Here is a 57,671-nt window from a genome sequence, read left to right on the forward strand (position 1 = left end):
GAATAAAAGGGAGCTTCCTTGGAGAAAAACAAAAGATCCTTATAGCGTTTGGTTAAGCGAAATTATGTTACAGCAAACACGTGTAGCACAAGGTTTACCTTATTTTTTAAAGTTTACAGAAGCGTTTCCAACGGTGTTTGACTTAGCAAAAGCAGATGAAACTGAAGTGTTGAAGTTATGGCAAGGGCTAGGTTATTATTCGCGAGCCAGAAACTTACATTTTACAGCTAAGTTTATAGTGGAAGAGTTGAATGGTGTATTTCCTAAAGCATATAAAGAGCTACTCAAACTGAAAGGAGTAGGAGATTATACTGCTTCTGCAATAGCTTCTATTTGTTATAATGAACCAGTTGCCGTGGTTGACGGTAATGTTTATAGGGTTTTATCGCGTTATTTTGGTGTAGATACTCCAATAAATTCTACTAAAGGAGTTAAAGAGTTTAAAGAATTAGCACAATCGTTGATAGGTGTCTCACAACCAGGAACCTATAATCAAGCAATTATGGATTTTGGAGCGTTGCATTGTAAACCTCAAAACCCATTGTGTAATGAGTGTCCGCTAGCTAATAGTTGTGTAGCTTTGGCAAAGAACCAAATAAAAGAGCTTCCAGTAAAAGAGAAAAAAATAAAAATAAAAAAACGATACTTTAACTATTTAGTGCCAGTTACAGAAAGCAACGAAACTGTTTTACAAGAAAGAAAAGGGAGAGGAATTTGGCAAGGACTGTATCAATTTCCTTTGGTAGAAACACACAAGAAAATAAACGAAGAAGAATTAGTAGAGAGTGAACAGTTTGTCAAACTTTTTCCCAAAGAAACTACGATTTCTCTTTTTAATAATGAAGATATTGTTCATAAGCTATCACACCAACATTTAATCACTAAGTTTTGGATAGTAAAAACCACAGATGTAAATACAAAAACTATGGATTGGACAGCGGTAAAAAAACGTCCTGTACCGGTGTTAATTAATAAGTTTTTAGAGGAATATTTAAACAAAGAATCTTAAAATTTGTATATTTGATTTTACACAAAACTATAAGGCTATGGCAGGAACAATAAACAAAGTTATTTTAATAGGTCATTTAGGAGATGAGGTTAAAATGCATTATTTTGAAGGAGGAAATTCAATTGGGCGTTTCCCTCTAGCAACTAATGAAACTTATACGAATCGTCAAACAGGAGAAAGAATAACAAATGTAGAGTGGCATAATATAGTAGTACGTAATAAATTGGCTGAAATCTGTGAAAAATATTTAACCAAAGGAGATCGAGTGTATTGTGAGGGGCGTATAAAAACACGTCAGTATGAGGTTGATGGACAAAAAAGGTACACGACTGAAATTCATGTACAAGATATGACGTTCTTATCAACAAAAAAAGATCCAAATAATACGCAACCAAACACAGCACCAACTCAAGGGAACCCTAATCCTACACCACCAAGTGTAGCTAGTGAAGAAGATGATGATTTACCATTTTAGTTTAATTAAATTTTAAAAATTGGACCCAGAACCCGAACCTTTACTTTTATTATTATCAAGTTTTGATTGGTTGACTGCCATCAACTGTTTATTGCTGCTTTTATTATTGATTTGTTCTGCGTTAGTTTCAGGAACTGAAGTTGCTTTTTTTTCTATTTCTCAAACCGAATTAGATGAACTATCAACAAATTCAAAAGAAGAAAATACCGTAGTAAAACTCCTTGATGACCCAAAAAAATTATTAGGTACTATTTTAATAACTAATAACTTCATTAATATTTTTATTGTGTTGCTTTTTGCAAGTATTGGCAAAGTGTTGTTTGCTGGATTAAATTATGAATTAAACTTTTACTTTTTTAACGTATCAGTACTTTTTTTAGTTGAAATAGTACTTATTACTTTTTTAATTTTATTGTTTGGTGAAGTGTTGCCAAAAGTATATGCTAGTAGAAAATCATTACAGTTTGCTGAGTTCATGGCTAAGCCTATTCAGGTATTAAATACGTTATTAACTCCATTAAGTTTGCCATTAATCAAAATAACAAGCGTTGTTGAAAATAAGCTAGGTAATAAGAACAACAATCTTTCTGTAGAGCGTTTGTCACAAGCGTTAGAGTTAACATCTGATAATGCAACAACGAAAGAAGAGCAAAAAATTTTAGAAGGGATTGTAAGTTTTGGAAATACCGAAACCGTACAAATTATGAAACCTCGAACAGATGTATGTGCTATTGCAGATGATACTAATTATGATAAAGTGTTACAAACTATTTTAAAGAACGGGTACTCTAGAAACCCTGTTTATCATGAAAGTATTGATAATATTGTAGGTGTTTTGTACGCTAAAGATTTGTTAGAACACTTAAATAAGAAAACATTTAAATGGCAAAAATTATTACGAGAGCCTTTTTTTGTACCAGAGAATAAAAAGTTAGATGATTTATTGGTTGAGTTTCAAGAAATGAAAAAGCACTTAGCTATTGTGGTTGATGAATATGGTGGTACTAGTGGAATTGTAACATTAGAAGATGTAATTGAAGAAATTGTAGGAGATATTAATGATGAGTTTGATGATGAAGACCTAACATATTCGAAACTTGATGAAAATAATTATATTTTTGAAGGAAAAATAACCATTAAAGATTTCTGCCGAGTTTTAGAAGATGAAGATGAGGAAAAGTTTGAAGAGGCTAAAGGAGAAAGTGAAACTATAGCAGGTTTTATTTTGGAAGTCTCAGGAAAATTTCCAAAAAAAGGCGAAAAAATAAACTTCAGTAATTATACGTTTACTATTGAAGCGTTGGCTAAAAAACGTATAAAACAAGTAAAAGTTACCCGAAATGCGTAAACTATTTTTGCTGGCATCAGCAATATTTTTAATAAGTTGTGGTGAGGAAACCTTGCCTAAACCAAAAGGATATTTAAGTTTAGAGTATCCTCATAAAACCTACAAGAAAGCAAATTTAAATAAACCGTATACGGTTGAAATAGCTCAAATAGCTCAAGCTAAAGATTTGCCAAAAAATTGGATAAAAGTTGAATATCCAAGCTTAAAAGCATCCGTGGATATTACATATCGTCCCATTGAAGATAATTTAAGAGAATTGTTAATTGAGTCTGAAAAATTAGTATTTGAGCATGCAATAAAAGCAGATCAAATTACTGCTCCAGTTGAATATACAAACCCAAATACAAAAGTTTACGGGAGTTTATACCAAATTTTAGGGAATGCTGCTTCACAAGTGCAGTTTCATGCAACAGATAGCTCTAAACACTTTTTAAAAGGCTCTTTATTTTTCTATACAAAACCAAATTATGATTCTATTTTACCAGCAGTTGAATACATTAAAAAAGATATGATTCATATGATGGAAACGTTGGAGTGGAAGAAGTAAAGTGTTATATTAGCTAGATGAAAAAGATATTTTTATTTTGTGTATTTATTCTTGTGTCAGAATTTTGTTTCTCACAATCTGATATTTCTTTTGAAAAAGGAGTTAGAGTTGTAGAGAAAAAAGAGAAGGAAAATTTTGTTACACCAAAATCAATTCTTTTTATATTCGAAGGGGATACACATTTAATTAATTACTATTTAGAGCTTAGAGAAAAAATAAAAAAAGAAGCTAGGAAAAATAAGATAAAGGCAGGATTTAATTATGAATTATCGTCTACAAACCCTTTTAAGGAAGATTTAGAGTCCATTCCGAAAAAAAAGAAAGAAAAATTAGATTATGAAACGACTTGTACAATATACTCTTCTTTTTCTAGAACTCCAGAAAGATGGGGTAAATATCAAAATATAAAAAAAAGAAAGACACAGCATTTTTTAAATTTTAAAATAAAAAATATAAAAAATGAAGAAATATTTACTTGTAAGTTAGATATTCATGCATATTATACCATTGTTACAGAAAGTAAAAAATCAAGTAAATTGTTTTTTGAGTTAATTACTAATTAATAGTTCTTAATTTATTTTGTATGATTGAAGCCATAAATAAAACTGCAATCCAAATAAAACTGCACCCGATAATAAGTGTACCGCTTGTGTTCCTAATGGGAATTCAGCATAGTACATCAAAATACCAGTTATGGTTTCTAAAAATATTAAGAACACTATCCAGTTTACCAGTTTGTAACCTAAGTTTTTTACTTGGTTTAAGTAAAAAAGCCCAAGATTTACGAGTACAATAGCTATAGTAAATGAACGGTGGATGTAGAATTTTATATTTGGATCCATCAAGCTATAATGTTTGTTTTCAAACCCATATAATTTTACTTGTTCATCAATAAATTGGCGTACCTGTGTTCCTAAAGCAATTTGAATTAGTGAAAATACAGCTGAAAGAATTACTAACTTACTAAATAAGGAATTGTATTTGTATGATATTTTCTTTCGATCGGAAACGATGTAAAGCAACCATAAAAGTAGGGCTACAATTATTAAACCACCAACCATGTGAATGGTAATTATTGTTGGTTTTAAGTTAGAATCTACTACAGTTTTTCCTAACCAAGCTTCAAATAACATTAAAAAGAAAGCTCCGAATGATAAAAGCGTAATTTGTTTGTTTTCTTTCCAAAATTTAACAGAAATAAAAATTAAAAACAGAAAAGGAATTCCAGCCAAAGCAGAACTTAGCCGGTTAATGTACTCTGTCCAGGTGTGAAATTTATTGAATTTTGCGTAGTCGTGCTTTGTGTATTTTTCCCAGTTATTGCTGTTAAACTCTTGAGTAGTTTTTATATCGTGTCCTGCTACAAATAAGACTTCACCTTTTACGATAATCATCCCTTCTTTATATTCAGAATCAGGTTGCCATGTAATTTGTTCTTCAGAGGTCGGGGGAATGTAATATCCAAAACACTTTGGCCAATCAGGACACCCCATTCCTGAACCTGTCATACGAACAACAGAACCAGCTAAAAATATAACATATACCGCAATTAACGAGATTTTTACAATGAGAGGAAAGTGTTTTTTCATCAGAAGAAAATTTTAGCAAAGATACTTAAAAGGCATAAAAAAAGCTCCTAATTTTAGGAGCTTTCGATATTGTTTGAATTAACAATTATGCTTTTTTGTTTTCAGTACAACAAGCCATAGTACAACCTTCTTTACAAGCTTCCTTTTCAGTCTCGGTTTTTGTGCAACACTCTTTTTTGCAATCGGTTTCACAAGATTTTTTGTCTGCTTTTTTAGCAGCGCAACAAGCCATTGTACAATCTGTTTTACAAGTTTTTTTAGCGGCTTCAGAAGCCTTGTACATATCACCACTACCAATTCCTTCAACAAAAGCAATTAAATCAGCTTTGTTTGTTTTGTTAGCATCATATTTTATTGTTGCAATACTATCGTTAAAAACAACGTTTGCTTCTAAAACACCTTCTTTCTTACTTAAGTCAGAAGCTATTTTTCTAGCGCAACCTATTTCGCAAGTCATTCCTGAAATACTTAGTGAAAGATCTTTAGTATCAACAGCAACTTCAGTTTTTTGCTCCTGAGTAGCTTCCTCTTTTTTACCCTCATTTTTACATCCAACAACTAAAAAGCTTACGATAGCTAAAGTGAATAGTATTTTCTGAATTTTCATCATTTTTATTTATTGAGTTATTCAGCAAATTTATCAATAAAATCAAAATTAAAAACAGAAATAGGCGACTTTTGTGTTTAAATTAATTGAAAATGAATAATCAACAACAAAAATGGTTGTTTTTAATAGTACTTTCACTAGTTTGGGGAAGCTCTTTTATTTTAATGAAAAAGGCGCTAATTGGGTTAAGTCCAATTCAAGTAGGGGCTTTACGAATGTTAATTACAGCAGTTTTTTTATTGTTAGTTGGATTTAATAGTTTAAAAAGAATAGAAAAAAGACACTGGAAGTACGTGGCTTATACAGCAGTTTTAGGTACTTTTTTCCCTTCGTTTTTATTTGCTTTTGCTGTAAGTAAAATAGACAGTTCTATACCCGCTATTTTAAACTCATTAACGCCTTTTAATACATTTATTTTTGGTGCGTTGGTATTTGGGTTTACTTTTAAAAGAAAACAGTTTTATGGCGTTTTAATAGGTTTAGTAGGAACTTTGATGCTTATTTTAAAGGGAGCTGAGTTGAATCCGAATCAAAATTATTGGTATGCTATTTTAATATTAATAGCCTCAATAGGTTATGCGTTTAATGTAAATATGATTAAGAAATATTTAAATGATTTAGATGCGTTAGCTATCACTACAGGAAACTTTTTGTTATTGATAATACCAGCATTCGTAGTTTTGATGTTTTCTGGATTCTTTTCAACTTTTGAAGTAACAACAGAAACTACTTCAGCGTTAGGTTATATTACTGTTTTAGCTGTGTTAGGAACAGGGATAGCAAAAGTGTTGTTTAACAAAATGGTGCACCTATCTTCTCCTGTTTTTGCAGCTTCTGTAACATATTTAATTCCTGCTGTTGCTGTAATGTGGGGGGTTATTGATGGAGAAAAATTAAGTTTAATTCAATTGTTAGCAGGAGGGATTATTTTGTTTGGTGTTTGGTTGGTTAATAAGGCTAGATAGTTTTAAAATTACTTAAAATAAAAAAGAGCCAAAATATTGCATTTTGGCTCTTTTAGTTCTTATAGACTTAAGTCTAATTATTATTTAAAATCAGCGTCAGAAACTCCTTCGTTAATTTTAATTTCTTTTACGATGAACTCTATATTCATTGGTCCATTTTTTTGAATCATTTTATAAGGGAATTTAATTCCATTTACCTCTTTGTAATCTGAAAATATTACAGGCACCTTCATATTCCCTTGTGGTCCTTTAGCTGTTTTTACTTCTTTAACCTTTAATCCAGATTTTACATCATAAAAAATTTCTTTTTTACCATGTTTAATCACGTAAGCATTTTTTCCATCTATAGGTTCAATTCTATCTAAAGTCCCTGTTTTATAAGCTTTATCAATAAAAGGAGCAGCAGTATTTTTAACTTCTTCTAAATCATCTCCTGCCATTTCTTTTTTCTGACCTTGAACTTCTTGATATCCTTTAGTTCCGTCAAAAATTATTTTTTGCATTACATTACCCATCATAGAAACAACTACAGAAGATTTATTAGGAGTGGCGCTTTTTTGGACCAAACTTAATTGCATTCCTTGAACTTTAGCTTCAGAAGAAATCATTAGAGAATTTATGCTTGCTACTTTGTCTTTACCTCCAATGGCTTTAAAGTAGTTGTCAACAACTGAGCTTGCTGTAGTACCTGCTGGAATAGGTAAACTCATTTCAGGCTTTTCAGTAGGATTGGCATATGCATCAAAATAATTGATTTTATATTCTGATGTTTTTTCTAAGTTTTTTAAAACGTCAATTCCCTTACCTGTAATAATTATACGAGCTTTATCTCCTTTGAAGTGCTTAATTGCTGCATTCTGAACATCGTCTAAAGTAACAGAATTAATGTTTTCTAAATATTTTTCATAAAAATTACTTGGCAAGTTATAACGAGCAATATTTAATGCAAAATTAGCTGCTACAGATGGTTTTTGAACATTACGTACAAAACTACCTATGTATTCTGCTTTAGAATTTTTTAATTCTTCAGGCGTTACTTTTTGGTAACGAATTTTATTAATTTCCTTTTGAATTTCTACCACAGTACTATCTGTAACTATGTTTCTTACAGCTGCACTTGCTTTAAAAATTCCAGCATTTTTATTTTTATCTTGTGAAAGACTTGAATAAGACCCGTAAGTATACCCTTTATCTTCGCGCAAGTTCATGAATAAACGGGCAGTTCCACCTCCACCTAAAATATTATTAGCTAATAAGGCTGCATAATAATCTTTATCACCTAATGTTAAGTCAACAGTATTAATTACAGCTACTTGAGATTGTACTGCATTAGGCATATTTATAAAGTTAATTTCAGTAGTGTTAACATTAGTAGGTATATTATAACTAGCAGCAGGAATAGTTCCTTTTTTCCAGTCGTTGAATAAACTTTTAACTAACGTTTTGGTTTCAGAAGGATTAATATCTCCAACTATTACAAGATATGCGTTGTTTGGTTTATAATAAGTATTATAATTATTTTTTGCATCTTGAAGCGTAATATTTTTAATACTTTTTTTAGTTATAAACTCACCGTATGGATGATCCTTACCGTACACTAAAGCATCTTCAACCCTACTAGCAACAGCTTCTACACTTTTCTCGTTAGATTTAATTCCTTCTAAAGTACGTTCAATTACTTTATCGAACTCTTCTTGTGTAAATTTAGGGTTTTTAACACCGTCAGCCATTAAACCTAAAACCTCACTAAAATATTTTGTTAATGATCTTACCGATGCACCATTGCTTCTAAAAGAAACATTTGCTCCAAGGTAATCAACTCTTTCATTAAACTCATCTTTAGGCATATTTGTTGTACCATTGCCTAGCATGTTTCCCATAACTTGAGAAACCCCTGTTTTATCACCTTCTAAATAAATAGAATTATCAATTGTTAATGAAGCAGAAACTCTAGGTAGTTTATGGTTTTCAACCATAATTACTTGCAAACCATTGTTTAATTTGAACTTTTCAGCTTTTCCTAATTTAATTTTAGGAGCCGGTCCTGGTTTAGGTTGTACACTTCTATCTATTTGAGCATTTACAGCAAAAGACATGCTTACAACTGCTAATGCTGCTATTATTATTTTTTTCATATCGAATGTCTTATTACTGAATTATTTTTTTGACTCTGGTAAATATTCCATCACCAAACGTTGGTTAGTGTTTAAGTATTTTTTTGCTACGTCTTTAATTTCCTCACGTGTAATTGATCTGTAAATATCAATTTCAGTATTTATTAAATTAGTATCACCATACAACACATTATAACGAGCTAATGAATTAGCAATACCTTCTACACTTGAGTTGGCATTCACAAAATTATTTTCAAACTTATTTTGTAATTTTTGATAATCTTTTTCTGAAATTAAATTTGTTTGTAGTTTTACCACTTCTTCATCAATCTCTTTTACTAAACTTTGTAAAGAGTTATTTCCTAATGGAAGCGCAAATAAAATATAGGTTCCATAATCTTCTTGACTTAAGTTTATAGCACCAGCCTGTAGAGCCATTTTTTTAGTGTCAACTAATTTCTTATAAAGCACAGAACTTTTTCCGCCACTTAAATAAGTAGAAATCATATCTAATACACGAGCATCTCTGGTTTTCATAGAAGGAGTTCTATAAGCGGCCATAATTGCAGGTATTTGAATGTTAGGATCGTAAGCTTTAGCAAAAAACTCCTTTGTAATAGGGTTTTCTTTCGGGAAATCTCTTGCAATATCTTTACCACGAGGTATAGGTTCAAAGTAATCTTTAATAAGGCGTTTAGCTTCTTTAACCTCAAAATCTCCTGCAACTACCAAAGTAGCATTATTTGGTACATAATATTTTTTATTAAATGCTAAAAAATCTTCTAAGGTAGCAGCATCCAAATGTTCCATTTTACCTATAGTAGTTCCTTTGTATGGATGTTTTTTAAACATGTTTTTCTTAACATTCTCTAAAAAACGAGAGTAAGGTTGGTTATCTACACGTAAACGTTTTTCTTCTTTTACAACTTCGTTTTGTGTGTCTACACCTTCTTGACCAATAATTGGATGTAATAAACGTTCAGATTCCATCCATATCCCTAATTCTAAATTATTAGAAGGAAAAACCTCGTAATAATACGTTCTGTCATCGGTAGTATTGGCATTGTTAGTACCTCCATTAGAAGAAACTATTTTAAACCACTCTCCTTTTTTAATGTTTTTTGTACCCTCAAATAATAAATGCTCAAAAAAGTGAGCCATTCCTGTTCTATTTGGTTGCTCATCTTTAGCACCTACATGGTACATAACAGATGTTGTTACTACTGGTGCTGTATTATCTTGATGTAATATAACATGCATTCCATTGCTTAAATCATACTCTTCAAAATCAACCTTTTGAGCATACGTAAAATGAAATGCCATAAAAGCTGAAGTTAGAGCGATAACTCTTTTTCTCATTGATTAAAGTTTAATTTTTAATAATTTTCATGTATGTGACGTGAATTTAATTACTTTGTTACGTTTTTAACAAGGTTTTTTGAAAAAAAAAGCCTCGTTAATTTGAAGTTAAATAACTTTCTTTTTTATCTTTTATATTAGGTTAATATATAGTTTTGCTTGCTCGTTATTAAATAAAATTAATAATTATGAAGATAAAAAAAATACTTTTCTTGATGTTTTTTAGTTGCTTAACATTAACTATTGTTAGCTGTGAGAGTGATGATATTGAACAAATAAAAAGTTCTTATATAGATGGAGGCATAGGAACTTCTACTAGTACTGGAGCTGTTAATTTTAATTTTAATATTCCGCAGAATCACTATACAGGTCATGTTCGTATAATAATACATGGTCCTATCGGTGATCAAGAAAGAACTGTAAGTGGTAAAGGGAATCGACAAGTTTCTTTTTCTAATGTACAAAGTGGTGTATATGATTATACTTTTGAATATTATTATGTGGATAACAACTATGATTATGCTGGAGGAGAATATGATTTTTCTACAAAGAACTGGTCAAATTACTATAACGAAACAAGTTATATCCCCAGCTTACATAAAGGATCGTCAATAAGTGAAGTATTGGAAATTAAGAGCGGAATGACCTTAGTTTTTGATTTTCAATTGAATTAAGTCAAAAATACATTTTAATGTATTTAAAAAATATGTATATTTGCACCCGCATTTTTATTAAGAAAGTGTGAATTTGAAGTATAAACGCAAAACAAATAGTATGTACGCAATCGTAGAGATAGCAGGGCAGCAATTTAAAGTAGCAAAAGACCAAAAAGTATACGTACACCGTTTACAAGAAGCAGAAGGATCAAAAGTAACTTTTGATAATGTAATGCTTATTGAAGATAAAGGAAACGTTACTATTGGCGCCCCAGCTATAGAAGGTGCAGGAGTAACTGCAAAAATTTTAGGTCACTTAAAAGGTGATAAAGTAATCGTTTTCAAGAAGAAAAGAAGAAAAGGTTACAAAAAGAAAAATGGACACAGACAGTATTTAACTGAAATCCAAATCGAAGGAATTTCTGCGTCAGGAGTAAAGAAAGCAGCAGCTAAAAAAGAAGCTCCTAAAGCTGAAACAAAAGAAGAATCGAAGGATTTAAGTTCAATGACTGTAGCAGAATTAAAGGCTTTAGCTAAAGAGCAAGGTATTACAGGATATACTTCTTTAAAGAAAGCAGAATTAATTGAAGCATTAAGTAAATAATTAACTTTAAAAACTTACAAAGATGGCTCATAAGAAAGGTGTCGGTAGTTCGAAGAACGGTCGTGAATCAGAATCGAAACGATTAGGAGTAAAAATTTTTGGAGGACAAGCCGCAATAGCAGGTAACATTATTGTTCGTCAAAGAGGAACTCAACACAATCCAGGTGAAAATGTTTACATGGGTAAAGATCATACTTTACATGCTAAAGTTGATGGTGTTGTTAAATTTCAAAAGAAAAGAGATGATAAATCATACGTTTCTGTAACTCCATTCGAGGCTTAAGAAACTAACTGATTAGAATAAGATAAAAGCTCAACTATTTTTAGTTGAGCTTTTTTGTGTATATAAACTGAACATTAAAATTTATATAAAAAAACACCACTTTTTAAGTGGTGTTTTTATAACTTAATATCATTATTGATTAATCCCCCAATTTATCAATATGATTCCCCTTGTGTATTACACTACAAATATCAGATGAAAAAACATTTTTTACAGTAATGGATGTATAAATGGTTTGTTTTTTTGTGTAAATGGTAAAAAATTTATATTTATCATATAGTTTTAGCCTGTTTTTTTGCTAAAACCGTATTGGTTACATTTCATTTTTAAAATATTATCTGTTACATTTGGTATAAATGTACATGAAATGTTAAGAGCAGTTATAGTTGATGACGAACCAAAAGCAATACAAGGACTTTCTTGGGAGTTATCAACCTTTGAAAATGATATAGAAATTATAGAAACATTTACGGTAGCAGAAAAAGCAATTAAATTTATAAATGAGAATAGTATCGATTGCCTTTTTTTAGATATTGAAATGCCTACGATGGATGGTTTCCAATTATTAGAAAAATTAGAGAATAAAGATTTTGCCATAATTATTACAACTGCATATAATGAGTATGCAATAAAGGCATTAAAGAACCAAGCAATAGACTACCTTCTCAAACCTATAGATTCTGATGATTTAGAGGAAACGATAGGAAGAGTTAAGCAGCATTATAAGAAGAATAACAATACGGAAAAGGTTGAAAAAATATTATCAAGCTTTAACAAGAAGTTTAATAGAAGAAAAATAACTATTAATACAGATGGAAAACTAGTTTTTTTATCTCAAGATGAAATTTTATTTGTAGAGTCAGACGGTAATTATTCAACAATATATACTACGGGAGCTAATAAAAAAATAGTAGTAACTAAAAAACTAAAAGAAATCAATTTACTGCTTCCTGAAGACCATTTTTTCAGAATACATAATTCATATATAATCAACTTAAATAAAATAAAAGAATTTTTAAAATCAGATGGTTATGTTGTACTAGAAAATAATCATAAAATTCCTGTTTCTAGACAAAGAAAGTCGGATTTCTTAGAAAAATTTTAAATGAAACAATTAATAACAATCACTTTTTTATTTTTTATAGTGTTTTCTTGTTTTTCACAAGAAGAAAAGAGAAGTATAAATAGTTCAATACAGCTAGCAATAGAAAAAAAAATAGATGATTATTATGATTTGTACCGTTTTTTTAAAGGTGAACGATTTAAGAAAGAAGGCATAGATTTTCTTTTAAAAGAAAGTGAACGAAAAGAATATAGGTTAGGAGAAGTATATGCTTATAACTTACTTGGAAGGCATTACAGAAACAACTCATTTTTTGATAGCTCAATAGAGAATCATTTGAAAGCACTGAAATTATCAAGAGAGATAGGAGATGTTAATGCAGAGATAGTTACGCTAAATCAAATAGGGGTAGTATATAGGAGACAAGATAAGATTAGAAGTGCTTTGAATTATCACCAAATGGCACTTGAGTTAGCTGATAAAATTGAACTTCCAGATGTTGATACCAAAATAAGTATAAGTATATCAAATAATAGTATTGGTAACATCTACTTAGCTCTTAAACAATATCAATTAGCGTTAGAAAAGTTTAAAAAAGCAATCTTAATTCAAGAGAAAACTGATGATAAAAGAGGGTTGGCAATCAATCATCAAAACATGGGGTTGGCTTTTCAAAACTTAGGAGATATTGATGCAGCATTAGAGCATTACAATAAATCTTTACAATATAATATTGAAAATAATTCAAGTATAGGAAAGGTCATTTGCCATAATAGTATTAGTAATGTTTTATTGTTGCAAGGAAAGTATGAAGAAGCTTACAAGTATATAAGCGAAGTCGTGTCTCTTTCAGAAAAAACAGGTAACCAATATTACACCTCAGATGTATATATTACTTTAGGTAATGTACAGTTAAAGTTGGATAGCCTAGATAAAGCAAAAATATATTTAGAAAAAGGCTTAGCAGTTGCTAATAAACATAAAATTCCTTCAGGAGTTAACCAGTCCAAATTATACTTATCTGAGTTATATGAGAAAAAAAAGGACTACGAAAAAGCGTATAGTTTTTACAAGAAGGCTATTGAAGGAGAACGGAAAACATTTAATGACAAAAATATATTATATGTAAACAACCTTATTAATAAATATGATAATGAGGTTAGTAGAAATAAAATAAAAAGTTTAGCAAAAGAGAATGAAATTGCAACATTAAAACTATTACGAAATAGAAATGTTTTAATTATAACATTAGTTTCTATAGCCTTGTTAGGAGTGTTGCTGTACTCGATGTATAGGCAACGCTTGTTAAACAACGATAAAAAAATACTGATGCTAGAACAGGAAGCTTTGAGAATTCAAATGAATCCGCATTTTGTATTTAATGCACTAAATTCTATTAAACTATATGTTATAAATAATGAACAAAAAAATGCGGTATACTACTTAAATAAATTCTCAAAACTAATTAGAAGTATTTTAGAGTCTTCATCTGTAAAAGAAGTAACGTTGAGTGAGGAGCTAAAAACTATGAATTTATATATGAGTATCGAAAATATTCGATTATCTAATGAAGTTAATTATGTTGAAAAAGTAGATTCGAACGTAAACATAGAAAGAATAAAAGTTCCACCATTAATATTGCAGCCTTTTTTAGAAAATTCTATTTGGCATGGACTTTCGTGTAAGAAAGGAGAAAAAGAAGTTTCGCTATCAGTCTCAAAAATATCAGAAGAATTTATACAAATTGATATTATAGATAATGGAATAGGTAGAGGTGCTGCCATGGAAATAAGAAATAATAAATCACTAAACCGTAAGTCGATAGGTATAGACTTGACGAAAGAACGGTTACGAAACTTTGCGAATGAGTATGCAAATAATTATTCATTAATCTATACGGATATAATTGACAAGAAAGGAAACCCGAAAGGAACCAAAGTATCGTTAAAAATACCAATACTTTAAAAATCAAACCGTAATTGTACCCAAACAGGATCTTTTTTCTCAGTATTTAAATTACTAAAAGAAATACCTAACAATCGAACTGAGTTATCAAGTGTGTCTTGATACAGTAGCTCTTTTACAATAGGGTAGAATTCTTTTTTTAACTGTAGGTAATGGTCGGTAGTCTTGCTGCGAGTTTGTTGTGTAAAATCGCTGTATTTGATTTTTAAGGTTACTGTTTTTCCTTTAGTATTCGATTTTTTCATGCGACGCTCTAACTCATCAGCAATTTTATCAAGTCGCTCTAACATGAAAACCTCTGAAGATAGATTTTCTCTAAAAGTAGTTTCGGCGGCAATTGATTTTCGAATACGATTAGGTTTTACTGCTGAATTATGAATACCTCGAACAATATGGTAATAATGCACCCCAGACTTTCCAAATAACTTAGAAAGTTCTTCCTGTGATTTTTGCTTTAAATCTAAACCTGTAAAGATGCCAATATTATGCATTTTTGCAGCGGTTACTTTGCCTACACCATAAAACTTATTCACAGGTAATTGCTCTAAAAACTCTAGAACTTCTTCAGGGTTAATGGTTTTCTGCCCGTTAGGCTTATTAATATCAGAAGCAACTTTAGCAATAAACTTATTAATAGATATGCCTGCGGATGCTCGTAATTCTAATTTATCCCAAATACGTTGACGAATTTCTTGAGCAATCATGCTAGCTGACGGATTTCCTTTTTTGTTCTCAGTGACATCTAAATAAGCCTCATCCAATGATAAAGGTTCCACCAAATCGGAATAATCGTAAAATATTGTTCTAATTTTTAAAGAAATCTCTTTGTAACGATCAAAACGAGGAGGGACAAATATTAAATGTGGGCATTTCTGTTTTGCTAATACACCACTCATGGCAGAACGGACTCCAAATTTTCGAGCTTCGTAGCTTGCTGCAGAAACTACACCACGTATTTCACTTCCTCCAACAGCAACGGGTTTTCCTCGTAACTCAGGATTATCCAACTGCTCTACAGATGCATAAAAAGCATCCATATCCACATGAATAATTTTACGAAAAGGAGGTTGCAGTTCCATAATGTAAAAATAGAAAAAGCTCCCTTAAAACTAAGAGAGCTCTATAGAATAAGTCTTTATAAAATTATACTTACTTTTTAAATTTTAAAGCTTCTGAACGTCCTTTTTTAAATATTTTATTGCTTGCGTGTTTTCCTTTGCGCAATTCTTTTTGTTCTTCGAATGGTAAATGAATGATTTCTTGACATTCAGGAGAACAGGTGTTCTCCATTTTTTCAGCACATTCATCACATTGAATGAATAATAAGTGACACCCTTCGTTAGCGCAATTAATATGCGTATCGCAAGATTTTCCACATTGGTGACAATCGGCAATTACATCATCAGATATTTTTTCAGCTCTACGATGGTCAAACACGAAGTTCTTGCCTAAGAATTTGTTTTCTAAATCTTCATCTTTTACTTGACGTGTATATTCAATGATTCCTCCTTCTAACTGAAAAACATTTTTAAAACCTTTGTGTTTGTAGTAGGCAGAAGCTTTTTCACATCGAATCCCACCTGTACAATACATCAATAAATTTTTATCTTCTTTATGGTCTTTTAAATCTTCTTCAATAATATCTAAAGAATCTCTAAATGTATCAACATCTGGAGTAACAGCTCCATCGAAATGACCTATTTCACTTTCATAGTGGTTTCGCATGTCTACACAAACCGTATCAGGATTGGCTAACATCTCATTAAACTCTTTAGCGTTTAGATGAACACCTTTATTAGTTACGTCAAAAGTATCGTCATTTAATCCGTCAGCAACAATTTTGGCACGAACTTTTACTTTTAGTTTTAAAAAAGATTTATTGTCATGTTCAATAGCTACGTTTAAACGAATTCCATTTAAAAAAGCGATGCTATCTAATTGATCTTTTAACGCTAAAAAGTTTTCGGAAGGAACAGATATTTGAGCATTGATTCCTTCAGAAGAAACATAGGTTCTTCCTAAAACGTCTAGTTCATTCCATTCTAGGAATAATTTATTTCTAAATAAGGTTGGGTTTTCTATCTTATGATATTGATAGAATGAGATAGTAATGCGGTCTTTTCCCGCTTCATCTATTAATTTAGCGCGTTCTTCAGCGCTTAACTTGTTGTACAGTTGCATGCTATACTTTTTTAAGTTAAACAAATATGTTGTGATTTCAACAAAAAATCGATGCAAATGTACTGATTTTTTGCGTTTTACTGTTTAAAACAATACTTTTTAGTTGAAAACGATATATTTTAAACTTTAACGTATTTTTTCATAGAAAATAAATACAACTAATTCGTTTTTTTTAAACCTTTGTAACTCGTTAATAATAATTTTATACTCAAATAGTAAAAAGATGAGAGTAGCAGTAGTAGGCGCTACCGGTATGGTAGGTAATGTAATGTTACAAGTATTAGCAGAACGTAATTTTCCGATAACAGAATTAATTCCTGTTGCATCGGAACGTTCGGTAGGTAATCAAATTGAATTTCAAGGAACAAATTATACAGTAGTAGGTTTAGAAACAGCAGTAGCAATGCAACCAGATATTGCATTGTTTTCGGCAGGGGGTACTACTTCGATAGAATGGGCTCCTAAATTTGCTGAGGTAGGAATAACCGTAATTGATAATTCATCAGCATGGAGAATGGATCCCACAAAGAAGTTAGTAGTTCCAGAAATTAACGGAGATGTGCTAACAAGCGAAGATAAAATTATAGCAAACCCAAACTGTTCTACCATTCAATTAGTAATGGCATTGGCTCCGTTACACAAAGAATATAAAATGAAGCGTGTGGTAATTTCAACCTATCAGTCAGTTTCCGGAACAGGTGTTAAAGCTGTTCGTCAATTAGATAATGAAGAGGCAGGGATTGAAGGAGAAATGGCATATCCACATAAAATTGGAAGAAATGCTTTACCACATTGTGATGTGTTTTTAGAAAACGGATATACTAAGGAAGAAATGAAGTTGGTAAAAGAGCCAAAAAAGATTTTACGAGACCATTCTTTTAGTGTTACAGCCACGGCAGTTAGAATACCAACAGCGGGAGGGCATTCTGAGGCTGTAAATGTTCAGTTTGAAAATGATTTTGAACTGGAGAAAATTCGTGAATTGCTAGGAAAAACTGAAGGAGTTGTTGTACAAGATGATGTGCAAAATAATGTATATCCAATGCCAATTTTAGCAAATAATAAAGATGAGGTTTTTGTGGGTAGAATTAGAAGAGATGAATCTCAATCAAACACTTTAAATATGTGGATTGTTGCTGATAACTTGCGTAAAGGAGCGGCGACTAATACAATTCAGATAGCAGAATACTTAGTAGCTAATAACTTGGTTGAACCACCGGTTACTACATAAAACAAATTATAATAAAACTTTTAAATCCTGTGCTTTGTAAGTACAGGATTTCTATTTTTGAAAGATGAATAAGGAGCAAATAATACAGAATACAATTGAGTTTGTAAAAGAAACCTTACAAGGAGCAGAAGGAGGGCATGATTTTTTTCATATTGAAAGAGTATATAAAAATGCTTTACTCATAGCAAAAGATGAAAATGTTGATGAATTTGTGGTTTCGTTAGGCGCATTGCTCCATGATATTGCAGATAGTAAATTTCATAATGGTGATGAAACTGTAGGTCCACAAAAAGCGAGAACCTTTCTTCAAAGTCAGCAAGTTTCTGAAGAGTACATTATTCATGTTGAAAATATCATTACCAATATCTCTTTTAAAGGAGGAAATTTTAAACAAAACTTTAAATCTCTTGAGCTAGACGTAATTCAAGATGCTGATCGATTAGATGCTATTGGAGCTATTGGAATAGCTCGTTGCTTTAACTACGGAGGGTTTAAAAATAGAGAATTATACAATCCAGAGATTCCTCCAAATTTAAAAATGACCAAAGAGGAATATAAAAAGTCTACAGCACCAACAATTAATCACTTTTATGAAAAACTACTGCTGTTAAAAGACAAAATGAATACTACAACAGGCAAAGCAATAGCAAAGGAAAGACATGCTTACATGGAAATGTTTTTAAATCAATTTTATAATGAATGGAATGGAATTATTTAGCTTTTATTATGTTAATAATGTAAACTTTGTGTTGCTTTAATAAAAAGTTTACGTTAAAATTTGGATGTTATTGAATTTAGTATATATTTGCCTCAGTTAATAACCCCCAATTTATTAATGTAATCCCCTTATTGTAAAAATAGCATCTAAATTTTATTTAGATGCTATTTTTTTATACCGATTATTTTATAAAAAATTACTTTCCTGGAAATTCAGGTTTGCGTTTTTCTAAAAAGGCAGTAGTTCCTTCTTTAAAATCTTCAGTCCCAAAACAATTCCCAAACTCTGTAATTTCGCTCTCAAAACCGTTCACACCATCTTTAAAATTATCATTTACAGATTTAATTGCAGCGCTAATGGCTACAGAAGAATTACGCATAATTTTTGAAGCTATCTTTTCAGCTAAAGGCAATAATTCTTCTTGTGAAGTAACATGATTTACTAACCCAGCTTCTTTGGCTTCTTCTGCAGAAATCATGCCTGCTGTCATAATTAACTCCATGGCTTTACCTTTACCAACTAATTGCGGTAAACGTTGTGTACCACCATAGCCAGGAATAACTCCTAAAGAAACCTCAGGTAATCCCATTTTAGCATTGTCTGAAGCCAACCTAAAGTGACAAGCCATGGCTAATTCTAATCCGCCACCTAAAGCAAATCCATTTATAGCAGCAATTACGGGAGTAGATAGGTTTTCAACAAAATCAAATAAAATTTCTTGCCCTTTTTTAGCTAACATACCACCTTCTTTAACAGAGAAATGTGCAAATTCTGAAATGTCAGCGCCAGCAACAAATGCTTTTTCTCCACTTCCTATTATAATAATTACTTTAACAGTGGTGTCTTCTTCTAAAATTTTAAAAGCATTGTGTAGCTCTTCGATAGTAGCTTTGTTTAAAGCGTTTAATTTTTTTGGTCGGTTAATTGTAATGGTTGCCAATGCGTTAGCTTGTTCAACTAAAATATTTTCAAAATTCATACTATGTTTATGTTTTAGGTAATATTACAGTAAAAACAGTTCCAACTCCTTTGGTTGAAGTAAAGGATATTGTACCGTCATATGCTTCAATTATATTTTTTATAATGGATAAACCTAAGCCCATTCCACTTGTTTTAGTAGTAAACTTGGGTTCGAAAATTAACTCTTTATTTTCATCACTAATACCTTTTCCGTTGTCGGAAACTATAATTTTAATATTGTTCCCATCAGAAGCAACCTTAACTTCTATTTTAGGGTTTTTATCGGTGTCTTTTATTGCTTGAATTGAGTTTTTAACTAAGTTGGTAACAATTCGTATCAATTGAGTTTTATCTAAACTAGCATATAATTCGTGTTCTTGAGGAAAGTAATGTATGTAGTCTTCAGTAAAAATATCTAAAGAGTGTTTAACTATATCAACAACATTCAATTTTTCACGGCGTTGTGTAGGCATTTTAGCAAAATCAGAAAAAGCAGATGCAATAGAGCTCATTACATCAATTTGTTGAATAAGAGTTTCGCTGTATTCAGACATTCTTTCTTTGATGTTAGGGTCCTCTGGGTTGAATTTTCTATCAAAACTTTGTACGGATAAACGCATAGGTGTTAACGGATTTTTAATCTCGTGGGCTACTTGCTTAGCCATTTCTCTCCAAGCTTGCTCACGTTCACTTTGAGCTAATTTTACAGCACTTTCCTCTAGTTGATCAATCATATTGTTGTATGCAGCAACAAGAGAGTTGATTTCTGAACTTGCAGAGTTTAATATAATTTTCTCATTACGCTTATTTAAGCGAGTTTCGTTTATCTTTTGTGAGATAGTTTGAATTGATCGAGTAATATAAGTTGATAAGAAATATGCTAAAACAATTGCAATAATGAGCATTAGTAAATAGACTAACGATAAACGTGAGATAAACTCTCGTAGCTCATGTTTTTGCTCTTCATTATTTTGTGCGATTTGTAGTTCTAAAATCCCTATTCGCTTAAAACGAGGATCATTTAAGTAGGTATATGAAGATTGATAAGTGATACCTTTTTCAGTTCTACTTTTTAAAATTTTATGGTTTGAATTGTTGGCTAAATCTCTAACGGTTTCGTTGGCTAGATCTTGACCTTCTTTTTTGTCAAAGTTATAGGGAATGGAAGATTTTAAAAGCTTTCCATCCATATCATACATAGAAATAGTAAGTTTATGAACGTATGCAATATCGTAAATCCTATCTTGAAAAATTTTAGCTAAATTCTCAGTAGTTACTGGATAAGTGGTTCTACGTTTTAGTTCTATTTCAATATCTTGTTTTGTAGAGAATTCTTTACGTTCAAAACGTGAAATATTATAATCTTTTGTTTGCTCGTCGTACTGGTAAATAGTTACTAATACAATTAAAATAGATGCCAATAGTACCAAAAGTATCATTGACAAGAAGATTCTAATTCGTAGCGATATGTTGTTGAAAATACGCAATTTTATAATTCTATTTTTTTAGTTTTCATAAGCAAAGTATCATCATTTTCTCCATCACTATCCCAGTCGTAGGTAGAAGTAGCACTAAATCCATTGTTGGTTTGTGTAATTTTATACCAAGCCCGTACTTGTTTTCCTAAATATGGATAATCAACAAATAAACTATCGCGACTAGTTTTCCACTTTCCTCCTGCTTTACTAACTTTTTTTCCATCGGCTTGTAGAAACCATGCAGTGAAAGTGCCATCATTTTTGTAGGTAGATTGAGCTTTTCCAGAACTAGGTTTGCTAAAATCATCTTCAAAAACTGAAGTACTATCAGTTTCGTTTGCTGATAAATATTCAATTTTTAAATACGTAGTTTCCCAACTTCCAATCAAATATTCTTTTAACAATGATTCTTTTTTTTCTTGTTTACAAGCAACAAAAAGTATTCCGAAAATCAGTGCGGTAATTGTATGTTTTGTTTTCATAATTAAGATTGAATTTTTTCTTCTTTGGTGTGTAGAAGACGTGTTAGTTTGATAGATAAATCTAACAAAATAATTTTAGCATTTCCGTTTCTTTCAATGTGATATTGCGCGTCACTTACTTCCTTTTCAATGATTAAGATGTTGGCACTATGAACAAAGGGAGCAAATTTAGCAAGGTCAAAGTTTGCAGATTGAGTTTCTAAAAACACCAAATCTGGAGTTCCGTAGTTAAATAGTAAAGCTTGTCTAAAAAACTGTAAACAATATTGTAAAAACTGTTTTTGAGTTTCTCTACCAGATTTAGCAATCTCTTCTGACCAACCAATTAAATCTTGAATAACAGCAGCGTTTCCTTTAGCTCTAAAGGCAGCACGAATCCAGATAATAAACCATTGTTCAAAAACTAAATCGTTTGAGTTGTTGTTTAAAACATGTAGTGCCTTGTTGTAGTTTCCTTCCGATTGATGGGCGATTTTTACTGCTTCATTTTCTGATACACCTTTTTGTTTAATTAGATTATTAGCTATGTCACTTTCGCTTAACGCAGGAAAATGTAATGCTTGACATCGAGATTTTATGGTGTTAATAATCTGTTCTTCATCTTCAGTAACAAGAATAAAAACAGTCTTACTTGGTGGTTCTTCAATTAGTTTTAATAATTTATTGGAGGCAGCAATATTCATTTTTTCAGCCATCCAAATAATCATTACTTTAAAACCACCTTCGTACGATTTTAATTGTAGTTTTTTTACAATGTCTTCTGCCTCATCAACACCAATTTGGCCTTGTTTGTTTTCAACACCAATATGTTGTAACCAATTAAACAAACTTCCATAAGGTTGTTCTTTAATAAAAGTACGCCAATCCTCTAAAAATAAATTACTAACAGGGTGTTTTTTTACTGAATCATTCGTAGTTACTGGAAAAGCAAAATGTAAATCAGGGTGTTGTAGTTTGCTGCATTTTATATTGCAAGCTTCTACGTTATCAGAAAAATTACATAACAAGAATTGAGCATAGGCAATTGCCATAGGTAAAGTACCACTTCCTTCTTTACCAATAAAGAGTTGTGCATGCGGAATTCTATTGTTTTCAGCTGATTGCTGTAAGTGTTTTTTTATGTGTTCTTGCCCAATAATATTGTCGAAAGTCATACCACAAATATAAGACATCAAACAAAGAGAACAACCTATTGTAAATAAATCATATATTGTGTCAGTATACTGTTTAGAATGATTCTATTTTAGTATATTTGCAAGCTAAAAATATATATTTTTGAGTACTATCGCATCGTTACATTTAGGGGAAAAAGGAATTATATCTGAGGAGTGCTTAGATAAAATTCCGTTAAAATTATTAGAAATGGGGTGTTTACCTGGAAGTGAAGTTGAATTACTTCAAATAGCCCCTTTAAAAGACCCGATGTATATATGCGTAAATGGAAGTCATTTAGCGATTCGAAAAGAAACAGCTTGTCAAATTTCAATCATTAAACTATAGCTGATGAGTAATCGTATTAATGTTGCGTTAATTGGAAACCCGAACACAGGAAAAACATCGTTGTTTAATCAGTTAACAGGTTTAAATCAAAAAGTAGGAAATTACCCAGGAGTTACTGTTGATAAAAAGCAAGGTATTTGTAAGCTACCTAATGGTAAAAGTGCAACGATTACCGATTTACCAGGTACATACAGTATAAATCCAACTTCTTTAGATGAAAGTATTGTTTTAAAAGCATTAATGACAACTCATCAAGAGGAAAAGCCTGATGTTATTGTTGTAGTTGCGGATATTGAAAACTTAAAACGAAACTTATTACTGTTTTCGCAAATTCAAGATTTAGAAGTTCCGACGGTTTTAGCTTTAAACATGGCGGATCAATTACAGAGAAAAGGAATCTCTATAGACATACCTGCTTTAGAAAAAGAGTTACATACTAAAGTGGTGTTAATGTCGGCAAGAACAAACGAAGGAGTTGGTGACTTAAAAGAAGCAGTAGCCAATTATGAATCGTTAAAAGTACATTCAAACTTTAACGAACTATCTAAAAAAATAGATGCCACTTATTTTGAAAAGTTAGCTACTATAAGTAAAGAATTTACTTCGTATGAGCTGTGGATGATGCTAACGAAAAACCATACTCCGTTACTTTCTTCCTTAGAAAAAGAAAGAATAAAAGAGTTTGAAGGAGAAATTACAAAGCAAAAAAAGTATCAACATAAAGAAACTATATATAGATACCAGCAAATAAATACTGTTTTAACTAAAACATATAAGGTAGATGCTTCTAAAGCAACTGATGTACGTAGTAAACTAGATAGAGTTTTTACCCATAAAATATTTGGGTATGTTATTTTCTTTGGATTGTTATTGTTGATATTTCAGTCTATTTTCGATTGGGCATCTACTCCAATGGATCTTATCGATGGTTTATTTGCAAATATTGCAGAATTTACAAAAGCACAACTACCAGCAGGAATGTTTACCGATTTACTTACCGAAGGAATTATCCCTGGAGTTGGTGGAGTAGTAATTTTTATACCTCAAATAGCCATTCTTTTCCTATTTATATCCATTCTTGAAGAAACAGGCTATATGAGTAGAGTAGTGTTTTTAATGGATAAAATTATGCGCCGCTTTGGAATGAGTGGTAAAAGTGTGATTCCGTTAATTTCAGGAACAGCCTGTGCTATTCCAGCAATTATGGCAACTCGAACCATTGCTAGTTGGAAAGAACGTTTAATTACTATTTTGGTAACACCTTTTACAACCTGTTCAGCACGATTACCGGTGTATGCAATTTTAATAGCATTAATTATTCCTGATACTAAGCTGTTTGGTTTTTTTAGTTTACAAGGGTTTACTTTGTTAGCATTATATATTTTAGGTTTTGCAGCAGCAATTATCGCAGCATATATTTTGCATAAAACATTGAAAATTAAAAATAATTCACTTTTTGTAGTTGAAATGCCTAACTATAAAATACCGTCAGTAAAGAATGTGTTTTTTGATGTGTTGGATAAAACAAAAGCATTTGTTTTTGGAGCAGGAAAAATCATTTTAGCAATTTCAATAGTGCTGTGGTTTTTAGCATCTCATGGACCATCATCTTATGAAAATGCCGAAAAAAATGTGGTAGAAAGTGTAGCGAATCAAGAATTATCAGAAGAAGATTTGGCTAAAAAAGTAGCTTCTGCTAAGCTAGCAAACTCATATATAGGTATCGCAGGAAAAACAATAGAACCAGTTGTTAAACCATTGGGTTATGACTGGAAAATAGGTATTGGGTTAATTAGTTCTTTTGCTGCAAGAGAGGTGTTTATTGGTACATTAGCAACTATTTACAGTGTTGAAGATGATGGAGAGGATACTACTACGATAAAACAAAAAATGGCATCGGAGGTGAATCTTGTTACAGGAGAGAAGAGATTCAATCTTGCTACAGGAATTTCTTTATTATTGTTTTATGCATTTGCAATGCAGTGTATGGCAACATTGGCAATTGTAAAAAGAGAAACAAGAAGTTGGAAGTGGCCAATAGTTCAACTAGTAAGTATGGGAGCTTTGGCGTATTTGTCAGCATTTATAGCCTATCAAATCTTAAGATAATGCAAGAAATTATAACATATACAGTTGTTTGTGGAGCTGTTATTTTTTTAGTGAAAAAATTCTTTTTCAAATCTAAAAAAAGTAGTGGTTGTGATACAAACTGTAACTGCTCGTAAAAGAGAAAGTAGATATTACTACTGCTTTTTGTAAAAAAATGTATGTTTGTGGTATTATACTTGTGGGTAACAGGTAACTTATAATTTAGTAAAAAAATAAAATGAAAAAAATAGTATTAACAGTTGTGGTTTTTGTTAGCTCTTTTACGTATGCACAGCAAGAATTGAAAGTAGATTTACTAGATGCATTAGCTTTTAAAACGTTGGAAGTATCTTATGAACACTACACAACTGATCGCTCTTCAATTGGTATTTCAGCGTTATTTAACTTTGAAAAAAAATCAGCAGATTTTAGATATAACGAAGAACGAATGTTCACTCCGTTTTTCCGTCATTATTTTACCAATAATAGTAATTGGAACTATTTTGGAGAAGTTTTTATGGGAATTAATACAGGAGAAAGAGAAGTTGAAGTTCAAGGAAGTACAACAAAACAATATAAAGAGTATACAGACGGAGCTTTAGGTTTAGCATTTGGTTCAAAATATGTGTCTTCAGGTGGTTTTGTTCTTGATGTATATGGAGGTTTAGGAAGAAATCTATTTACTACTGAAGCTCGTTCTATAGTGCCTAGAGTAGGGATAAATTTAGGGTATCGTTTTTAAGATATTCACTCAAATAAAAATATAAAGCTCGCTATTGTGAGCTTTTATAGTTTATGGGGATAATGTTATTTCAATTGACAAAAAAACGTAATAAATAAGGGACTATTCAGTTGAAATTGACCTTTTGTATCTAATCAAGTTAGCAAAGACAAAACTCAAGATAGCAGGCAATACCCAGCCCAAATTATGATTGGCAAAAGGAATGTTGTTTTTTATCTCAATTAAGTAGTTAGGGTTGATAATAAACCCTAAAAAATCAGGGATGCTAAATAAAAAGGTTACTCCCACTACAATTTTAAAAACTAAAGTTGAGGTGTATTTTTCAGGAAGTACATTTAGTACAATTAAAATAATAGTTATTGGATAAATAAACATTAGAGCAGGTAATGCAATATTGATGATGTATTTTACATCAAACTGACCTACAACAATTCCTAGTAAACAGGCAATAATAGCAGTAATTGTAAAAACCTTTTGAGAATTATTACTAATCCCTTTAAAATAATCGGCAGTACCTGTAATAATTCCAACAGCAGTTGTAAAACAGGCCAAAGCAACTAAAACACTAAGAAAAACACTTCCTATATTTCCTAAAGTCTGATTACTCAAAGAATTTAAGATCTCTGTTCTATTAGCGCTTTCAGAAAAGGTAGAACTAAATAAAACACCGTTATAAATAAGACCAGCATAAATAATTAACAATCCTATACCAGCAATAAAGCCAGCTTTGGTAATTAGCTCTTTTTTCTCTTCAAAAGTTGTGTTTGTATTAAAATTCATTGAAATAACTAAAACACCACCAACAACTATAGAAGCGATAGCATCAAAGGTTTGGTATCCTTCTAGTAACCCATCAACAAAAGGAGCTTTAAAAGTAGTTGGAGTTATTGTATCAGGAGCTGTAAAAACTCCAACAAAAATAATAGCCAATAAAATACATATAATAAGAGGGGTTAAAAACTTACCTAATAGGCTTAGTACTTTTGATCGGTTCAAGGTAAAAAGAAAAACAAGTCCGAAATAAATTGTACTAGTAATTAAAGAACTACTGTTACTAAAATAAGGAGCAATAGCCATTTCATGAGTAACTGATGCTGTTCTAGGTGCAGGTAAAGCAATACAGATAGTGTATACAACAAAACAATAAATAAGGCTAAAAGTAGGAGACACTTTTTTGCCAAAATCATACATAGTACCTTGTAGCTTAGCATGTGCTAAAATACCTAGCATAGGAATAAAAATAGCAGTAATAAAAAAACCAATAGTTACCCAAAACCACAAATAACCAGCATTTTTTCCTAAAAAAGGAGGTAAAATTAAATTACCAGCTCCAAAAAACATTGAAAATAAAGCAAATCCGTTTATAAATATCTCCTTAGTTTTGTGCATTGCCTAACAAATTAGTAAGCGACGAATATACATTAAAAAATGATTGCAAAATTTAAAGAAACAACCGTTTTTTACACTGATACTGGTAAAGGAAACTGTGTTGTTTTATTACATGGGTTTCTAGAAAACAGTACGATGTGGAATGCCGTGATTGAAGAATTGTCTAAAAAAAACCGTGTAATTTGCATTGACCTATTGGGGCATGGGAAAACAGGGTGTGTTGGGTATATACATACTATGGAAGAAATGGCTGAAGCAGTTAAATCTGTGTTAAGAGAATTAAAAATCCGTCGATCTATTTTTGTAGGACATTCAATGGGAGGTTATGCTGCTTTAGCTTTTGCAGAAAAATATTCGAAAAATGTAAAAGGAATATGCTTGATGAACTCTACCGCTCAAGCAGATAGTGAAGGGCGAAAAAAACTAAGAATTAGAGCAAATGAAATGGCAAAAGAAAACTACGAGACATTAGTGAAAATGTCGATAAGTAACTTATTTGCAGAAAATATGCGCTCGCAATTATCTAAAGAAATAGAGAAAATAAGGGGGGAAGCCTTAAAAATACCAGTTAGAGGATACATTGCAGCTACAGAAGGAATGCGTTTGCGAAACAACAAAGAAGCTACATTACAAACAATAGAAAAGCGGTTAATAATCGCTGGAAAAAGCGACCCAATATTAAATTACCTTATTGTTGAAGAAGAAGCTAAGAGGACCAGGACCTCATTAATTACATTGCCAAACGGGCATATGAGTCATGTAGAAGCTAAAGAAGAATTACTAAAAGCATTAATCAACTTTATAAGAGCTTGATAAAATTCTATTACTTTTGTAGGATACAAAAAGAATATACTTCATGAAAACTCATCACTTAGCCAAACAAAACTCTATTCTTAATAAATTCTTAGCAGAACTTAGAGACGTCTCTATTCAAAAAGATTCAATGCGTTTTCGTAGAAATATTGAACGAATAGGTGAAGTTTTAGGGTACGAATTAAGTAAAGAGTTACACTATAACGTCAAAGAAATAACAACACCTTTAGGAACGAAAAAGGTAGAGTTACCAGCAAATGATATAGTATTATGTTCTATTCTTAGAGCAGGATTACCGCTACATAATGGAATGTTAAACTATTTTGACGATGTAGAAAATGCGTTTATTTCAGCATATCGTCATCATCCTAATAATGATGAAGAATTTGAAATAGTAGTAGAGTATTTTGCATCACCTTCTATTGATGGAAAAATAGTATTGTTAGTAGACCCGATGTTAGCAACAGGTCGATCAATGGTTGAGGTTTATGAAGGGATAAAAAAGTATGGAACACCAAAAGAAATAATAATAGCTTCGGTTATTGGTTCAGTAGAAGGTGTAGAATACGTTGCTAAACATTTACCTGAAAGTACTACTTTATGGATTGGCGACATTGATGAAAAATTAAATGATAAAGGCTATATAGTACCAGGTTTAGGAGATGCTGGAGATTTAGCTTACGGAGTTAAATTATAGTTTACACGACAGTGTTTAGAGTAAACGAAGCTATTAAGAATAGAATAATAATAACATCAGCGTACCATTTTTTTTGAAAAAACTCTATTCCGTTAGCTAGAACAACTGAAAGGGGAAAGAACACATATAAAAACTCGCTTCCAGAACCATCTTCAACTAAAAGTAAAATAGCTGTAGTAATTACGAGATGAGTAAGAATCAATATCCAGTTTTTTCTAAACTTATTCTTAACAGAGAGTGCTTTGGGGCTTTTTAAAAGAATAGAAGCTACCAAAAAAAAGCTTATAAAAAGAATAGGGAATAAATACTTTTCATGAGAATAAAAGCTTAAATCGGGATAAAAATTCCAATCAAAAAGTAACCAGAATTTATCAATTTCATCATGCCAATAATAGTATGTAAAGTGCAAAAAAACAGGAGCTAAAAAACCAATTACAGGCGTTAGAAGTGTTTGATAGGTAAATCGTTGGTGTAAAAATATAGAAAAGTAAAGTAATACAAGTAATAGAGGAGCATAAGGCTCTATTAAAAATGAAATTCCAAGCCACAAACCACCGTCAAACAACTTATGAAAAATGTTTTTTGAAGATTGTAAGCTGTATACTTTTCGTAGGAAAAGAAGTATAGTTAAGTTGGCATAAAAAGTTTTATTTACCTGTATCGTATCAGGAAAAAAACCAATTAATATTACAAAAAATAAAAAAGCAAAAGAATTATCATAAGTCAATAGGTTTTTTGCAATGATAAAATTGTACACTGAAAAAACAACTAAAAACCAACCAAGTTCTTTAACAAGGTTGAAAGATAATTCCTTAGAAAAAATACTAAAAACAAAATACCCTAAAAACAGTACAAAAAGTACAATAAAATTTATAGGTTTAGATTTACCGAAAAAATTGGCTAACATTGTTTCTTTTTATATTTTTGCAGCTGTAAAGATACTTAAGATATGATAGCAGGCAATATTTTTAGATGGATTGGTAGTTTATTTACCGACTTTTTATTTGCACCATTTAATTGGTTACGTTTAACAGTAGCTAAATCAGATGCAGGTTGGTGGACCTCAAACGCTGTAAACTGGTTCTTTTTATTAGTCCTATTAGTATTATTTGCTTATTGGATGAAAGAAGCTGCTCGTTTTAAAAGAGAAGGAACAGAAGATAGAGCCTAATTTCTATATACTTTGGGAAGCAAAAACAAACTAAAACGTTTCAAAGAAAATGAAACGTTTGCTAACGTTATTCAACCTACGCGAGAAGAAGTAACTTCTAATTTTCCTTACAAAGGAAAATGGAATACTTTTTTTAAAAACGACAACCCAATAGTTTTAGAACTAGGTTGTGGTAAAGGTGAATATACAATTGCTTTAGCAGAAAAAAACCCTGATAAAAATTTTATTGGAATTGATATTAAAGGTGCGCGATTTTGGCGAGGAGCTAAAACAGCACTGGAAAATAACATGAACAATGTTGCTTTTATCAGAACTCAAATAGAATTAGTAGATTATATTTTTGCTAAAAATGAGGTTTCTGAAATTTGGATAACCTTTCCAGATCCGCAAATTAAATATAAGCGTACCAAACACCGTATGACTAATACTGAATTCTTGAAAAAATACCATGGTATTTTAAACTCAGAAGGAACAGTTAACCTAAAAACCGATAGTGAATTCATGCACGGCTACACTTTAGGTTTGTTGCATGGAGAAGGTCACGAGGTTTTACACGCAAATCACGATGTATATAAAAATGTGTACAGTCCAAAAGAAGTTACGGGTACACAAACATTCTACGAAAAACAATACTTAGAAGTAGGAAAACCTATTACCTATATAAAATTCAAACTAAACTATTAATCCTGCAAATAAGCAGGATTTTTTTGTCGATTAGTATAGTCTGTAAATATATATCAAGTTGAATAGTGTTCATTTTATAATAGAGGTAGGTTTTGTTAAAGTAATTTATGGAATACTTATAAATACTACTGTAATAATAAAGATTTCTGTTTAGTTCTTCTTTTTTTATTTTAAAAGAGCTTTAATATTTTTAAGAGTAATACAATATTACATGTACTTGATTTGAAAAAAACAATTAAATGTGTTTAAAATATTGTTTTTCAAGGGTTTAAAGTTTGTGTATAAACTGATGAAAAAACTGATAAAATTATTTTTTTTATTAATTTAATTATTATTTTTGTTTAGATTAAATAAAAATAATAAAACCCTTTTAAAATGAAAATTACCTCAAAAATTAGTAGAAAGACAATTGTTACCCTGTCTTGTATGGCTTTATTTTTAATTTCTTGTAGTGAAGAAGAAACTCTAATTACGGATGTAGAAGCAAAAATGGATCAATCTAGTGTTAAATTACATTCGAGAGGAGTATCTGACGGTTTAGCAAGTCCAGAGAGTGCTGTGAGAATTAAGTACTTTATTGATTCAGAGATGCCTGTTGAATGGATTGAAGCTATTCATAAAGCTGCTTTGGTGTGGTCAAACACAACTCGCTCAATAAATATGTCACCGACTTCTCTCAAAAGTAATGCAAATTTTAATTTTAATTTTATAGAAGAGTCACCACGTTACTCAAGTTCTCCAGCTGGGGCAGAATTTCCTAATGAAAATGGGGATGTAGGAACAAAGGTTGATATAAATTCTGGATATATACCACAACTAGAACAATCAGTACCTGTACTTACTCCTAAACTTAGAGAGTATATATTAATACATGAGTTAGGGCATGTTTTAGGATATACACATTTTACTAATTTAAGTTTTATGCCTCCTAGGTTTACAGAAGAAGAAGAAAAATGGTCAGGTATGTCCGAAGCAGACATAAAGTTAATAAGAAATGACTTTCCTAATATAGATCCTAGATAATTTAAATGATTAAAAAGCTACTCTACAGTAGCTTTTTTTAATTACTAATGATTTTCGTAGTGTTTACTTTTTATTTTCATAATACATATTTGGAGAACATTAAGGTTTATATGTATTCTTTTTCAGAATTGTAGGAAGTCTATTTTACTGTAAAGTTGTATTTTTAATTTATGAAAACAACATCAAATAACTTCTTCGAAAAAGTGTACGAAGTAGCTCGTTTAATACCACATGGAAGAGTTACAAGTTATGGTGCTATAGCTACCTATTTAGGGGCAGCACGTTCAGCAAGAATGGTTGGTTGGGCAATGAATAATTCTTCAACAAAAGAAGTGCCAGCACATCGAGTAGTAAACAGAAAAGGATTGTTAACAGGAAAACATCATTTTGATGGTACAAACCTTATGCAACAATTGTTAGAAAGTGAAGGAATTGAAATCATTGATAACCAAATTCAAAATTTTGAAAAGGTATTTTGGAATCCAAGTGAAGAATTGTGATAAATTTTAAAAACATATCATATTTAAAAGCTGGAACAGCTCGACAAAGAGAAGCTCATAAAGCGCTATTAGAACTTAATGTTTTCGAACGATTAAAAAACTTTAACCCTATTTTAGTAGGCACAATACCTATCAATATTGATGTAGAGTCAAGCGATTTAGACATTATTTGTCAAAGTGAAAATCATGAAGGATTTATCAAGGCTGTAAGTGCAGAGTATGGAGAACTTTCAGAGTTTGAAGTAAAAGAAATAGTATCATACAAAAACCTAAAAACAACAATTATTACGTTTAAATACAAAACATTTCCAATAGAATTTTTTGTACAAAAGAAACAGCCAGAAAAACAAGATTCTTATCTGCACATGCTTATTGAATATCAGGTTTTATTAAAAGAAAAAGAAGCGTTTAGATTAAAAATTATAGACTTAAAAGAACAAGGGCTTAAAACAGAACCCGCTTTTGCCAAACTCTTAAATTTAGGAGGAAACCCTTATGAGGAGTTATTAAGCTACGGACTTCAAAAAGGTTACATTTCCTAGCTTTTAAAGAACTCATAGAAAACATCAAATTACAATTGTCACTATAAGTGATTTTCTGTAAGGAAACGGTATCCAAAACTCATCGATAAGACCAACTTATCAACCCATAAATATTACCAATCTAAAGACTTTATTTTCTGAGGGCTAAAACGTATCTTTGCAGTTAAGATTAAATAAAAATAAGCAACGAGCTTATCGCTTGCTGTTTAAAGCATATAGCATAAAACATGAGTTTTAAAAAACAAGATATATACAAAGCATTAGAAACGATAACTGCACCAGGTGAAGGTAAAAGCTTGGTTGAAAACGAGAACATAACCAACGTAGTTGCGTTTGGAGATGAAGTAGTTGTTGATGTTACTATTGCTAACCCATCGTTACAGGCTAAGAAGAAGGTAGAAGTTGAGATAATGAAAGCAATTCATCAACATGTTGATCAAAAGATTGATGTAAAAGTGAATGTGAAGGTGGAAGTTCAACAAAAAGAAAACCCGAACCAAATTAGAGGAAAAGAAATCCCTAATATTCAAAATATTATTGCTATTGCCTCAGGTAAAGGAGGAGTAGGAAAATCTACCATTACCTCAAATATGGCAGTTTCATTAGCTAAAATGGGCTTTAAAGTAGGGGTATTAGATGCAGATGTGTATGGGCCGTCACAACACTTAATGTTTGATGTAGAAAAAGAAAAACCATTAGCTGTAAATGTAAATGGACGTTCAAAAATGAAGCCGATTGAAAGTTACGGGGTAAAGTTATTATCATTAGGCTTCTTTACAGACCCAAGTCAGGCAGTAATTTGGCGTGGACCAATGGCATCAAAAGCATTAAATCAATTAATCTTTGATGCAGATTGGGGAGAGTTAGATTTCTTACTAATCGACTTACCTCCAGGAACAGGAGACGTGCATTTATCAATAGTACAAGCAGTACCAATTAACGGAGCAGTTGTAGTAAGTACACCGCAAAACATCGCTTTAGCAGATGCTAAAAAAGGAGTAGCAATGTTTAAACAAGAAAGTATTAACGTACCAGTATTAGGTATCGTTGAAAATATGGCGTATTTTACACCGGCAGAACTTCCTAACAATAAATATTATATTTTTGGGCAAGGAGGTGCTAAAAATTTAGCAGAAGATATTGAAACAAGTTTCTTAGGAGAAATACCATTAGTACAAAGCATACGTGAAGCAGGAGATGCTGGGCATCCAGTAGCTTTACAAGAAAATACACCATTGGCAGAAGCTTTTACAGAGGTAACCAAAGAAATGGTTTCGCAACTATTAAAAAGAAATGCAAACTTACCACCAACAGAAGTAGTACGAATTACTACCATGAGTGGTTGTAGCTCAAAATAAGCAGTTATGGCAATAGAAGACATAAGAAATAACGTAGAAAAAGCGTTGGAAGAAATCCGACCTTTTTTAGTAAGTGATGGAGGTAATATTAAATTATTATCTATAGAAGACAGTACGGTAAAAGTACAATTAGAAGGAGCTTGCAGCGGTTGTTCAGTCAATCAAATGACGTTGAAAAACGGAGTAGAAGCAACTATAAAAAAATACGCGCCAGAAATTACAGAAGTAATTAACGTAGGATAAGCTGACAAAAATCAGCTTTTAAGAAAAGTTCACGCTTTAATTTTGGGCGTTCGAGCGTGCTTTCGTTACTCGCTTCCCGATAAAAATACCGGGAGAGCTCAAACAAGCCACTCAATCACTAACGCATAAATATTCCTGCCTTACTTCAAAAGGCAGGAATCTCAGTATAAATAAGAGAATTTTGTTACAAAATGATACAAACAGACATATTAATTATTGGAGCAGGACCGACAGGATTATTTACGGTTTTTGAAGCAGGGTTGTTAAAATTACGTTGTCATTTAATTGATGCCTTACCGCAACCAGGTGGGCAATGCTCAGAAATCTATCCTAAAAAACCTATTTACGATATCCCAGCTTATCCAGAGATTTTAGCAGGCGATTTGACTGATAAGTTACTAGAACAAATTAAACAATTTGAACCAGGGTTTACCTTAGGAGAACGTGCTGATACTATTGAAAAACAAGACGACGGAACGTTTATTGTAACGACTAATAAAGGAACAAAACACCAAGCACCTGTAGTAGCTATTGCAGGAGGATTAGGAAGTTTTGAACCACGTAAACCACCGATTCCAAACATTGCAAACTTTGAAGATAAAGGAGTCGAGTACATGATTAAAGAACCAGAACTGTATCGAGATAAAGATGTGGTAATTGCTGGGGGTGGAGATTCGGCTTTAGATTGGTCTATTTTCTTAACCGATGTAGCAAAATCAGTAACTTTAATTCATAGAAGAAATGAATTTCGTGGAGCTTTAGATTCTGTTGACAAAGTACAAGAGTTAAAGAATGAAGGAAAATTAATGCTAATTACACCTGCAGAAGTTAAAGGAATTGTCGGTGAAGGAAAGGTAGAAGGTGTGTTGGTAGAACAAAAAGATAAAAAACCGTTTACCTTGCCATGTGAGCACTTTATTCCGTTGTTTGGGTTATCTCCAAAACTAGGCCCTATCGCAAATTGGGGATTAGAAATAGAGAAAAACGCCATTAAAGTAAACAATGCATTAGATTATCAAACCAACGTAGAGGGTATTTACGCAATTGGAGATGTAAATACGTATCCAGGAAAATTAAAGTTAATTTTATGCGGATTCCACGAAGCAACGTTGATGTGTCAGAGTGCTTATAAACGTATTCATCCAGATAAAAAATATGTGATGAAGTATACAACTGTAGGGGGTGTAGATGGTTTTGATGGAACAAGAAAAGAAGCACCGAAAGCAGTAGTTAAAGCAATTAATTAAAGGTGCTTCTGACAGAATATATACAACAATTATCACAAGATAAACTCTTGTATTTTGCGCTGCCTATTTTTTTTGTAGGTATGTTGATAGAGTACAGAATAGCAAAAGAAAAATATCATGGAAAAGATACCGGAGTGTCTTTGTTAATGATGGTTTTTTCTGCCATTGTTGAATTTATTCCAAAAATTTTAGCGTTTATAGCTTTTTTCTATTTACATGAAATCAGTCCGTTAAAGGATATAGTTCAGCGTCAATGGTGGGCTTGGGTTTTATTATTGTTTGTTGATGATTTTGCTTACTATTGGTTTCACCGTTTAAATCATGAAGTACGCCTATTTTGGGCAGGGCATGTACCTCACCATTCATCAGTTTATATGAATTTAGGAACAGCGCTACGTCAAGGAGTAGGAGAGCGTATTCATAAGTTTTTCTTTTGGATGTTAATTCCGCTATTAGGATTTGATCCATTAATGATGTTTACCATGATGGGAGTCAGTTTAATCTATCAGTTTTTTGTACATACAGAATTAGTTGATAAACTACCGAAACCAATCGAATTAATTTTCAATACACCGTCACATCATAGAGTACATCACGCTTCTAATATTCGATATTTAGATTGTAATCATGCAGGGATTTTAATTATTTGGGATCGTATGTTTGGGACTTTTTCTGAAGAGCTTAAAGAAGTAGAAAAACCTGTATATGGTTTAACCATAAACATTGAAACCTTTAATCCTGTAAAAGTAGCAACGCATGAATATGCTGCTATATGGAAAGATGTAAAAAGAGCTGATAGATGGAATGATAAACTCAATTATATATTAAATTCACCAGGTTGGACACATGATGGGGAAGACAAGAGAGCTAAAACACTTCGAAAAAAAATGAATTTGTAAAATGGAACAAGATATTACTATAAAAATTACCGATCGTGATGGGGTAATACACGAGATACAAGCACCGACAGATATGGCTATGAACTTGATGGAAGTAGTTCGTTCGTATGAGTTAGCCCCAGAAGGAACCATTGGTATTTGTGGAGGAATGGCAATGTGTGCATCTTGTCAATGCTATGTAAAATCAAATCATGAATTGCCAGAAATGGGGGATGAAGAAGAAGCGATGTTAGCAGAAGCGTTTTATGTAGAAGACAATAGTCGATTAGGTTGTCAAATACAAATGACACCAGATTTAGATGGTTTAGAAGTAGAGTTAGCTCCAGAGAGTTAAAGAATAAATAAATAGATTTTTAAAAGTGTAGTATTTTAAGTTAAGCTTAAAGTACTACACTTTCTTTTTTATAAAAAAATACCAGTTACGTCATTTTAAATTCCACTTACGTCATTTAGTTTGTTTGGTCTAAATATATTTTTGTCTTTAATTATTAAGACTAAATAAAAATAAATGATTCTTAAATCCCACCCTTCATTAAAAGAATTATCATTAAATAGTTATTTGTTTAGTGATGAATCGATGAATTTATACGAAGAGTATATTCAAAAAACAGCCTCCTACATTCAGCAATTTTTATCAAACAGAACCTTTTATCAAGGAGACAATCTTGAAGAAATTCTAGCAAATAAAGAGCAAGCTAAACTGGTAAATATTGAGGGTAATCAAACGATAGATAGTGCTCTAGAAGAGTTAAATGATTTGTATATAAAAAATGCAATCGCCTTCCATAATCCAACATATGTAGCACATTTAAACTGTCCAATTACATTACCATCAATCATAGCAGAAATGATTACAACCACAATTAATACTGCAGTTGAAACATGGGATCAAAGTACTTCAGCAACTTTTATAGAACAAGAAGTAATTCATTGGATAACCAACGTATTTAATCTATCTGAAAATTCAGATGGTGTTTTTACAAGTGGAGGAACACAATCTAACTTTATGGCCATGTTAATGGCTCGAGACAATTATGCTTTCAAGCATTTCAAAATCAACATTAAACAACATGGTTGGAGAAGTGAAATAAATAAGTTTAGAATTTTTTGCTCAGAAAAGGCACATTTCAGTATTCAAAAAAGTGCAGCTTTATTAGGTATGGGATATGATGCAGTTATACCTGTAAAAGTTGACAAGAGGATGCAGATGGATGTTAACGAACTTGTATTAGCGATAGAAAAGACAAAACAAGAAGGTAATATTCCAATAGCAGTTGTAGCAACATTAGGAACCACTGATTATGGAAGCTTTGATCCAGTACAAACCATTGGTAAAGTAGCAAAAGAACACAATATGTGGTTGCATGCTGATGGTGCTTATGGGGGTTGTTATGCGCTTACGAATACTCATAAAGATTACTTTAAGGGCATTGAGTTAGTTGATTCTATAACCATAGATTTTCATAAAACATTGTTTCAGCCAGTAAGTTGTAGTGCATTTCTAGTAAATGATAAACAACATTTTCAGTATGTATCATATTACGCAGATTATTTAAACCCTATTGAAGATAAAGATCCACAACGACCTAATCTTATAGAAAAGTCAATTCAAACAACACGCCGATTCGACGCTTTAAAAGTTTGGCTAACCTTAAAAACATTAGGAACAAAAACAATTGCTAGTTATTTAGAAGAGGTACACTCTTTAACAAAAGCAGTATATGATAACATAAAAGATCAAGAATGTTTTGAAACTGTTCACGAACCAGCACTCAGTACCGTAGTATTTCGATATAAAACTGAGGGAATAACTGAAGATGTAATTCATAACTCGATTAATTTATATATCAAAAACACCTTGTACAAAGCAGGAAAAGCATCAATTGCGAGTACAAAACTACAAGGTAACATCTACCTGAAATTTACACTTCTAAACCCTAAAAACACAATTAATAACCTTCTGAACATTATAGAAATGATTAAAACTACAGGAGAACAATACAAAATTACAAACTAAAAAAGATGAAGAATAATATAGTAGATTTTATAGCCATAGGTGTAGGGCCTTTTAACTTAGGGTTGGCATGTTTATCAGAACCTATTGAAGGTTTAAATGGAGTATTTCTTGATAAAAAAGAAAAATTTGATTGGCATCCAGGAATGTTATTAGAAGATACAACTTTACAAGTTCCCTTCATGGCAGATTTAGTAACTCTTGCTGATCCTACAAGCCCTTTTAGTTTTTTAAACTATATTAAAGAACAGGGTAGAATATATTCTTTTTATATACGAGAAAATTTCTTATTACTTAGAAACGAGTATAATCAATATTGTCAATGGGTAATAAGCAAGCTATCTAATGTATATTTTAATACAGAAGTAACAAATATAGATTATGATCAACAGAACAAGATTTATATAGTAACAAGTACTTGTACAAAAACTCAAAAAAATAAAATTTATAAAGCAAGAAAGCTAGTTTTAGGAACAGGAACACAACCATACATTCCTACTTGTTGTAAAGAGTTGAAAGAGACTGCTGTTCATTCATCACAATATTTACCTAATAAAGAACAGTTACAAAAGCAAAAAAGAATAACAGTATTAGGAAGCGGTCAAAGTGCTGCAGAAATATTTTTTGATTTATTACAAGAAATAGATACCAAAGGATATGAACTTAACTGGATTACCCGCTCACCTCGTTTCTTCCCGTTAGAGTATGCTAAGCTAACATTAGAAATGACTTCTCCAGAGTATGTAGATTACTTTTACAACTTGCCAGTATCAAAAAGAGATTCACTAATAAAAAATCAGAAGCATTTATACAAAGGAATTAATCAAGATTTAATAGGGGCTATTCACGATACGTTATACGCAAAACGAGTCCTATCAAAAGAACCATTAAAAGTTTCATTACGTACCAATTCTGAATTGAAAACTAGCAAGGTGTTAGATGAAGGAATTAACTTAGAGTTTCATCAGGTAGAACAAGATAAATATTTTAAACACGAAACTGATGGACTTCTCCTTGCCACAGGATATGAATATAAATTACCAGAGTTTATTGAAGGAATTTCAAATAGAATTCTGTGGGATGTTAAAAATCGATTTGACGTGCAGCGTAACTACTCAATTGATGAAAATCATAATGAAATTTTTGTTCAAAATGTAGAACTATATACGCATGGATTTGTTACACCAGATTTAGGGATGGCTGCCTACAGAAATTCTTATATAATTAAAGAAATAACAGGAATAGAACATTATTCTATTGAGCAAAAGATAGCATTTCAGCAGTTTGAGGTTACACAAGAAGAAGAAATAGAACTCAATGTCTTTGCATAAGGGGATGAAGTTAAAAACATTTTTAATAGTAATGACGTTGGTTGCAGTAGTAAGTGATTATTTACTGCATCCATTTTATCCACAATTTTTTGAGCTTCGTTTTGGAATGACAAACCCTAAAAATGTTGGATACTATTTTGCAGCCATCTGTTTTATGGTAATGATTGCATTTCCATTTTGGGCATATGTTTCTAAAAAAATATCAGAATTAAATATTCTAGTATACACCCAAGCAATTGCAGGCGTATTAGCATTGTATTGCTACTACACCACATCGTACATTAATTTTTGGGTTGTATCTCTTATTATGGTACTATTTAAAGGAAGTTATTTACTGGTATATCCGTACATTTTAAAAATCATTACAAAAGAAGAACATCCAAGTACGATCGGGTTGCTTTCAGTAGTGGTGCATTTAGGAGGAATTTTAGGAGCGGTGTTGGGAGGTATAACAGTAGATTATATAAACCCAAGCAGTATTTTTTTAATCATGGCAGCAGGAGATTTTATACAAATGACTATGAGTGCCTATTTATTAAAAAGTAAAAGGTATGCTACTGATTTAATTATTTCCGAAGAACCAATAATTACCGATAAAAAAAACATTCCGAAAGGATTTATCTTGAAATTAGGTTTAATTACACTTATACTATACTTCAGCGACTTTTTAATTAGACCTTTCTTTTCATCATATTGGGAAAGTTTTTCAACGTACAAAAGCAAATTGGTTTCAGGTACTATCTATGCCATCCCAGGTTTTGTAGCCTTGGTAGCATTGTGGATTAACAACAAGCGAAAATCAAAAGGACACGAAGGAATTATAAATGCTTTGTGTATAGGATTAATTGGACTTGTGCTACAAGGAATACCCAATGAATCAGCAGTCTTTTTAGGACGAATTATTTATGGTTGGGCAATTTTTCAAGGAGTTGTAAAATTCGATATTTTATTATTTGAATTAAGTACACCAGAATCATACTCAGTAGATTATAGTAAAATACACTTCTTTCAAAACTTAGGGGTGCTAATAGCATCTTTAAATGTAGGGATTATAGTTGATAGTTTCGGTTTACGAGTACCTTTTATCATTGCGTTAGGAGGTTTTACACTCACATTAGTCTTGTACTTTATCGTATTTAAATCGGTACGGAAAGTACATAAACAACTAGCTAAAACCTAAATTATGATAACAACAGATACCATAGTTTTTTCAAAAGAGTATAAAGATTTTGGAACAATTACCATCCGTCCTTTTCAAATAAAAAAAGACAGCGTTTTTTTTCGGCAATGGGTAACTAAAGAATATGCTGTTTTTTGGGGAATGCAAAATGCAACAATAAAAGAAGTTGAAGAAGAATATGCTCAATTAACATCACCCAAGCATTACGATGTTTTTGTAGGAATGTTTAATAATGAACCCGCATTTGTAGTAGAACGTTACAATCCGCAACTAGATATTATTAATAACTTTTTTAAAGCGAAAACATCTGATTGCGGTATACATATCATTATAGCACCACCAAAAAACACTAAAACACCAAACTTTACGTGGTTTATGTTTCGAGCAATAATGGATTTTATTTTTACAAACCCAACTATTAATAGAATTGTTGTAGAACCCGATATTCGAAACAAAAAAATGTTTGCACTGTGTCAACGTATAGGGTTTCAACTAGGAAATGTAATAGAACTTCCTAACAAAACAGCGCAATTAGCATTTTTAACTAAAACCAATTACCAACAAAAAATACAATCCTTTTCACCATTAAAAAGAAGCGCCATGAATACCTTAGACAATGTGGTTTCTCCACAACAATCAACACAACATATACAACCAAAAGTGTGGCAAAAAGCCAACTTATTACTAGTGAAAAAAGCGCTGTGTGAGTTTTCGCATGAACTATTAATACAACCAGCAATAATTCAAGAGTTAGACAACGGATACAAACTGTATAAAGTTGATGCGGATGATAAAGAAATCCAATATGAGTTTAAAGCAAAACCAATGGCTTTGAATCATTTGATGATTGATGAAAACTCAATAAGAAAATATATAAAAGAAATTGAAGAAGAAATTGATGCAATTACATTCATAAAAGAATTTAGGAAAGCATTAGGAATTGCTGATGAAAAAATGCCTGTGTATTTAGAAGAAATTATAAGCACACTATACGGAAGTGCATTTAAAATTACCAAAGGAAACCCTACCGTAGAAGAATTAGCAACAGCCGATTTTCAAACGATAGAACAATCTATGACCGAAGGGCATCCAGGGTTTGTAGCAAATAATGGTAGAATAGGCTTTGATAGTAGCGATTATCGTTCATATTCACCAGAAGCAGGAAATTCTTTTTCGTTATTATGGTTAGCAGGACATACATCAAAAGCAGTTTTTTCAGCAATAGAAGCATTGCCTTATGAAACCCTAATACATCAAGAATTAGATACCGACATCATAGCACAGTTCAATAAAATAATTGAAGAAAAAGGCTTCAGTCCAAAAGACTACTTATTTATACCTGTTCATCCATGGCAATGGTTTAACAAACTAGCTACAATTTTTGCTTCAGAAGTAGCTAAAGGAGATTTAATTTGCTTAGGATACGGATCAGATCAATACTTAGCACAACAGTCAATTAGAACGTTATTCAATATAAGCAAGCCGCAGAAATTTTATACCAAATCTGCATTATCCATTTTAAACATGGGTTTTATGAGAGGATTGCCTTTATACTATTTAGGAACAGCTCCAAAAATGGCAGTTTGGTTAGAAAACCTATTATATAACGATGCTTATATAAAGACAAACGGATTTAGAATGTTAAGCGAAATAGGCTCGGTGAGTTATGTGAACCCATATTTTGAAGAGTTTGGTTCACACAACGATTACAATAAAATGTTAGCATCGTTATGGAGAGAAAGTCCATATTCTGTGGTTAAAGAAAACCAAAAACCACTAACGATGGCAGCATTATTACATATAGATCATCACGGAAAAGCATTGTTACCAGAGATTATTAAAGACTCTGGAGTTTCAATAGATAACTGGTTACGAAGCTATTTAAAAGCTTACTTAAGTCCCATGTTACATTGTTTTTACTATTATGATTTGGTGTTTATGCCACATGGAGAAAACATTATTTTGGTATTAGAAAATAACATTCCAGCTTATGCTTTACTAAAAGATATTACTGAAGAAGCCTGTATTTTAAACTCTGAAGTTGCATTACCAGAAGAATTGAAAAGAATGTATGCGCCTGTACCTGAAGACGTAAAACTACTATCAATATTTACAGATATGTTTGATGGGTTCTTCCGTTTTCTAGCACCAATTTTAGAAGAACATGCAAATTATGGAGAGCATCTTTTTTGGGAGCTCGTAGCAGAAAATATTCAAGAATATCAAGAGCAGTTTCCTGAATTGTCAGGCAAGTTTAAGCAGTATGATTTGTTTGCTGAAGACTTTAAACTTTCATGTTTAAACAGGTTGCAATTAAATAATCATAAACAAATGATTGATTTAGATGATCCTGTAGCCTTATTACAGTTTGCAGGAATATTGAAAAACCCGATTGCAGCATTTAAAACCCAAGAAGTATAATTATGGTTCAAACGCATCAAAAAGTATTCAGTAAAGAAATTACTGGGTTGGGGGTAATCAGTATTCGTCCATTTCAATTGGAAATAGACACACCAATGTTGCATCGTTGGGTAACACAACCCTATGCAAAATACTGGGGAATGTTAGACAAGTCTGTAGAAGAAGTATATGCCGAATATCAAGAAATAGAAAATAATCAACACCATCATAGTTATGTAGGAATGATAGGTAATACCCCAGTGTTTTTAATGGAGCGCTACAAAGCATCAAAAGATAGCATAGCAGACTATTACGATGTACAAGAAAACGATTATGGAATGCATGTTTTGGTAGCGCCAATAGAAAAAAGAATACCGCAGTTTACATGGCATGTGTTTACAACTATTATCGATTATTTTTTCAGTTTATCAGAAGTGGAAAGAATTGTTGTAGAACCTGACGTAAACAACGAAAAAATCCATGCGCTAAACAAAAAAGCAGGTTTTGAATATCAAAAAGAAATTGAGTTGCCCCATAAAAAAGCAGCCTTAGCTTTTTGTACAAGAGAGATGTACCAATCAGCTTTAACCAAATTAGAAGAACATGACAAATAATATAGCACATTTACAACCCGAAGTATGGAGCTTTGTAAATCGTCAATTAATAAAAAAAGCAATCAGCGAGTTTTCACATGAGCTTATTTTAACTCCTGAATTTATTTCAGAAGAAACAGATGGTTGCATATACCAGGTTACCTCAGATAATAATGAGTTTACGTATCAATTTAAAGCAAAAAAGTATGCTCTTGATCATTGGTTGGTAGATGAAAAAAGCATTATTAAAAAGAATAATGTATTGAATGAAGTTTATTTAGATGCACTACATTTTATAACAGAGTTTCAAAACACTCTTGGTATTCCTGATGAGTTTTTAGCAACTTATTTAGAGGAAATAACAAGTACACTTTCAGGAGCAGCATATAAGTATATTAACGAGAAGTTTTCAGCAAATGAATTAGCTGAAAAAACTTTTCAAGAAATTGAACATGCTATGACTGAAGGTCACCCATGTTTTGTAGCGAACAATGGAAGAATAGGATTCAATATTGAAGATTATCAAAAATATGCACCAGAAAGCAATCAACCGTTTAAACTCATATGGATTGCAGCTCATAAAAAATATGCGACCTGCACGGCTGTTAAAAATTATGAGTATGAAAAACTTTTAGAGAGCGAATTAGGAAAAGAAAAATTAGCATTATTTAAAGAAGTTGTAAAGAAGCAAAATGTAGCTACTGAAAATTACATTTTTATGCCTGTGCATCCATGGCAATGGAAAAACAAAATTGTAGCTGTTTTTGGAGCAGATATTGCTCAAAAAAATATCATCTTAGTAGGAGAAAGTGATGATGATTTTTCAGCGCAGCAATCTATTAGAACGCTTTTTAATGCTTCACATCCAGAAAAATTATATACTAAAACGGCGCTATCTATTTTAAATATGGGGTTTATGCGCGGACTTTCTCCATATTACATGCAAAGTACGCCGCACATTACCCAATGGATAACAGATCTGTTAGCAGACGACGCCTACCTACAAAACAATGGATTTACCATGCTAGGAGAAGTGGCAACAGTAGGGTATCACAATCATTACTATGAAACTTTAGGAAAAACGAATCCGCATAACAAAATGTTATCAGCTTTGTGGCGTGAGAGTCCGTTTACAAAAATAAGCTCCAATCAACGCGTGTTTACGATGGCTGCTTTATTGCATGTAGATTACCAAGACAAATCATTGTTAGCAGCTTTAATAGAAGCATCACCTTATAACACCACTACCTGGATTCAACGTTATTTAAAAGCCTATTTAGCACCCTTACTACACTGTTTTTATAAGTACGAGTTTGTGTTTATGCCTCACGGAGAAAATCTTCTTCTAGTATTAGAAGAAAATACACCAGTGCATGTGTTAATGAAAGATATTACTGAAGAGGTTATTGTTTTTAACGAAACAATGCACTTACCTGAGCATGCTAAAAGATTGTTTGCTAAGGCTTCTGATAAAATGAAAGTGCTTTCAATTTTTACAGATGTGTTTGATTGTTTTTTCCGCTTTATGACACAACAGTTAGATAGTTATATAAACTTTTCAGAAGACAATTTCTGGGAATTAGTGGCAGATTGTGTGTATGAATATCAAGAACAGCATCCTGAGTTTTCAGAAAAATATAAGCAATACGATTTATTTGTTAAAGAATTTGATCGCTGTTGTTTGAATAGGTTGCAGTTAAGTAATACCAAACAAATGCTCAGTTTAGCTAATCCAATTGAAAGTTTAAAGTTAGAAGGAGTATTAAAAAACCCGCTTGCGAAGTTTAAAAAAGAAACAGTAAAAAAGGTACAATCTTTAGAAAGTATTTAATATGAGTTTTAAACAGATAACTAAAACTATACAAGAGCGAAAAACCACCTACGCGTATGATTTTTCCGATAGAAAAATAGAGAAGGAAACGATTGAAGCAATTGTAATCAATGCTCTATGGGCACCAACTCATAAATTAACACAACCATGGAGATTTGTAGTGTTAGAAGGAAAACATAGAGAAACATTAGGTGAGTTTATGGCTAATTATTATCGAAAACTGTATTCAGAAGATGAGTTTTCTAACGAACGTTATAGAGAAACTAAAACGTATGCCAGTAAAGCCAGCATGATAGGAGTGATTTTTAAGCCTAGTAAAAGAGCACAACTACCGGAATGGGAAGAAATTGCAGCTATTTCAAGCGCAGTACAAAACATGTGGTTAAGCTGTACAAGTTTAAATTTAGGAAGCTATTGGGATACCAGTATAGCAACTATAAAGTATGGTGAAAAAGAAATTAGCTTAGAAGAAAATGAGCAATTTTTAGGTGTTTTTTTTATAGGGCATGTAAAAGAAAATCTTCCTAAAGTAAATAGAAAACGAAAGCCACTATCTAAAAAATTAAGTTGGCATTTTAAAAAATAAAAAATGGAACAAAAAAAGAGAGTATTGGCCATAGATATGGCAAGAGGAATTAGTGTTTTATCTATGATACCTGTTCATTCCATGATTATATATTCAACGATGGATACTTGGAATAATTCTTTTTTAGGAAAGGTAGCTCAAGTATTAGAAAAAGGAACTCCTATGTTTTTAGTTGTAATGGGGTTTTCTTTTGTGTTTTCAAGTAAGTTAAGCATGTTTAAAATCTTTAAAAGAGGAATAAACATTTTAGCTAAAGGGTATTTACTTAATATTTTAAGATTTGCAGTGCCTATGTTGTTATTTGGAGGGTTTCCTAGAGCTTTTATTGAAGGTAACGGGCTAACTCTAGGAGATTCATATAATTACCTGTTTTTTATTTTATTGGGAGATATTTTGCAATTAGCTGGGATTTCCTTGATTATTATGGGAATTATAATCAAGTTTATTAAAAACAAGTATGCAGCCTTAATCTTAGCATTACTTATTGTCTTTTTTACAGGAGAATTAAGTGGTTATAAACCTAACATTATTGGGCTAGATTATATATGTGACTTATTATGGGGGAAAACCTACAATGTTTACTTTCCTGTATTTCCATGGATGTCGTTTATTTTAATAGGATTATTTTTTGGAATGTGGTACCAGGAAAGTAACAATAACATTGTTTTGACATATAAAAGAATGCTAGTTTCAGGTGTTTTATTTATGTGTATAGGTGTAGCGTTATGCTATTATAATTACGAATATCATTTTGGTGATTACTATCATTTAGGGCCAGGAGGAACCATAGTTTTTATAGGAGTGAATTTATTTTTAGTTTGGTTTGGACACATATTAGTAATCTGTATTCCACACAACAAACTATATGATGTAATTTATTACTCAAGTAAAAATGTAACAACATTTTATTTAGTACAGTGGGTACTTGTATACTGGGGAGTATTGCTTTTTGGGTATTCATCACAAACAAGTCAGTTAAAACTATTAGCAATTATTATAGGAATTACATTGCTAACCTTTAGTACTCTTTGGACAAAGGAAAGAGTAATTAAACTAATTAAAAAGCAAAAACAAGCTTCATCTACAAAAAGAATAAAACAAGCAATTACATAATTATGAAGAAGATATTTATTGTGCTGAGCTTGTTTATAGGAGTAAAAATGTATACACAGGTAAACTTAGCGGGAAGCGATGGCTTAGATTCACAGGTTCAAGAATTTTTAGAAGTTATTCATTCTTATCAAGGTCCACCATTGCAAGACTTACCTTTAGATATAGGAAGGAATGCCATGGAAAACATGCAAAAAGATTCCACCTTAACCTACGATAAAGTAACCTTTACCAAGGTTTCTTTTAAAGAACAAAACAGACGAGTAAATGTAGTAATTGTAAAGCCTAAAAAAGCTGAAAAATTACTACCTGTACTACTCTATTTTCATGGAGGGGGATGGGTGTTTAATAGCTTTGAAACACATAAACGATTAATGCGAGATTTAGCTTTAAAAGCAAATGTAGCGATTGTTTTTGTAGAGTATTCAAGAGCACCAGAGGTTAAATACCCTATAGCAAATGAAGAAGGGTATGCGGCAACTTTATTCATCTCAAAATATGGAAAACAATATGGGCTAGATACAAATAGAATTATTGTTGGAGGAGATAGTGTGGGAGGAAATATGACAACAGTTGTAGCTATGATGGCGAAACAAAGAGGAGCCCCTAAGTTGTTAGGACAAGTGTTATTATACCCAGTAACCGATACCAATTTAAATACGAAATCGTATGAACAATTTTCAAAAGGGCATTATTTAACTAGAGCAACAATGAAGTGGTTTTGGAATGTATACGTACCAGATAAGAAATTATACTCATTAGCAACTGTAGCTCCGCTAAAAGCAACTTTAAAACAGCTTAAAAACTTACCTAAAACACTTTTAATAACAGCAGAATATGATGTGTTAAGAGATGAAGGAGAAGCCTATGCAAAAAAGCTAAGAATGGCAGGTGTACCAGTAGTTTCAACTAGATATGGGGGAACAATACACGATTTTATAGTACTGAACTCCTTGCGAGAAACAGTAGCATCAAAGGCAGCAGTAGTACAAATAGCTGCATTTTTAAAAAAGAATTTTTCTAATAAATAGTTTAATAATATGAATTTACCATCTATAGAAATACTTGCAGGAAAATTAGAGCATATGAGTCTAATAGTACTTGTTTTAATGCTTGTTGAATGGGGAATACTTATTGTAACAAGTTATGTAGAAAAAAATAAAGAAGGAGTAGTAAGTGTTATATCGTACCTAATACAAAGTATTCCTTACTTCTTGTTATCAAAAATATTTATTGTTGGTACCATGTTTTGGTTGTATGAAAATAGAGTTTTTACTCTAGGTTTTCAATGGTATATATGGGTTTCAGCATATTTGTTGTATGATTTTACTGTGTTTTTTATTCATTTTTTAGGACACAAGGTTCGAGTTTTATGGTGCATACACGGAGTACATCATACGGCAGAAGAAATGAATTTAACTGTTGTTGCAAGAGGGTCAATTTTTGATGTGTTTTTTACACCGTTTAACTTTATATGGCTTCCAATACTAGGTTTTCATCCATTAATGATTTTTGTAATTGAACCCATTGCACGTCTTTATGCAACATTAACACATGTGAATGAAAAAGTTATAGGAAAGCAAAAATGGTTAGATAAACTATTAATAACACCGTCAGTCCATAGAGTACATCATGCAAAAAATCATATTTATTTAGATAGAAATTATGGCGAAACCTTTAGTATTTGGGATCGTTTATTTAAAACGTTTCAAAAAGAATTGGATAATGAAAAAATATTGTATGGGATTATGCATGAGAAACTTAATAGTGAGAACTTATGGCATGTGCAATTTTTATTATGGAAAGAATTATGGATGGATGTAAAAAAAGCTCCTACGTTACTAGATAAAGTAAAATACCTTTTTAAGCCCCCAGGATGGAATCACATCGATGGAGGGAAAAAAGCAAAAGAATATAGAGATGAAGCTTGGAAATTTAGGCTTAAAAAGAACCCATTAAGTACACGCTAAAAATAAAAAAGGATGATAAAACAATATGAAAATTTTAAAGTAGACTATTATCCAGAACATGAGATGATTGTTTGGAGTATTAAGTCAAAAGGTGTTCCGAATTTTTCACCAGAAATATTATGGGAGTTTAAAGATTTTGCTAAAGATTTAAAAATGATGTTTGCAGACAAGGTGTATCCATTAAAATATATTGTATCGGCATCTACACATAAAGAGGTATATAATCTAGGGGGAGATTTACCCTATTTTTTAAAAAACATCAAATCTGAAAATAAAGAAGCATTATCGGAATATGCTAATTTATGTATAGACGCTATTTACAACATCTATAATACTTTTGGGTTGCCTGCACTAAGCATAGCTTTAGTTGAAGGAAATGCTTACGGAGGAGGTTTTGAATGTGTAATGGCGCATGATGTTATACTATCTCATAAGTCGGCTAAATTTTGTTTACCAGAAAACAAGTTTCATCTTTTTCCGGGTATGGGAGCTTATAGCTTTTTATGTAGAAAACTAAATATAAAAACAGCTCTTAAAGTATTATATACGGGAAATACATATGAGGCTGAAGAATTAGAAAAAATGGGTTTGGTAGATTGTGTTTTTAATGAAGAAACGGGAGTATCATCTGTTATAAATTATATAAAAAAATCAAGTTTTAGTTTTCAATACAACCATTATAAATGTATAAAAAGAGTTTTTCCCTTACAGAAGAAAGAGTTGAAAGATATTACTGCTATGTGGGTAGATGCTTGTTTGAATTTAGAAAGTGAGAGTTTACGTAGAATGGAATTGGTTATAAATGCACAATTAAGAAAATTGAAGTACGAGTTAAAATCTTAATTTATGGTTTGTAATTATAATTTTTTCGAAACTCTTTTGGAGTTGTTTTTTCAAACTTTTTAAAAGCAGCTGTAAAATGTGTAGGGTTTTTATACCCTACCATGTCAGCTATCTCATAAATGGGTTTTTGAGTATGGGTTAATAAGCTTTTAGCCTTATTCATTCTCAAGTTTTTGGTGTAATTAAAAATAGTTTCACCAAACAATTTCTTAAACTCATTTTTTAAAACATTTTGATTCAATAGTACTTTACGAGCAAGTTGCTGTATTGATATTTGTTCATGAATATTGGTTTGGAGTATAGCTTCTACTTTATATACTTTTTTAAGAATGTTTTCATTAGAACTATTTCTTTTCTTAGAATGAATATTTAACTGTAAATGCATTAACTCTAAGACTTTTGATTCTAAAAAAAGACGCTTTAACAAGCCTTTTTGCGAGTTAGTGAGCATGTCATTAACTATCTTTTCCATATTAGAAGTTAGTTGTTGTGTGGTATTTAAGTTAAGAGTCTCATTGCCAGAAAAAAGAGCCTGCATTTGGTGTTTTTCAATAAAAGAATCATACATCTTAATTTTAACTTCATTTATATGTTTATTTCTGTAAAAAACAATTTTATCATCGTCATTATCATGTAAGAGATAACTTTCATTTTTTTCAATAATAAGATCATTTTTTAAGCTAGAAAAACGAATAATTTTTTCCCCATCTATTAAAACAGAAAGTTCTAAAGCGTTAAAGTTATTGCTATTATTGCTGGAGATAAAAAGAAAATCTTCTTTGAATTTAGCGTTAATTAAGTTGATTAGTAAGCCACCAAAATAATAACTTGTTATAATTCCTTTACCATAAAGAGAATTAATTGTATAGACTGAAGTTTTTATACCACAGTCCATACTCTTTGTTTTAAGGCACAGAATTTTTTTTAACTGTGACTTTTTGTTGTTGGCAGTAACTATTTCCATAAATACGGGGGATATAGGAAATGGGGAATGAGCCTATACTAGGTTTTTTATTCGTCTTTAATCCACTTGTAAATGTTAATAATTAAAAATATACTAGCTATAGCTACCAAAAGAAGCATGAATATCTCAGATATATTATTAGCTTCATGAAGAATAGCTTCAAAGAAGTGGTATACATTGTATAAACTGGCAATACTTGCCCAAACAAGTGAAGCTATCTTAAACCATTTTTTAGAAAGTTCAATAGTTAGCAAACCAAACAGTAAGCACATTCCTTCAAATAAAATACGATATATGTGATGTGCAAAAGGAGCTTCACCTGTTGCACCCTCCATTACTAAAGTTTCATTGTAGTATATATTAAATAGCCCGTATATATGGTGAACTATCCAACCGATTGCTAAAAATATCCAAAGGATACTAATTTTTGTTCTCATAGGGATGTGATTTTTATCTTTTAATAATTTATTCTTCTCTTCGGTACTTATAACTTGAGTCGCTTTTTTAGCTTCTTCAGCTAACAGTTGTTTACGATTTTTATAATCTATAGGATGTTTTGTAAAAGCGCTTTTAGCTTTTATTTCTGGTTTAATTTTAAGGTAAATAAATAGTGCAGTAATTGAGATGGCTATCCATAATAAATCGATTGTAAGAATGTCAAATTGCTTCGCTTTGTAGGTGTTCCAAATCCAGTTGTTGGAAACAATACCACTAACAACAGGAACTAAAAACCCAAGAACAGCTCCTGCTAACAAAGTAGCTTTGTTTGTGAAATAATTATCTCGTTTAAATCTAAAATAGAGGGTTGCTAATAACCAAACGACAAAAAACCAAGTGTATAAAATACTCATTTTTTGGGTTTGATAAATTTCAGGTAAAAGTTTTACTACCAAGAAAAATAAAGCGGTAACAGGGTACAAAGACAAGCAAATAGCAAGATAAATATGTCCTACCTTGGCAGTGTATAGACGTTGTTTTAAACTCATGCTTTTTTTGTTACGAGCTTCTATCCAAATCAACACACCAGTTATAATTACAAAGCATGTAATAAGTGCTAAAACAAAATAAATAACTTTTACGGCAATTCCTCCGAAATTTCCATAATGAAGACGTCCCATAGAAAGCTGAATATCGTCTGTGTATTTACTTTCATTAGGGTTTCTTATCACTGAAGTTTTATTAGTTTCTAAATCATAAATAACCATTCCTGAACTTAAAAAACGTTCTTTATAATCTAACTCTCCAATAAGAAAATATTTCATATTGGTACCTCCGTAATTTTTAATTAAAACATAGGTAGGGTTAAAATGAGACCAGCGATTGGTGTTTTCTTCTACAAATTTATTTACACTTGGAAGTGTTTTATCAGTTTTAGCAACCCATTCATAAGTTTTACGGTCGGGGCGTAAATCTTCCATTAACTTTGTTTGGTCTCCCCCGTATAAAAAGTTAGCAGGTAGTAAAACAAAAAGGCTTAGGCAAAAATAAGCCGCAGTAACAGCGTACATAAATTGAAAAGGGAGTCCAATAATACCTAATGCTGTGTGTGCATCTGTCCACACTCTTTTTAAAGCTATTTTAGGATTGAACTGATAAAAGTTTGAAATAATTTTTTTCCAATGAACAATCACTCCAGTAACAATGGCAAACAAAAAGAATAAGGATACAAAACCAGCGAGGTAAATTCCAATAGTAGGTATTTGCGTAAAGAAATGTAAACGGTATAAAAACTCTCCTAAGCTATATTTTTCTGTATAAGAAGCAGTTTCTCCAGTATGTATATTTATAGCTTGATAATTTTGGTATTTTGCCTCATCAGGAATGTTTACTGTATCTTTTGCAGCTGAGGTTAACACATAGATATTATCACTTTCATGTCCCAAGTAAAAACGAATATCTCTACTCGTTAAATGATGATTTTCAGAAAGCTTTTTTAATAAAAAATCATAATTAATGTTCTCTCTGACTATATTTTGTGAATGTTTGCCATCTTCCCAAGCTTCAATTTCATCTTTAAAAAGCGCAAATGCCCCAGTAAAAAAGATAACATACAAGGCTACACTTATAACAATACCGCTAACTGTATGTGTGTTAAAGAACACATTGTAATTTCTATTACTCATTATACAAATGGATTTTGTTGATTTCCTAAGTAATAAATTACATATAGGATTACTGAAACTGTGAGATATATTACCCAAGCTTTCCATCCATTTTTAAATAAGAAAGGAACAATTAACAGAGCTCCCCAAGCAATAAAAATGGTATAGATAGATGTGATTAGTACTTCTTTTGGGTTTGGTAGCCATAAAACTAAACACATATGTAATAAGGCACTTATGATATATCCACCAATTAGACCTGCAGAGATTTTTGCAAACTGCTGCCAAGGTGATTGGTTTAAATATTTAGAATTAGCAGGCATATTAAAATATGAGTTCTATTAAAAAAGTTAACATAAATAAAGCAGTTAGAAAGGTGTAGTTTACCACTCTTAATGGGGTGATGAGAATGATAAGACTTAGAAATATAGAGGCAGTTACAATCCAAGTAATAATTCCAGCAGAAAGGCCAAAAAAGTTTATTGACAAGAGCAAGCCTATCAATAAGGTGATTACTCCAATTATACTAGTATTACGTTTATTATTATGAAACCATTTTTGTAAGAGGGTATTCTTAATTAATAATGCTTTTTCAGAAGTGTTATACAATGCATAACATCCGATGAAAATAAAAAGAAAAGTAACTGTTTTCATAGTAGTTCAATGAAATAACAAAACCCTGAACATAAAAGTTCAGAGTTTTGTGTTTGCAACATTTAATAATTCAAATAGATATTCATATTTAAAACTTATAACTTATAGTTCCTAAGAAGGCTCTTGGATTTTGAGGAGTAATGGTACTCCATCCTGTATAATATTCTTCGTTTGCTAAATTATTTCCTTTTACACTAATTCTAAACTTATCAACTTCATAATAAATTGAGGCATTAAAAATAGTATAGGCAGGCAGGTAAAAATCACCTGCAGCAGGATAACCTACCATTGTATTATATTTACTTGCACCATTTAACCCAAAACCTAAACCTACGTTTTTAATAGCTCCTTCTTGAAATTTGTAATCAGCCCAAAAATTATAAGAAGTTTCAGGGCCTGCTTCAGCTAAACGTTTATTAACTAAATCAGGTCTAGATTTTGATTTTGTTACTTTAGCATCATTATAGCTAATACCACCACGTAAGTTTAATCCGTTAACAGGGTTAGCATTCATTTCTAGTTCAAAACCTTTACTTTTAACAGTAGCGTCTTGTTGTTTATTAGCACCGAACCCCATAACTTTATCTTTAACTGTTATGTCATAATAACTTAAAGTAGTTTCCAGTTTATTATTAAATAAATTTGTTTTTATACCAAACTCTAATTGGTTTGCTTGTTCTAAATCATAAGATTGTAACTTAGAATCTCCGTCAGGGTTGGCGATGTCAACAGGAACTCTTTCTGGATTAACATAAGAAAAACCATTTTGATAATTAGCAAAAACAGATAGTTGATCTAAAATTGGTTGGTAAACAATTCCGAATTTAGGAGAAAAAGTAGATTTAGTATATTCTTTTTCATCGTCACTTGGGTCGTTTGCATCACCTTTATAATTAAACCTATCATAACGAACCCCTGCCATTACCGATAGTTCTGGTAAAATGTTTACAACATCAGAAATATAACCACTAAGAACATTTTGATTAATATCAGAATCAGCCCTTGCAGAGCTAGCTAAAACAGCATCAATATTTGCTCTTGTAGTTGGTAAATTAGGAAAACCAAAAGCAGGTGGTACAGGTATTAATTGACCTTGAGGGTTTACAACATTAATTCCTCTTTGGTTAGTACTATTGTCTAAAATTTGAGAATCTAGATAGTCAACACCAATAACTAACCTGTTTCTTAAAGAACCTAATTTAAAATCACCGGTAAAGTTTTGTTGTAATGTAAGTGTATTTGTTTCTGCATCTGATTTTATAGCATACGTTCCAAATAAATCATTTTGAACATTGTATAAATATGTATAGTATCCTTTAGATTTAGCATTACCGCCAGCTATAATTGTTTGAGAAGACCAGTTATCAGTAATTTTATAAGCTATTTCCCCTCTATAGTTTTGCGTTGGGTTTTTAATAGAGATATCATTGTTTGTAAATGACTTATTTCTATCGTAGTTTAATTCTTCTAAATTTTTATAGGTAAGTGGGGCTGACCTGTTTAAAAATAAGAAAGCCTGATTTGTTTGATCTGTTGAAGAAAGTTCATAGTTAAAGTTTAAAGTTAACCTATTGTTTACTTTGTAAGAAACAGATGGGGCTAAAAATAATGCTTTTCTAAACCCAGCATCTTGAAAGCTATCTTGTGTTTGATATCCAGCGTTTAATCGTAATGAGATATTTTCATTATCCTCAAAGTTTGTGTTAAGATCTACTGTTAGTTTTTTAAACCCGAAAGAACCTCCACCAACGGTAATATTTCCTCCTGTTCCTTTGTATGGTTTTTTAGTAACAATATTAATTAAACCGCCGTAAGAAGTTACAGTACTACCGTATAAGGTAGCAGAAGGTCCTTTTACAACTTCAATTCTTTCAACATTGTCTGGGTTTATAAACCCATTTGTAATTCCAGGAACACCATTCACTAATTGTGGTTGAACAGAAAAACCACGGATAGAGTAAAAACCTGCTCCATCACCACCTCTACCAGTAGATGACCATAACTTTTCAACACCTGTTGTGTTTTTTAAAGCCTCTTCAAAACTAGTAACAGACTGTGATACTAATAGTTGATTGGTAACTGTACTATACACCTGAGCATTTTCAATATTTTTCAAAGGTAATTTAGCTACATAAGCTGTTTTCTTTCTTGAAAATTTGTTTTTTCTATGAGTATCAATAGTAACTTCATTAAGTATTTCATTACCCTCATATAAGGTAATTACTAAGTTTTTTGTACCACTATTAGTACTTATGTTTTTCGTTTTAAAACCAACATAAGATACTATTAATGTTGTTTTTCCCTTTGTGTTAGATAATGTAAAGTTACCATCAATGTCAGTTTGTACTCCATTTTTTGTCCCTTTAACAATAATAGTAACCCCTACCAAAGGTTCATTGTTGTTGTCTAGTACAGTACCACTAATATTTCCCTCTTGTGCTACCGTGTTTACCACTACTAAAAATAATAGAATGGTAGTTAATAAGCCCTTCATTTTTTTTCTTATTTAGATTTAATAAATATAATTAGGCAAATGTATTTTAAGAAAAATTAACACCAAAATTTATTTAGAATTATTTTAAATAAATTTTAACACTAGTTTTTTATACAATAAGTCGCACAATGCCAAATAATGTTATAGTTAACATTGTTGTACGTACCAGGTGTCTTTTCTTCATGTGTAGCTTCTACGGTATAAGTAGTCTTTTTAGGTAGTTTAAATGTTACTAATCCTTTTTCATTGGTTTTTTCTTTTACCGACCATTTTCCTTGAGTGAATAAAGTAATTTCTCCTTTTTTAAGGGCAGTGCCTTTGTACAATACTTTTAAGATAACTTCATCAGCATTTGTATGTTGTTTTGGAGTAATATCAATAATCTCAATTCCTTCTGGATTCGTACTTTTTAATTCTGTTATTGATGTACCTACGACAACTCTAGCTTTAGCATGATATTCGGGTTTAAAGGTTGTGTAATCGTATTTTGTAAAATCAAACACTTTTATATTTTTATTGTCAAGTGCAATGGTATATGTTCCTTTTTGTTTAGGAACAAAAGAGGTACTATAATAATCGTCTTTAGCTATTGTTTGTAAAGTTGTTTTAGTTCCATCAGGAGCGATTAACCAAATAGTAAAGTTTTTTACATTGTTATAGTTTTCTCCGCCTACTTTTTCAATTACACCTTCCGAAAACTCTCCAAAACGAATTTTAATTTTGTGTTCATTGTTTAATTTTCCTGTAGAACTAGTTTCAATCCAAATGTAATGGGCAAAAGAATTACTAAATACAGCTAAGAATAATATGGTAAAAATTGATTTTTTCATTTTTTAATAATTTATAAAAACCACCTAAATTTTAGGTGGTTTTTGGGTTGTTAGAATAAGTTATAGGTAAGAGAAACTCTACCGTTAATCCCTGGTTCAGATTGCCAATAAAGAAATTTATCGTTTTTGGTACCAGAATATAAATGTTTATTTAAAATATTATTAATATTTAAAGCAACACGGAATTTGTTGTTTTTCCAGTGCACACCACCATCCATTCTAAAATAGTCAGGAAGTTC

The 57,671-nt window shown here is 31.4% G+C and carries 58 protein-coding genes (2 of these 58 running past the window's edge); 39 read left to right on the forward strand and 19 right to left on the reverse strand.

The window, feature by feature from the left end; all coding sequences use genetic code 11:
* The 5 genes in view from mutY to C7448_RS02140 are tightly spaced (at most 37 nt apart) and all read left to right on the forward strand, a layout consistent with a single transcriptional unit that may run on beyond the window.
* On the forward strand, positions 1 to 1,009 hold the 3' portion of the coding sequence (mutY, locus tag C7448_RS02120; RefSeq protein WP_245939410.1) for an A/G-specific adenine glycosylase. Its footprint begins 32 nt before the window's first position; only the last 1,009 of its 1,041 coding nucleotides appear in the window; its start codon lies off the left edge, out of view; its stop codon occupies positions 1,007 to 1,009.
* A 37-nt stretch (positions 1,010 to 1,046) separates the two neighbouring features.
* A complete protein-coding gene (locus C7448_RS02125) occupies positions 1,047 to 1,484 on the forward strand; it encodes a single-stranded DNA-binding protein (RefSeq protein WP_115899705.1) in 438 nt (145 codons plus the stop codon).
* A 19-nt stretch (positions 1,485 to 1,503) separates the two neighbouring features.
* On the forward strand, positions 1,504 to 2,832 hold the full coding sequence (gldE, locus tag C7448_RS02130) for a gliding motility-associated protein GldE (RefSeq protein WP_170136992.1): 1,329 nt from the start codon (positions 1,504 to 1,506) through the stop codon (positions 2,830 to 2,832).
* Positions 2,825 to 3,379, forward strand: a complete 555-nt coding sequence (gldD, locus tag C7448_RS02135; RefSeq protein WP_115899706.1) for a gliding motility lipoprotein GldD — start codon at positions 2,825 to 2,827, stop codon at positions 3,377 to 3,379. The genes gldE and gldD overlap by 8 nt, the downstream gene beginning before the upstream one ends.
* 17 nt (positions 3,380 to 3,396) lie before the next feature.
* On the forward strand, positions 3,397 to 3,942 hold the full coding sequence (locus C7448_RS02140; RefSeq protein ID WP_115899707.1) for a hypothetical protein: 546 nt from the start codon (positions 3,397 to 3,399) through the stop codon (positions 3,940 to 3,942).
* A gap of 6 nt (positions 3,943 to 3,948) precedes the next feature.
* Here the strand turns inward: C7448_RS02140 and C7448_RS02145 are convergent, their stop codons facing one another.
* Together C7448_RS02145 and C7448_RS02150 are read right to left on the reverse strand one after the other, a co-directional pair.
* Positions 3,949 to 4,968 (reverse strand): COX15/CtaA family protein, encoded by a 1,020-nt coding sequence (locus tag C7448_RS02145; protein WP_115899708.1) that lies wholly within the window; start codon positions 4,966 to 4,968, stop codon positions 3,949 to 3,951.
* A gap of 85 nt (positions 4,969 to 5,053) precedes the next feature.
* A complete protein-coding gene (locus C7448_RS02150; protein ID WP_245939411.1) occupies positions 5,054 to 5,578 on the reverse strand; it encodes a cation transporter in 525 nt (174 codons plus the stop codon).
* Positions 5,579 to 5,667: 89 nt separating this feature from the next.
* Between C7448_RS02150 and C7448_RS02155 the strand changes: the two genes are divergently transcribed.
* On the forward strand, positions 5,668 to 6,540 hold the full coding sequence (locus C7448_RS02155; RefSeq protein WP_115899710.1) for a DMT family transporter: 873 nt from the start codon (positions 5,668 to 5,670) through the stop codon (positions 6,538 to 6,540).
* An 80-nt stretch (positions 6,541 to 6,620) separates the two neighbouring features.
* On the opposite strand, the gene C7448_RS02160 is transcribed toward C7448_RS02155, so the two are convergent.
* Positions 6,621 to 8,675, reverse strand: a complete 2,055-nt coding sequence (locus tag C7448_RS02160) for a M16 family metallopeptidase (RefSeq protein WP_115899711.1) — start codon at positions 8,673 to 8,675, stop codon at positions 6,621 to 6,623.
* Between the two features lie 21 nt (positions 8,676 to 8,696).
* Positions 8,697 to 10,013 carry a M16 family metallopeptidase gene (locus tag C7448_RS02165; protein ID WP_115899712.1) on the reverse strand — a complete coding sequence of 439 codons (1,317 nt, stop codon included), beginning with the start codon at positions 10,011 to 10,013 and terminating at the stop codon, positions 8,697 to 8,699.
* Positions 10,014 to 10,201: 188 nt separating this feature from the next.
* Between C7448_RS02165 and C7448_RS02170 the strand changes: the two genes are divergently transcribed.
* The 5 genes from C7448_RS02170 (at position 10,202) to C7448_RS02190 (ending at position 14,584) form a co-directional block, all read left to right on the forward strand.
* Positions 10,202 to 10,687, forward strand: coding sequence for a hypothetical protein (locus C7448_RS02170; protein WP_115899713.1), 486 nt, complete (start codon positions 10,202 to 10,204; stop codon positions 10,685 to 10,687).
* 100 nt (positions 10,688 to 10,787) lie between these two features.
* Positions 10,788 to 11,273, forward strand: a complete 486-nt coding sequence (gene rplU / locus C7448_RS02175) for a 50S ribosomal protein L21 (protein ID WP_115899714.1) — start codon at positions 10,788 to 10,790, stop codon at positions 11,271 to 11,273.
* A 22-nt stretch (positions 11,274 to 11,295) separates the two neighbouring features.
* The gene (rpmA, locus tag C7448_RS02180; protein ID WP_115899715.1) at positions 11,296 to 11,556 is read left to right on the forward strand and encodes a 50S ribosomal protein L27; all 261 of its coding nucleotides are present in this window, start codon (positions 11,296 to 11,298) and stop codon (positions 11,554 to 11,556) included.
* 367 nt (positions 11,557 to 11,923) lie between these two features.
* The gene (locus C7448_RS02185) at positions 11,924 to 12,661 is read left to right on the forward strand and encodes a LytR/AlgR family response regulator transcription factor (RefSeq protein ID WP_115900116.1); all 738 of its coding nucleotides are present in this window, start codon (positions 11,924 to 11,926) and stop codon (positions 12,659 to 12,661) included.
* Positions 12,662 to 14,584, forward strand: a complete 1,923-nt coding sequence (locus C7448_RS02190; RefSeq protein WP_115899716.1) for a tetratricopeptide repeat-containing sensor histidine kinase — start codon at positions 12,662 to 12,664, stop codon at positions 14,582 to 14,584.
* Here C7448_RS02190 and dinB read toward each other — a convergent pair.
* Together dinB and trhO are read right to left on the reverse strand one after the other, a co-directional pair.
* On the reverse strand, positions 14,581 to 15,663 hold the full coding sequence (gene dinB, locus C7448_RS02195) for a DNA polymerase IV (RefSeq protein ID WP_115899717.1): 1,083 nt from the start codon (positions 15,661 to 15,663) through the stop codon (positions 14,581 to 14,583). The genes C7448_RS02190 and dinB overlap by 4 nt on opposite strands.
* A 70-nt stretch (positions 15,664 to 15,733) precedes the next feature.
* Positions 15,734 to 16,765 carry an oxygen-dependent tRNA uridine(34) hydroxylase TrhO gene (gene trhO, locus C7448_RS02200; protein ID WP_115899718.1) on the reverse strand — a complete coding sequence of 344 codons (1,032 nt, stop codon included), beginning with the start codon at positions 16,763 to 16,765 and terminating at the stop codon, positions 15,734 to 15,736.
* A 223-nt stretch (positions 16,766 to 16,988) separates the two neighbouring features.
* On the opposite strand from trhO, the gene C7448_RS02205 reads away from it, so the two are divergent.
* A complete protein-coding gene (locus tag C7448_RS02205; protein ID WP_115899719.1) occupies positions 16,989 to 17,996 on the forward strand; it encodes an aspartate-semialdehyde dehydrogenase in 1,008 nt (335 codons plus the stop codon).
* A 64-nt stretch (positions 17,997 to 18,060) separates the two neighbouring features.
* Positions 18,061 to 18,714: an HD domain-containing protein gene (locus C7448_RS02210; RefSeq protein ID WP_115899720.1), complete on the forward strand. Its 654-nt coding sequence runs from the start codon at positions 18,061 to 18,063 to the stop codon at positions 18,712 to 18,714.
* Positions 18,715 to 18,910: 196 nt separating this feature from the next.
* On the opposite strand, the gene C7448_RS02215 is transcribed toward C7448_RS02210, so the two are convergent.
* The 4 genes from C7448_RS02215 to C7448_RS02230 are packed head-to-tail and all read right to left on the reverse strand — an operon-like array spanning position 18,911 to position 22,788.
* A complete protein-coding gene (locus C7448_RS02215) occupies positions 18,911 to 19,693 on the reverse strand; it encodes an enoyl-CoA hydratase/isomerase family protein (protein ID WP_115899721.1) in 783 nt (260 codons plus the stop codon).
* Positions 19,694 to 19,700: 7 nt separating this feature from the next.
* On the reverse strand, positions 19,701 to 21,113 hold the full coding sequence (locus C7448_RS02220) for a sensor histidine kinase (RefSeq protein WP_115899722.1): 1,413 nt from the start codon (positions 21,111 to 21,113) through the stop codon (positions 19,701 to 19,703).
* A gap of 50 nt (positions 21,114 to 21,163) precedes the next feature.
* Positions 21,164 to 21,634 carry a hypothetical protein gene (locus C7448_RS02225; RefSeq protein WP_115899723.1) on the reverse strand — a complete coding sequence of 157 codons (471 nt, stop codon included), beginning with the start codon at positions 21,632 to 21,634 and terminating at the stop codon, positions 21,164 to 21,166.
* 2 nt (positions 21,635 to 21,636) lie between these two features.
* Positions 21,637 to 22,788, reverse strand: a complete 1,152-nt coding sequence (locus C7448_RS02230) for a DNA polymerase III subunit (protein ID WP_115899724.1) — start codon at positions 22,786 to 22,788, stop codon at positions 21,637 to 21,639.
* A gap of 121 nt (positions 22,789 to 22,909) precedes the next feature.
* Between C7448_RS02230 and C7448_RS02235 the strand changes: the two genes are divergently transcribed.
* From C7448_RS02235 to C7448_RS02250, 3 genes are all read left to right on the forward strand, one after another.
* On the forward strand, positions 22,910 to 23,134 hold the full coding sequence (locus C7448_RS02235) for a FeoA family protein (RefSeq protein WP_047787963.1): 225 nt from the start codon (positions 22,910 to 22,912) through the stop codon (positions 23,132 to 23,134).
* A 3-nt stretch (positions 23,135 to 23,137) separates the two neighbouring features.
* Positions 23,138 to 25,243: a ferrous iron transport protein B gene (gene feoB, locus C7448_RS02240; protein ID WP_115899725.1), complete on the forward strand. Its 2,106-nt coding sequence runs from the start codon at positions 23,138 to 23,140 to the stop codon at positions 25,241 to 25,243.
* 217 nt (positions 25,244 to 25,460) lie between these two features.
* Positions 25,461 to 25,964: a hypothetical protein gene (locus tag C7448_RS02250; protein ID WP_115899726.1), complete on the forward strand. Its 504-nt coding sequence runs from the start codon at positions 25,461 to 25,463 to the stop codon at positions 25,962 to 25,964.
* Between the two features lie 102 nt (positions 25,965 to 26,066).
* Here C7448_RS02250 and brnQ read toward each other — a convergent pair whose 3' ends face one another.
* Positions 26,067 to 27,353: a branched-chain amino acid transport system II carrier protein gene (brnQ, locus tag C7448_RS02255; protein WP_115899727.1), complete on the reverse strand. Its 1,287-nt coding sequence runs from the start codon at positions 27,351 to 27,353 to the stop codon at positions 26,067 to 26,069.
* A gap of 39 nt (positions 27,354 to 27,392) precedes the next feature.
* Between brnQ and C7448_RS02260 the strand changes: the two genes are divergently transcribed.
* Together C7448_RS02260 and upp are read left to right on the forward strand one after the other, a co-directional pair.
* Positions 27,393 to 28,166 carry an alpha/beta fold hydrolase gene (locus C7448_RS02260; RefSeq protein ID WP_115899728.1) on the forward strand — a complete coding sequence of 258 codons (774 nt, stop codon included), beginning with the start codon at positions 27,393 to 27,395 and terminating at the stop codon, positions 28,164 to 28,166.
* A 43-nt stretch (positions 28,167 to 28,209) separates the two neighbouring features.
* The gene (gene upp / locus C7448_RS02265; RefSeq protein WP_115899729.1) at positions 28,210 to 28,863 is read left to right on the forward strand and encodes a uracil phosphoribosyltransferase; all 654 of its coding nucleotides are present in this window, start codon (positions 28,210 to 28,212) and stop codon (positions 28,861 to 28,863) included.
* A 1-nt stretch (position 28,864) separates the two neighbouring features.
* Here upp and C7448_RS02270 read toward each other — a convergent pair whose 3' ends face one another.
* Complete coding sequence (locus C7448_RS02270; protein ID WP_147300486.1) at positions 28,865 to 29,770, reverse strand: DUF6427 family protein; 906 nt, start codon at positions 29,768 to 29,770, stop codon at positions 28,865 to 28,867.
* Between the two features lie 42 nt (positions 29,771 to 29,812).
* Here C7448_RS02270 and C7448_RS02280 point away from each other — a divergent pair, with 42 nt between their 5' ends.
* The 21 genes from C7448_RS02280 to C7448_RS02380 all read left to right on the forward strand — a co-directional run bounded on the left by C7448_RS02280 (position 29,813) and on the right by C7448_RS02380 (position 50,388).
* On the forward strand, positions 29,813 to 30,034 hold the full coding sequence (locus C7448_RS02280) for a DUF6341 family protein (RefSeq protein WP_115899732.1): 222 nt from the start codon (positions 29,813 to 29,815) through the stop codon (positions 30,032 to 30,034).
* 12 nt (positions 30,035 to 30,046) lie between these two features.
* Positions 30,047 to 30,718 carry a tRNA (guanosine(46)-N7)-methyltransferase TrmB gene (gene trmB / locus C7448_RS02285; RefSeq protein WP_115899733.1) on the forward strand — a complete coding sequence of 224 codons (672 nt, stop codon included), beginning with the start codon at positions 30,047 to 30,049 and terminating at the stop codon, positions 30,716 to 30,718.
* Between the two features lie 375 nt (positions 30,719 to 31,093).
* Positions 31,094 to 31,741: a zinc metalloprotease gene (locus tag C7448_RS02290; protein WP_115899734.1), complete on the forward strand. Its 648-nt coding sequence runs from the start codon at positions 31,094 to 31,096 to the stop codon at positions 31,739 to 31,741.
* Positions 31,742 to 31,911: 170 nt separating this feature from the next.
* A complete protein-coding gene (locus C7448_RS02295) occupies positions 31,912 to 32,241 on the forward strand; it encodes an MGMT family protein (protein WP_115899735.1) in 330 nt (109 codons plus the stop codon).
* Positions 32,238 to 32,783 carry a DUF4269 domain-containing protein gene (locus C7448_RS02300; RefSeq protein ID WP_170136993.1) on the forward strand — a complete coding sequence of 182 codons (546 nt, stop codon included), beginning with the start codon at positions 32,238 to 32,240 and terminating at the stop codon, positions 32,781 to 32,783. Before C7448_RS02295 ends, C7448_RS02300 begins: the two co-directional genes overlap by 4 nt.
* 227 nt (positions 32,784 to 33,010) lie before the next feature.
* Positions 33,011 to 34,141: an Mrp/NBP35 family ATP-binding protein gene (locus C7448_RS02305; protein ID WP_115899737.1), complete on the forward strand. Its 1,131-nt coding sequence runs from the start codon at positions 33,011 to 33,013 to the stop codon at positions 34,139 to 34,141.
* A gap of 6 nt (positions 34,142 to 34,147) precedes the next feature.
* Complete coding sequence (locus tag C7448_RS02310; RefSeq protein ID WP_115899738.1) at positions 34,148 to 34,384, forward strand: NifU family protein; 237 nt, start codon at positions 34,148 to 34,150, stop codon at positions 34,382 to 34,384.
* 191 nt (positions 34,385 to 34,575) lie between these two features.
* Entirely contained in the window at positions 34,576 to 35,631 is a 1,056-nt protein-coding gene (locus C7448_RS02315) for an NAD(P)/FAD-dependent oxidoreductase (protein ID WP_115899739.1), read from the forward strand.
* Positions 35,632 to 35,633: 2 nt separating this feature from the next.
* Positions 35,634 to 36,530 carry a sterol desaturase family protein gene (locus tag C7448_RS02320; protein ID WP_245939412.1) on the forward strand — a complete coding sequence of 299 codons (897 nt, stop codon included), beginning with the start codon at positions 35,634 to 35,636 and terminating at the stop codon, positions 36,528 to 36,530.
* 1 nt (position 36,531) lies between these two features.
* The gene (locus C7448_RS02325; RefSeq protein ID WP_115899741.1) at positions 36,532 to 36,864 is read left to right on the forward strand and encodes a 2Fe-2S iron-sulfur cluster-binding family protein; all 333 of its coding nucleotides are present in this window, start codon (positions 36,532 to 36,534) and stop codon (positions 36,862 to 36,864) included.
* A gap of 174 nt (positions 36,865 to 37,038) precedes the next feature.
* Positions 37,039 to 38,547: a pyridoxal phosphate-dependent decarboxylase family protein gene (locus C7448_RS02330; RefSeq protein ID WP_245939413.1), complete on the forward strand. Its 1,509-nt coding sequence runs from the start codon at positions 37,039 to 37,041 to the stop codon at positions 38,545 to 38,547.
* Between the two features lie 5 nt (positions 38,548 to 38,552).
* The gene (locus C7448_RS02335; protein ID WP_115899742.1) at positions 38,553 to 39,875 is read left to right on the forward strand and encodes a lysine N(6)-hydroxylase/L-ornithine N(5)-oxygenase family protein; all 1,323 of its coding nucleotides are present in this window, start codon (positions 38,553 to 38,555) and stop codon (positions 39,873 to 39,875) included.
* The gene (locus tag C7448_RS02340; protein ID WP_245939414.1) at positions 39,862 to 41,055 is read left to right on the forward strand and encodes an MFS transporter; all 1,194 of its coding nucleotides are present in this window, start codon (positions 39,862 to 39,864) and stop codon (positions 41,053 to 41,055) included. Before C7448_RS02335 ends, C7448_RS02340 begins: the two co-directional genes overlap by 14 nt.
* A 3-nt stretch (positions 41,056 to 41,058) precedes the next feature.
* Complete coding sequence (locus tag C7448_RS02345; RefSeq protein WP_115899743.1) at positions 41,059 to 43,476, forward strand: GNAT family N-acetyltransferase; 2,418 nt, start codon at positions 41,059 to 41,061, stop codon at positions 43,474 to 43,476.
* A gap of 2 nt (positions 43,477 to 43,478) precedes the next feature.
* Positions 43,479 to 44,069, forward strand: coding sequence for a GNAT family N-acetyltransferase (locus C7448_RS02350; RefSeq protein ID WP_115899744.1), 591 nt, complete (start codon positions 43,479 to 43,481; stop codon positions 44,067 to 44,069).
* Complete coding sequence (locus C7448_RS02355; protein WP_115899745.1) at positions 44,059 to 45,879, forward strand: IucA/IucC family protein; 1,821 nt, start codon at positions 44,059 to 44,061, stop codon at positions 45,877 to 45,879. Before C7448_RS02350 ends, C7448_RS02355 begins: the two co-directional genes overlap by 11 nt.
* Position 45,880: 1 nt before the next feature.
* On the forward strand, positions 45,881 to 46,465 hold the full coding sequence (locus C7448_RS02360; protein WP_115899746.1) for a nitroreductase family protein: 585 nt from the start codon (positions 45,881 to 45,883) through the stop codon (positions 46,463 to 46,465).
* Positions 46,466 to 46,468: 3 nt separating this feature from the next.
* On the forward strand, positions 46,469 to 47,578 hold the full coding sequence (locus tag C7448_RS02365) for a heparan-alpha-glucosaminide N-acetyltransferase domain-containing protein (protein ID WP_115899747.1): 1,110 nt from the start codon (positions 46,469 to 46,471) through the stop codon (positions 47,576 to 47,578).
* Positions 47,579 to 47,580: 2 nt separating this feature from the next.
* Positions 47,581 to 48,606 carry an alpha/beta hydrolase gene (locus tag C7448_RS02370; protein ID WP_115899748.1) on the forward strand — a complete coding sequence of 342 codons (1,026 nt, stop codon included), beginning with the start codon at positions 47,581 to 47,583 and terminating at the stop codon, positions 48,604 to 48,606.
* Between the two features lie 9 nt (positions 48,607 to 48,615).
* Positions 48,616 to 49,545, forward strand: a complete 930-nt coding sequence (locus C7448_RS02375) for a sterol desaturase family protein (protein WP_115899749.1) — start codon at positions 48,616 to 48,618, stop codon at positions 49,543 to 49,545.
* 12 nt (positions 49,546 to 49,557) lie between these two features.
* A complete protein-coding gene (locus tag C7448_RS02380; RefSeq protein ID WP_245939415.1) occupies positions 49,558 to 50,388 on the forward strand; it encodes a crotonase/enoyl-CoA hydratase family protein in 831 nt (276 codons plus the stop codon).
* Between the two features lies 1 nt (position 50,389).
* Here C7448_RS02380 and C7448_RS02385 read toward each other — a convergent pair whose 3' ends face one another.
* The 7 genes from C7448_RS02385 to C7448_RS02415 all read right to left on the reverse strand — a co-directional run.
* Positions 50,390 to 51,352: a helix-turn-helix domain-containing protein gene (locus C7448_RS02385; protein WP_115899750.1), complete on the reverse strand. Its 963-nt coding sequence runs from the start codon at positions 51,350 to 51,352 to the stop codon at positions 50,390 to 50,392.
* 47 nt (positions 51,353 to 51,399) lie between these two features.
* Entirely contained in the window at positions 51,400 to 53,475 is a 2,076-nt protein-coding gene (locus C7448_RS02390) for a PepSY-associated TM helix domain-containing protein (protein WP_115899751.1), read from the reverse strand.
* Entirely contained in the window at positions 53,475 to 53,777 is a 303-nt protein-coding gene (locus C7448_RS02395; RefSeq protein WP_115899752.1) for a hypothetical protein, read from the reverse strand. The genes C7448_RS02390 and C7448_RS02395 overlap by 1 nt, the downstream gene beginning before the upstream one ends.
* 1 nt (position 53,778) lies before the next feature.
* Entirely contained in the window at positions 53,779 to 54,108 is a 330-nt protein-coding gene (locus C7448_RS02400) for a hypothetical protein (RefSeq protein WP_115899753.1), read from the reverse strand.
* 88 nt (positions 54,109 to 54,196) lie between these two features.
* The gene (locus C7448_RS02405; protein ID WP_115899754.1) at positions 54,197 to 56,602 is read right to left on the reverse strand and encodes a TonB-dependent receptor; all 2,406 of its coding nucleotides are present in this window, start codon (positions 56,600 to 56,602) and stop codon (positions 54,197 to 54,199) included.
* A gap of 101 nt (positions 56,603 to 56,703) precedes the next feature.
* Positions 56,704 to 57,432 carry a DUF4198 domain-containing protein gene (locus C7448_RS02410; protein ID WP_115899755.1) on the reverse strand — a complete coding sequence of 243 codons (729 nt, stop codon included), beginning with the start codon at positions 57,430 to 57,432 and terminating at the stop codon, positions 56,704 to 56,706.
* Positions 57,433 to 57,482: 50 nt separating this feature from the next.
* Positions 57,483 to 57,671, reverse strand: partial view of a TonB-dependent receptor domain-containing protein gene (locus tag C7448_RS02415; protein ID WP_115899756.1) — the 3' portion only. It continues 2,169 nt past the right edge of the window; the window shows 189 of its 2,358 coding nt (coding positions 2,170-2,358); its start codon lies beyond the right edge, outside the window — the gene reads right to left on this strand; it ends in the stop codon at positions 57,483 to 57,485.

The sequence above is a fragment of the Tenacibaculum gallaicum genome (assembly GCF_003387615.1).
Lineage (GTDB): Bacteria > Bacteroidota > Bacteroidia > Flavobacteriales > Flavobacteriaceae > Polaribacter > Polaribacter gallaicus.

What these genes read in the sequence shown, in the direction of transcription:
- C7448_RS02125 (WP_115899705.1), top strand. Translation starts at nt 1,047, where the DNA reads ATGGCAGGAACAATAAACAAAGTTATTTTAATAGGTCATTTAGGAGAT.
- gldD (WP_115899706.1), top strand. Translation starts at nt 2,825, where the DNA reads ATGCGTAAACTATTTTTGCTGGCATCAGCAATATTTTTAATAAGTTGT.
- C7448_RS02140 (WP_115899707.1), top strand. Translation starts at nt 3,397, where the DNA reads ATGAAAAAGATATTTTTATTTTGTGTATTTATTCTTGTGTCAGAATTT.
- C7448_RS02145 (WP_115899708.1), bottom strand. Translation starts at nt 4,968, where the DNA reads ATGAAAAAACACTTTCCTCTCATTGTAAAAATCTCGTTAATTGCGGTA.
- C7448_RS02150 (WP_245939411.1), bottom strand. Translation starts at nt 5,578, where the DNA reads ATGATGAAAATTCAGAAAATACTATTCACTTTAGCTATCGTAAGCTTT.
- C7448_RS02155 (WP_115899710.1), top strand. Translation starts at nt 5,668, where the DNA reads ATGAATAATCAACAACAAAAATGGTTGTTTTTAATAGTACTTTCACTA.
- C7448_RS02160 (WP_115899711.1), bottom strand. Translation starts at nt 8,675, where the DNA reads ATGAAAAAAATAATAATAGCAGCATTAGCAGTTGTAAGCATGTCTTTT.
- C7448_RS02165 (WP_115899712.1), bottom strand. Translation starts at nt 10,013, where the DNA reads ATGAGAAAAAGAGTTATCGCTCTAACTTCAGCTTTTATGGCATTTCAT.
- C7448_RS02170 (WP_115899713.1), top strand. Translation starts at nt 10,202, where the DNA reads ATGAAGATAAAAAAAATACTTTTCTTGATGTTTTTTAGTTGCTTAACA.
- rplU (WP_115899714.1), top strand. Translation starts at nt 10,788, where the DNA reads ATGTACGCAATCGTAGAGATAGCAGGGCAGCAATTTAAAGTAGCAAAA.
- rpmA (WP_115899715.1), top strand. Translation starts at nt 11,296, where the DNA reads ATGGCTCATAAGAAAGGTGTCGGTAGTTCGAAGAACGGTCGTGAATCA.
- C7448_RS02185 (WP_115900116.1), top strand. Translation starts at nt 11,924, where the DNA reads ATGTTAAGAGCAGTTATAGTTGATGACGAACCAAAAGCAATACAAGGA.
- C7448_RS02190 (WP_115899716.1), top strand. Translation starts at nt 12,662, where the DNA reads ATGAAACAATTAATAACAATCACTTTTTTATTTTTTATAGTGTTTTCT.
- dinB (WP_115899717.1), bottom strand. Translation starts at nt 15,663, where the DNA reads ATGGAACTGCAACCTCCTTTTCGTAAAATTATTCATGTGGATATGGAT.
- trhO (WP_115899718.1), bottom strand. Translation starts at nt 16,765, where the DNA reads ATGCAACTGTACAACAAGTTAAGCGCTGAAGAACGCGCTAAATTAATA.
- C7448_RS02205 (WP_115899719.1), top strand. Translation starts at nt 16,989, where the DNA reads ATGAGAGTAGCAGTAGTAGGCGCTACCGGTATGGTAGGTAATGTAATG.
- C7448_RS02210 (WP_115899720.1), top strand. Translation starts at nt 18,061, where the DNA reads ATGAATAAGGAGCAAATAATACAGAATACAATTGAGTTTGTAAAAGAA.
- C7448_RS02215 (WP_115899721.1), bottom strand. Translation starts at nt 19,693, where the DNA reads ATGAATTTTGAAAATATTTTAGTTGAACAAGCTAACGCATTGGCAACC.
- C7448_RS02220 (WP_115899722.1), bottom strand. Translation starts at nt 21,113, where the DNA reads ATGATACTTTTGGTACTATTGGCATCTATTTTAATTGTATTAGTAACT.
- C7448_RS02225 (WP_115899723.1), bottom strand. Translation starts at nt 21,634, where the DNA reads ATGAAAACAAAACATACAATTACCGCACTGATTTTCGGAATACTTTTT.
- C7448_RS02230 (WP_115899724.1), bottom strand. Translation starts at nt 22,788, where the DNA reads ATGACTTTCGACAATATTATTGGGCAAGAACACATAAAAAAACACTTA.
- feoB (WP_115899725.1), top strand. Translation starts at nt 23,138, where the DNA reads ATGAGTAATCGTATTAATGTTGCGTTAATTGGAAACCCGAACACAGGA.
- C7448_RS02250 (WP_115899726.1), top strand. Translation starts at nt 25,461, where the DNA reads ATGAAAAAAATAGTATTAACAGTTGTGGTTTTTGTTAGCTCTTTTACG.
- brnQ (WP_115899727.1), bottom strand. Translation starts at nt 27,353, where the DNA reads ATGCACAAAACTAAGGAGATATTTATAAACGGATTTGCTTTATTTTCA.
- C7448_RS02260 (WP_115899728.1), top strand. Translation starts at nt 27,393, where the DNA reads ATGATTGCAAAATTTAAAGAAACAACCGTTTTTTACACTGATACTGGT.
- upp (WP_115899729.1), top strand. Translation starts at nt 28,210, where the DNA reads ATGAAAACTCATCACTTAGCCAAACAAAACTCTATTCTTAATAAATTC.
- C7448_RS02270 (WP_147300486.1), bottom strand. Translation starts at nt 29,770, where the DNA reads ATGTTAGCCAATTTTTTCGGTAAATCTAAACCTATAAATTTTATTGTA.
- C7448_RS02280 (WP_115899732.1), top strand. Translation starts at nt 29,813, where the DNA reads ATGATAGCAGGCAATATTTTTAGATGGATTGGTAGTTTATTTACCGAC.
- C7448_RS02290 (WP_115899734.1), top strand. Translation starts at nt 31,094, where the DNA reads ATGAAAATTACCTCAAAAATTAGTAGAAAGACAATTGTTACCCTGTCT.
- C7448_RS02295 (WP_115899735.1), top strand. Translation starts at nt 31,912, where the DNA reads ATGAAAACAACATCAAATAACTTCTTCGAAAAAGTGTACGAAGTAGCT.
- C7448_RS02305 (WP_115899737.1), top strand. Translation starts at nt 33,011, where the DNA reads ATGAGTTTTAAAAAACAAGATATATACAAAGCATTAGAAACGATAACT.
- C7448_RS02310 (WP_115899738.1), top strand. Translation starts at nt 34,148, where the DNA reads ATGGCAATAGAAGACATAAGAAATAACGTAGAAAAAGCGTTGGAAGAA.
- C7448_RS02315 (WP_115899739.1), top strand. Translation starts at nt 34,576, where the DNA reads ATGATACAAACAGACATATTAATTATTGGAGCAGGACCGACAGGATTA.
- C7448_RS02325 (WP_115899741.1), top strand. Translation starts at nt 36,532, where the DNA reads ATGGAACAAGATATTACTATAAAAATTACCGATCGTGATGGGGTAATA.
- C7448_RS02330 (WP_245939413.1), top strand. Translation starts at nt 37,039, where the DNA reads ATGATTCTTAAATCCCACCCTTCATTAAAAGAATTATCATTAAATAGT.
- C7448_RS02335 (WP_115899742.1), top strand. Translation starts at nt 38,553, where the DNA reads ATGAAGAATAATATAGTAGATTTTATAGCCATAGGTGTAGGGCCTTTT.
- C7448_RS02340 (WP_245939414.1), top strand. Translation starts at nt 39,862, where the DNA reads ATGTCTTTGCATAAGGGGATGAAGTTAAAAACATTTTTAATAGTAATG.
- C7448_RS02345 (WP_115899743.1), top strand. Translation starts at nt 41,059, where the DNA reads ATGATAACAACAGATACCATAGTTTTTTCAAAAGAGTATAAAGATTTT.
- C7448_RS02350 (WP_115899744.1), top strand. Translation starts at nt 43,479, where the DNA reads ATGGTTCAAACGCATCAAAAAGTATTCAGTAAAGAAATTACTGGGTTG.
- C7448_RS02355 (WP_115899745.1), top strand. Translation starts at nt 44,059, where the DNA reads ATGACAAATAATATAGCACATTTACAACCCGAAGTATGGAGCTTTGTA.
- C7448_RS02360 (WP_115899746.1), top strand. Translation starts at nt 45,881, where the DNA reads ATGAGTTTTAAACAGATAACTAAAACTATACAAGAGCGAAAAACCACC.
- C7448_RS02365 (WP_115899747.1), top strand. Translation starts at nt 46,469, where the DNA reads ATGGAACAAAAAAAGAGAGTATTGGCCATAGATATGGCAAGAGGAATT.
- C7448_RS02370 (WP_115899748.1), top strand. Translation starts at nt 47,581, where the DNA reads ATGAAGAAGATATTTATTGTGCTGAGCTTGTTTATAGGAGTAAAAATG.
- C7448_RS02375 (WP_115899749.1), top strand. Translation starts at nt 48,616, where the DNA reads ATGAATTTACCATCTATAGAAATACTTGCAGGAAAATTAGAGCATATG.
- C7448_RS02380 (WP_245939415.1), top strand. Translation starts at nt 49,558, where the DNA reads ATGATAAAACAATATGAAAATTTTAAAGTAGACTATTATCCAGAACAT.
- C7448_RS02385 (WP_115899750.1), bottom strand. Translation starts at nt 51,352, where the DNA reads ATGGAAATAGTTACTGCCAACAACAAAAAGTCACAGTTAAAAAAAATT.
- C7448_RS02390 (WP_115899751.1), bottom strand. Translation starts at nt 53,475, where the DNA reads ATGAGTAATAGAAATTACAATGTGTTCTTTAACACACATACAGTTAGC.
- C7448_RS02395 (WP_115899752.1), bottom strand. Translation starts at nt 53,777, where the DNA reads ATGCCTGCTAATTCTAAATATTTAAACCAATCACCTTGGCAGCAGTTT.
- C7448_RS02400 (WP_115899753.1), bottom strand. Translation starts at nt 54,108, where the DNA reads ATGAAAACAGTTACTTTTCTTTTTATTTTCATCGGATGTTATGCATTG.
- C7448_RS02405 (WP_115899754.1), bottom strand. Translation starts at nt 56,602, where the DNA reads ATGAAGGGCTTATTAACTACCATTCTATTATTTTTAGTAGTGGTAAAC.
- C7448_RS02410 (WP_115899755.1), bottom strand. Translation starts at nt 57,432, where the DNA reads ATGAAAAAATCAATTTTTACCATATTATTCTTAGCTGTATTTAGTAAT.